At 34.2% G+C, this 56,610-nt stretch carries 61 protein-coding genes and 1 tRNA gene (2 of these 62 only partly in view); 20 read left to right on the forward strand and 42 right to left on the reverse strand.

Features of this window, described 5'->3' with window-relative positions; translation table 11 throughout:
- The 3 genes in view from TAGGR_RS09490 to TAGGR_RS09500 are tightly spaced (each overlapping or abutting the next) and all read left to right on the forward strand, a layout consistent with a single transcriptional unit that may run on beyond the window.
- Positions 1 to 172, forward strand: partial view of a pyridoxamine 5'-phosphate oxidase family protein gene (locus tag TAGGR_RS09490; protein ID WP_059177126.1) — the end only. Its footprint begins 272 nt before the window's first position; only the last 172 of its 444 coding nucleotides appear in the window; its start codon lies off the left edge, out of view; it ends in the stop codon at positions 170 to 172.
- Positions 169 to 708 carry a nucleoside/nucleotide kinase family protein gene (locus tag TAGGR_RS09495; RefSeq protein WP_059177127.1) on the forward strand — a complete coding sequence of 180 codons (540 nt, stop codon included), beginning with the start codon at positions 169 to 171 and terminating at the stop codon, positions 706 to 708. Before TAGGR_RS09490 ends, TAGGR_RS09495 begins: the two co-directional genes overlap by 4 nt.
- A complete protein-coding gene (locus tag TAGGR_RS09500; protein ID WP_059177128.1) occupies positions 705 to 1,229 on the forward strand; it encodes an acyloxyacyl hydrolase in 525 nt (174 codons plus the stop codon). Before TAGGR_RS09495 ends, TAGGR_RS09500 begins: the two co-directional genes overlap by 4 nt.
- 4 nt (positions 1,230 to 1,233) lie before the next feature.
- Here the strand turns inward: TAGGR_RS09500 and TAGGR_RS09505 are convergent, their stop codons facing one another.
- Complete coding sequence (locus tag TAGGR_RS09505) at positions 1,234 to 2,361, reverse strand: ABC transporter permease (protein WP_236698935.1); 1,128 nt, start codon at positions 2,359 to 2,361, stop codon at positions 1,234 to 1,236.
- 115 nt (positions 2,362 to 2,476) lie between these two features.
- On the opposite strand from TAGGR_RS09505, the gene TAGGR_RS09510 reads away from it, so the two are divergent.
- Entirely contained in the window at positions 2,477 to 3,184 is a 708-nt protein-coding gene (locus tag TAGGR_RS09510) for a DUF8196 domain-containing protein (RefSeq protein ID WP_059177129.1), read from the forward strand.
- A 1-nt stretch (position 3,185) separates the two neighbouring features.
- On the opposite strand, the gene TAGGR_RS09515 is transcribed toward TAGGR_RS09510, so the two are convergent.
- Complete coding sequence (locus TAGGR_RS09515; protein ID WP_059177130.1) at positions 3,186 to 4,316, reverse strand: ABC transporter permease; 1,131 nt, start codon at positions 4,314 to 4,316, stop codon at positions 3,186 to 3,188.
- 97 nt (positions 4,317 to 4,413) lie between these two features.
- Here TAGGR_RS09515 and mntA point away from each other — a divergent pair, with 97 nt between their 5' ends.
- On the forward strand, positions 4,414 to 4,818 hold the full coding sequence (gene mntA / locus TAGGR_RS09520) for a type VII toxin-antitoxin system MntA family adenylyltransferase antitoxin (protein ID WP_059177131.1): 405 nt from the start codon (positions 4,414 to 4,416) through the stop codon (positions 4,816 to 4,818).
- Positions 4,808 to 5,230 (forward strand): type VII toxin-antitoxin system HepT family RNase toxin, encoded by a 423-nt coding sequence (hepT, locus tag TAGGR_RS09525; RefSeq protein ID WP_059177132.1) that lies wholly within the window; start codon positions 4,808 to 4,810, stop codon positions 5,228 to 5,230. The genes mntA and hepT overlap by 11 nt, the downstream gene beginning before the upstream one ends.
- Here hepT and TAGGR_RS09530 read toward each other — a convergent pair.
- From TAGGR_RS09530 to TAGGR_RS09540, 3 genes are read right to left on the reverse strand one after another with little or no spacing between them, the layout of a single operon-like run.
- A complete protein-coding gene (locus TAGGR_RS09530) occupies positions 5,227 to 6,960 on the reverse strand; it encodes an ATP-binding cassette domain-containing protein (protein WP_059177133.1) in 1,734 nt (577 codons plus the stop codon). The genes hepT and TAGGR_RS09530 overlap by 4 nt on opposite strands.
- Positions 6,942 to 7,892: an HlyD family secretion protein gene (locus TAGGR_RS09535; RefSeq protein WP_059177134.1), complete on the reverse strand. Its 951-nt coding sequence runs from the start codon at positions 7,890 to 7,892 to the stop codon at positions 6,942 to 6,944. Before TAGGR_RS09535 ends, TAGGR_RS09530 begins: the two co-directional genes overlap by 19 nt.
- Positions 7,893 to 7,910: 18 nt before the next feature.
- The gene (locus TAGGR_RS09540) at positions 7,911 to 9,755 is read right to left on the reverse strand and encodes a diguanylate cyclase domain-containing protein (RefSeq protein ID WP_161936218.1); all 1,845 of its coding nucleotides are present in this window, start codon (positions 9,753 to 9,755) and stop codon (positions 7,911 to 7,913) included.
- Between the two features lie 75 nt (positions 9,756 to 9,830).
- Between TAGGR_RS09540 and TAGGR_RS09545 the strand changes: the two genes are divergently transcribed.
- Positions 9,831 to 10,199 carry a DnaJ family domain-containing protein gene (locus TAGGR_RS09545; RefSeq protein ID WP_059177136.1) on the forward strand — a complete coding sequence of 123 codons (369 nt, stop codon included), beginning with the start codon at positions 9,831 to 9,833 and terminating at the stop codon, positions 10,197 to 10,199.
- Here the strand turns inward: TAGGR_RS09545 and TAGGR_RS09550 are convergent.
- A tRNA-Ser gene (locus TAGGR_RS09550) sits at positions 10,200 to 10,286 on the reverse strand. It abuts the gene before it with no gap.
- Between TAGGR_RS09550 and mnmA the strand changes: the two genes are divergently transcribed.
- The gene (gene mnmA / locus TAGGR_RS10335; protein ID WP_269083332.1) at positions 10,264 to 11,343 is read left to right on the forward strand and encodes a tRNA 2-thiouridine(34) synthase MnmA; all 1,080 of its coding nucleotides are present in this window, start codon (positions 10,264 to 10,266) and stop codon (positions 11,341 to 11,343) included. The two genes, TAGGR_RS09550 and mnmA, sit on opposite strands and share 23 nt — an antisense overlap.
- Here the strand turns inward: mnmA and argC are convergent.
- From argC to TAGGR_RS09570, 4 genes are all read right to left on the reverse strand, one after another.
- Positions 11,318 to 12,358, reverse strand: a complete 1,041-nt coding sequence (gene argC, locus TAGGR_RS09555; RefSeq protein ID WP_059177137.1) for an N-acetyl-gamma-glutamyl-phosphate reductase — start codon at positions 12,356 to 12,358, stop codon at positions 11,318 to 11,320. The two genes, mnmA and argC, sit on opposite strands and share 26 nt — an antisense overlap.
- 1 nt (position 12,359) lies before the next feature.
- On the reverse strand, positions 12,360 to 12,746 hold the full coding sequence (gene rpsI / locus TAGGR_RS09560; RefSeq protein WP_059177138.1) for a 30S ribosomal protein S9: 387 nt from the start codon (positions 12,744 to 12,746) through the stop codon (positions 12,360 to 12,362).
- Between the two features lie 17 nt (positions 12,747 to 12,763).
- The gene (gene rplM / locus TAGGR_RS09565; RefSeq protein ID WP_059177139.1) at positions 12,764 to 13,195 is read right to left on the reverse strand and encodes a 50S ribosomal protein L13; all 432 of its coding nucleotides are present in this window, start codon (positions 13,193 to 13,195) and stop codon (positions 12,764 to 12,766) included.
- Positions 13,196 to 13,289: 94 nt separating this feature from the next.
- On the reverse strand, positions 13,290 to 13,997 hold the full coding sequence (locus TAGGR_RS09570; protein ID WP_059177140.1) for a YdcF family protein: 708 nt from the start codon (positions 13,995 to 13,997) through the stop codon (positions 13,290 to 13,292).
- An 83-nt stretch (positions 13,998 to 14,080) separates the two neighbouring features.
- Between TAGGR_RS09570 and panC the strand changes: the two genes are divergently transcribed.
- Positions 14,081 to 14,929: a pantoate--beta-alanine ligase gene (gene panC, locus TAGGR_RS09575; protein WP_059177141.1), complete on the forward strand. Its 849-nt coding sequence runs from the start codon at positions 14,081 to 14,083 to the stop codon at positions 14,927 to 14,929.
- Here panC and TAGGR_RS09580 read toward each other — a convergent pair.
- Positions 14,926 to 15,990 carry an HD domain-containing phosphohydrolase gene (locus tag TAGGR_RS09580; protein WP_059177142.1) on the reverse strand — a complete coding sequence of 355 codons (1,065 nt, stop codon included), beginning with the start codon at positions 15,988 to 15,990 and terminating at the stop codon, positions 14,926 to 14,928. The two genes, panC and TAGGR_RS09580, sit on opposite strands and share 4 nt — an antisense overlap.
- Positions 15,991 to 16,010: 20 nt before the next feature.
- Between TAGGR_RS09580 and dtd the strand changes: the two genes are divergently transcribed.
- From dtd to TAGGR_RS09600, 4 genes are read left to right on the forward strand one after another with little or no spacing between them, the layout of a single operon-like run.
- Positions 16,011 to 16,451 carry a D-aminoacyl-tRNA deacylase gene (dtd, locus tag TAGGR_RS09585; protein WP_059177143.1) on the forward strand — a complete coding sequence of 147 codons (441 nt, stop codon included), beginning with the start codon at positions 16,011 to 16,013 and terminating at the stop codon, positions 16,449 to 16,451.
- A gap of 3 nt (positions 16,452 to 16,454) precedes the next feature.
- A complete protein-coding gene (locus tag TAGGR_RS09590; protein ID WP_059177144.1) occupies positions 16,455 to 17,660 on the forward strand; it encodes a CCA tRNA nucleotidyltransferase in 1,206 nt (401 codons plus the stop codon).
- A gap of 17 nt (positions 17,661 to 17,677) precedes the next feature.
- A complete protein-coding gene (locus tag TAGGR_RS09595) occupies positions 17,678 to 17,989 on the forward strand; it encodes a hypothetical protein (RefSeq protein WP_059177145.1) in 312 nt (103 codons plus the stop codon).
- Entirely contained in the window at positions 17,977 to 18,198 is a 222-nt protein-coding gene (locus tag TAGGR_RS09600) for a DUF2283 domain-containing protein (protein ID WP_059177146.1), read from the forward strand. The genes TAGGR_RS09595 and TAGGR_RS09600 overlap by 13 nt, the downstream gene beginning before the upstream one ends.
- Here TAGGR_RS09600 and TAGGR_RS09605 read toward each other — a convergent pair.
- The 13 genes from TAGGR_RS09605 to TAGGR_RS09665 form a co-directional block, all read right to left on the reverse strand.
- Positions 18,190 to 18,726 (reverse strand): Fe-S-containing hydro-lyase, encoded by a 537-nt coding sequence (locus TAGGR_RS09605; protein WP_059177147.1) that lies wholly within the window; start codon positions 18,724 to 18,726, stop codon positions 18,190 to 18,192. The genes TAGGR_RS09600 and TAGGR_RS09605 overlap by 9 nt on opposite strands.
- 8 nt (positions 18,727 to 18,734) lie before the next feature.
- Positions 18,735 to 18,941, reverse strand: a complete 207-nt coding sequence (locus TAGGR_RS09610; RefSeq protein ID WP_059177148.1) for a type II toxin-antitoxin system HicB family antitoxin — start codon at positions 18,939 to 18,941, stop codon at positions 18,735 to 18,737.
- Positions 18,942 to 18,965: 24 nt separating this feature from the next.
- A complete protein-coding gene (locus TAGGR_RS09615; RefSeq protein WP_059177149.1) occupies positions 18,966 to 19,808 on the reverse strand; it encodes a fumarate hydratase in 843 nt (280 codons plus the stop codon).
- Positions 19,805 to 20,812 carry a zinc-dependent alcohol dehydrogenase gene (locus tag TAGGR_RS09620; protein WP_059177150.1) on the reverse strand — a complete coding sequence of 336 codons (1,008 nt, stop codon included), beginning with the start codon at positions 20,810 to 20,812 and terminating at the stop codon, positions 19,805 to 19,807. Before TAGGR_RS09620 ends, TAGGR_RS09615 begins: the two co-directional genes overlap by 4 nt.
- Entirely contained in the window at positions 20,809 to 21,654 is an 846-nt protein-coding gene (gene rsmI, locus TAGGR_RS09625; protein ID WP_059177151.1) for a 16S rRNA (cytidine(1402)-2'-O)-methyltransferase, read from the reverse strand. The genes TAGGR_RS09620 and rsmI overlap by 4 nt, the downstream gene beginning before the upstream one ends.
- Before the next feature lie 103 nt (positions 21,655 to 21,757).
- Positions 21,758 to 22,003 (reverse strand): hypothetical protein, encoded by a 246-nt coding sequence (locus tag TAGGR_RS09630; protein WP_161936219.1) that lies wholly within the window; start codon positions 22,001 to 22,003, stop codon positions 21,758 to 21,760.
- Between the two features lie 22 nt (positions 22,004 to 22,025).
- Positions 22,026 to 23,405, reverse strand: coding sequence for a diguanylate cyclase (locus TAGGR_RS09635; RefSeq protein ID WP_161936220.1), 1,380 nt, complete (start codon positions 23,403 to 23,405; stop codon positions 22,026 to 22,028).
- A 99-nt stretch (positions 23,406 to 23,504) separates the two neighbouring features.
- Positions 23,505 to 24,278, reverse strand: coding sequence for a TdeIII family type II restriction endonuclease (locus tag TAGGR_RS09640; RefSeq protein WP_059177154.1), 774 nt, complete (start codon positions 24,276 to 24,278; stop codon positions 23,505 to 23,507).
- A gap of 1 nt (position 24,279) precedes the next feature.
- Positions 24,280 to 25,878 carry a DNA methyltransferase gene (locus tag TAGGR_RS09645; protein WP_059177155.1) on the reverse strand — a complete coding sequence of 533 codons (1,599 nt, stop codon included), beginning with the start codon at positions 25,876 to 25,878 and terminating at the stop codon, positions 24,280 to 24,282.
- A gap of 3 nt (positions 25,879 to 25,881) precedes the next feature.
- Entirely contained in the window at positions 25,882 to 27,603 is a 1,722-nt protein-coding gene (locus tag TAGGR_RS09650; protein ID WP_059177156.1) for an NAD+ synthase, read from the reverse strand.
- Positions 27,600 to 28,160: a type I restriction enzyme HsdR N-terminal domain-containing protein gene (locus TAGGR_RS09655; protein WP_059177157.1), complete on the reverse strand. Its 561-nt coding sequence runs from the start codon at positions 28,158 to 28,160 to the stop codon at positions 27,600 to 27,602. Before TAGGR_RS09655 ends, TAGGR_RS09650 begins: the two co-directional genes overlap by 4 nt.
- A complete protein-coding gene (locus TAGGR_RS09660) occupies positions 28,141 to 28,593 on the reverse strand; it encodes a DUF86 domain-containing protein (RefSeq protein WP_059177158.1) in 453 nt (150 codons plus the stop codon). Before TAGGR_RS09660 ends, TAGGR_RS09655 begins: the two co-directional genes overlap by 20 nt.
- Positions 28,590 to 28,988 carry a nucleotidyltransferase domain-containing protein gene (locus TAGGR_RS09665; protein ID WP_059177159.1) on the reverse strand — a complete coding sequence of 133 codons (399 nt, stop codon included), beginning with the start codon at positions 28,986 to 28,988 and terminating at the stop codon, positions 28,590 to 28,592. The genes TAGGR_RS09660 and TAGGR_RS09665 overlap by 4 nt, the downstream gene beginning before the upstream one ends.
- A 233-nt stretch (positions 28,989 to 29,221) precedes the next feature.
- On the opposite strand from TAGGR_RS09665, the gene TAGGR_RS09670 reads away from it, so the two are divergent.
- From TAGGR_RS09670 to TAGGR_RS09680, 3 genes are read left to right on the forward strand one after another with little or no spacing between them, the layout of a single operon-like run.
- Entirely contained in the window at positions 29,222 to 30,841 is a 1,620-nt protein-coding gene (locus tag TAGGR_RS09670; protein WP_059177160.1) for a methyl-accepting chemotaxis protein, read from the forward strand.
- A 9-nt stretch (positions 30,842 to 30,850) separates the two neighbouring features.
- Positions 30,851 to 31,624 (forward strand): slipin family protein, encoded by a 774-nt coding sequence (locus tag TAGGR_RS09675; RefSeq protein ID WP_059177161.1) that lies wholly within the window; start codon positions 30,851 to 30,853, stop codon positions 31,622 to 31,624.
- The gene (locus TAGGR_RS09680; protein WP_059177162.1) at positions 31,611 to 32,327 is read left to right on the forward strand and encodes a TVP38/TMEM64 family protein; all 717 of its coding nucleotides are present in this window, start codon (positions 31,611 to 31,613) and stop codon (positions 32,325 to 32,327) included. The genes TAGGR_RS09675 and TAGGR_RS09680 overlap by 14 nt, the downstream gene beginning before the upstream one ends.
- A 1-nt stretch (position 32,328) precedes the next feature.
- Here the strand turns inward: TAGGR_RS09680 and TAGGR_RS09685 are convergent, their stop codons facing one another.
- The 10 genes from TAGGR_RS09685 to TAGGR_RS09730 form a co-directional block, all read right to left on the reverse strand.
- Complete coding sequence (locus tag TAGGR_RS09685; protein ID WP_059177163.1) at positions 32,329 to 33,306, reverse strand: beta-ketoacyl-ACP synthase III; 978 nt, start codon at positions 33,304 to 33,306, stop codon at positions 32,329 to 32,331.
- Complete coding sequence (gene plsX, locus TAGGR_RS09690; protein WP_059177164.1) at positions 33,266 to 34,303, reverse strand: phosphate acyltransferase PlsX; 1,038 nt, start codon at positions 34,301 to 34,303, stop codon at positions 33,266 to 33,268. Before plsX ends, TAGGR_RS09685 begins: the two co-directional genes overlap by 41 nt.
- Positions 34,304 to 34,312: 9 nt before the next feature.
- Positions 34,313 to 34,495 carry a 50S ribosomal protein L32 gene (gene rpmF, locus TAGGR_RS09695; RefSeq protein WP_059177165.1) on the reverse strand — a complete coding sequence of 61 codons (183 nt, stop codon included), beginning with the start codon at positions 34,493 to 34,495 and terminating at the stop codon, positions 34,313 to 34,315.
- Positions 34,488 to 35,006, reverse strand: coding sequence for a YceD family protein (locus tag TAGGR_RS09700; RefSeq protein WP_059177166.1), 519 nt, complete (start codon positions 35,004 to 35,006; stop codon positions 34,488 to 34,490). The genes rpmF and TAGGR_RS09700 overlap by 8 nt, the downstream gene beginning before the upstream one ends.
- 84 nt (positions 35,007 to 35,090) lie before the next feature.
- Entirely contained in the window at positions 35,091 to 36,362 is a 1,272-nt protein-coding gene (locus tag TAGGR_RS09705) for a S41 family peptidase (protein WP_082673655.1), read from the reverse strand.
- Positions 36,363 to 36,384: 22 nt separating this feature from the next.
- Complete coding sequence (locus tag TAGGR_RS09710) at positions 36,385 to 37,530, reverse strand: murein hydrolase activator EnvC family protein (protein WP_161936221.1); 1,146 nt, start codon at positions 37,528 to 37,530, stop codon at positions 36,385 to 36,387.
- A gap of 5 nt (positions 37,531 to 37,535) precedes the next feature.
- Positions 37,536 to 38,399, reverse strand: coding sequence for a cell division protein FtsX (locus TAGGR_RS09715; protein WP_059177169.1), 864 nt, complete (start codon positions 38,397 to 38,399; stop codon positions 37,536 to 37,538).
- Positions 38,396 to 39,043 carry a cell division ATP-binding protein FtsE gene (gene ftsE, locus TAGGR_RS09720; protein ID WP_059177170.1) on the reverse strand — a complete coding sequence of 216 codons (648 nt, stop codon included), beginning with the start codon at positions 39,041 to 39,043 and terminating at the stop codon, positions 38,396 to 38,398. Before ftsE ends, TAGGR_RS09715 begins: the two co-directional genes overlap by 4 nt.
- Positions 39,040 to 40,023 (reverse strand): transketolase family protein, encoded by a 984-nt coding sequence (locus TAGGR_RS09725; RefSeq protein WP_082673656.1) that lies wholly within the window; start codon positions 40,021 to 40,023, stop codon positions 39,040 to 39,042. The genes ftsE and TAGGR_RS09725 overlap by 4 nt, the downstream gene beginning before the upstream one ends.
- Positions 40,010 to 40,834, reverse strand: coding sequence for a transketolase (locus tag TAGGR_RS09730; RefSeq protein WP_059177171.1), 825 nt, complete (start codon positions 40,832 to 40,834; stop codon positions 40,010 to 40,012). The genes TAGGR_RS09725 and TAGGR_RS09730 overlap by 14 nt, the downstream gene beginning before the upstream one ends.
- 81 nt (positions 40,835 to 40,915) lie before the next feature.
- On the opposite strand from TAGGR_RS09730, the gene polA reads away from it, so the two are divergent.
- Entirely contained in the window at positions 40,916 to 43,420 is a 2,505-nt protein-coding gene (gene polA, locus TAGGR_RS09735; RefSeq protein WP_059177172.1) for a DNA polymerase I, read from the forward strand.
- On the opposite strand, the gene TAGGR_RS09740 is transcribed toward polA, so the two are convergent.
- From TAGGR_RS09740 to galT, 6 genes are all read right to left on the reverse strand, one after another.
- The gene (locus tag TAGGR_RS09740) at positions 43,415 to 44,653 is read right to left on the reverse strand and encodes a M16 family metallopeptidase (RefSeq protein WP_161936222.1); all 1,239 of its coding nucleotides are present in this window, start codon (positions 44,651 to 44,653) and stop codon (positions 43,415 to 43,417) included. The genes polA and TAGGR_RS09740 overlap by 6 nt on opposite strands.
- 62 nt (positions 44,654 to 44,715) lie before the next feature.
- Positions 44,716 to 46,008: a M16 family metallopeptidase gene (locus TAGGR_RS09745; RefSeq protein ID WP_059177174.1), complete on the reverse strand. Its 1,293-nt coding sequence runs from the start codon at positions 46,006 to 46,008 to the stop codon at positions 44,716 to 44,718.
- Positions 46,005 to 46,364: a response regulator gene (locus tag TAGGR_RS09750; protein ID WP_059177175.1), complete on the reverse strand. Its 360-nt coding sequence runs from the start codon at positions 46,362 to 46,364 to the stop codon at positions 46,005 to 46,007. The genes TAGGR_RS09745 and TAGGR_RS09750 overlap by 4 nt, the downstream gene beginning before the upstream one ends.
- Complete coding sequence (locus tag TAGGR_RS09755; protein WP_059177176.1) at positions 46,345 to 48,948, reverse strand: PAS domain S-box protein; 2,604 nt, start codon at positions 48,946 to 48,948, stop codon at positions 46,345 to 46,347. Before TAGGR_RS09755 ends, TAGGR_RS09750 begins: the two co-directional genes overlap by 20 nt.
- Positions 48,923 to 50,410, reverse strand: a complete 1,488-nt coding sequence (glgA, locus tag TAGGR_RS09760; protein ID WP_059177177.1) for a glycogen synthase GlgA — start codon at positions 50,408 to 50,410, stop codon at positions 48,923 to 48,925. The genes TAGGR_RS09755 and glgA overlap by 26 nt, the downstream gene beginning before the upstream one ends.
- Positions 50,407 to 51,405 carry a galactose-1-phosphate uridylyltransferase gene (galT, locus tag TAGGR_RS09765; protein ID WP_059177178.1) on the reverse strand — a complete coding sequence of 333 codons (999 nt, stop codon included), beginning with the start codon at positions 51,403 to 51,405 and terminating at the stop codon, positions 50,407 to 50,409. The genes glgA and galT overlap by 4 nt, the downstream gene beginning before the upstream one ends.
- Positions 51,406 to 51,585: 180 nt before the next feature.
- Between galT and TAGGR_RS09770 the strand changes: the two genes are divergently transcribed.
- From TAGGR_RS09770 to TAGGR_RS09780, 3 genes are all read left to right on the forward strand, one after another.
- A complete protein-coding gene (locus TAGGR_RS09770; RefSeq protein ID WP_153000521.1) occupies positions 51,586 to 52,602 on the forward strand; it encodes a ribonuclease Z in 1,017 nt (338 codons plus the stop codon).
- Positions 52,603 to 52,706: 104 nt separating this feature from the next.
- Positions 52,707 to 53,825, forward strand: coding sequence for an ATP-binding protein (locus TAGGR_RS09775; protein ID WP_161936223.1), 1,119 nt, complete (start codon positions 52,707 to 52,709; stop codon positions 53,823 to 53,825).
- A complete protein-coding gene (locus tag TAGGR_RS09780; protein WP_059177181.1) occupies positions 53,798 to 55,081 on the forward strand; it encodes a sigma-54-dependent transcriptional regulator in 1,284 nt (427 codons plus the stop codon). Before TAGGR_RS09775 ends, TAGGR_RS09780 begins: the two co-directional genes overlap by 28 nt.
- Here the strand turns inward: TAGGR_RS09780 and TAGGR_RS09785 are convergent.
- Positions 55,059 to 56,273 carry a saccharopine dehydrogenase family protein gene (locus TAGGR_RS09785; protein WP_059177182.1) on the reverse strand — a complete coding sequence of 405 codons (1,215 nt, stop codon included), beginning with the start codon at positions 56,271 to 56,273 and terminating at the stop codon, positions 55,059 to 55,061. The genes TAGGR_RS09780 and TAGGR_RS09785 overlap by 23 nt on opposite strands.
- Before the next feature lie 9 nt (positions 56,274 to 56,282).
- On the reverse strand, positions 56,283 to 56,610 hold the 3' portion of the coding sequence (locus TAGGR_RS09790; RefSeq protein ID WP_059177183.1) for a protein-L-isoaspartate(D-aspartate) O-methyltransferase. Its footprint extends 320 nt past the window's final position; only the last 328 of its 648 coding nucleotides appear in the window; its start codon lies beyond the right edge, outside the window; its stop codon occupies positions 56,283 to 56,285.

Consider the following 56,610-nt stretch of genomic DNA (forward strand, 5'->3'; position numbering starts at 1 on the left):
ATGCCTTAAAGAAAGACCTTTTTTATATGAGATTGGCATTAGAGACGAAAAAGATCCGATTCTTGCGTTATTCCGAGTATCTCAAGGGGAAGCATTCTTCTGGACAAGAGCTGATAGCATGAAAGAAGACCAGATCCAAAAAATTAAGTTCGAATTAACAAAACAGACATGAATAAAATAATCTTAATTGGCTTAATAGGTAAGGAAGGTTCAGGGAGAGCATTAGTAGCTGATTATCTTGTTATAAAGCACGGCTTTGTAAAATGTTCTTTTGAGAACTTTATTAAACACATCTTACTTATGGCAAAAATGTGTAATGTCAATGAATTATTTGTTGAAAAAACTTTCTATTCAAGATGGCTTATATTGAAATTGAGAGAAATATTAAGAGAATATATTGATAAAAATTATCTTGTAAGAAAAATGCTGGCTAAAATTGGTGAACTGTTATCGCATGGTTATAAAAAAATTGTTATTGAAGATATTAGATTTGAAAATGAAGCAGAATTAATCAAACTATTTAATGGTAAACTCGTAAAAATTATCAGAACCTTTCCTTTTCCTTCAACAACACATTTCAGTTCTGTGGAAAAATTTATTGATACTCTTCCGTATGATTATATCTTGGAAAATAGGCCAAAATTAGAAGACTTATGTATGCAAATAGAAGATCTATTACTTTCTATCTATTCAGGAGGTATAAAATGAGAGGCAGAGTTTATTTATTTGCTATTTTTTTGTTTATCTTATTTTTCCCTTCTTATTCTCATTCACAGGAAAATAATTTTGAACTGGGAGTTGGTTATGGAAGAAATCTTTTTGAAAGTCTATCCACGAATCAGCTTCTTATTGCTCCAGCAGTAAACTTTAAAATCCCTGATATGAAAAATCTGTGGTTACACATTGAAGGTGATGTTGAAATAATAAATGATGATAAAACCACTGTGGTTGCAGGAGTAGCACCAATGCTCAGACAGTTTCTTTCAGATAGCATTACTTTAAAGCCATTTATTGAAGCAGGAGCAGGAGCAAACATTACGAGCCGAAATGGAGTTGAAAATAGAAGATTCGGTGGAGCTTTTATATTCAGCGTAATGGCTGGTTTTGGAGTGGAATTTAAATCAGGAATGAAAATCTCATACAGATTCAGACATCTTTCAAATGCAGGACTTTATTCTCCAAATGAAGGACTAAACTCACATTATCTGATGTTTTCAATTGGTTTCTGATTTTCTACTTTGCAAAGATTTTTCTAAACCGGTAAACTGAAAAGCTGAACAGCATCCCGCCAAGAACCATTATTCCAAGAATATCATCCCAGACATACTTTATTCCATTACCTTTAAAAAGAACGCTGTAACCAAAGTCAATAAAATACCGCATTGGAGAGATAAGACTTAAATAGCGCATCAAAGGCTGCATTGACTCAGGTGGTGTCCATGCACCTGAGAGAAAAAGCATAGGAATCAGAATTACAAGCATAAGCATCATTGATTGAGCGAGATTTCTTGCAACTGTTGATATGGCAAGACCGAGAGAGGATATTGTAAAGGCATAAAAGAGCATGACAGGATAAAAAAGAAGAATGCTACCTCTTAATGGAACATTAAATACTCCTTTCAATACTCCATATATGCTTATTAGTGAGAGTAAAGCTATTGCAAAAATTGTTGGTATGATTTTGGCAATAAATATCTCCCATGTTCTCACAGGAGTAACAAGTAACTGCTCAATTGTTCCGTGTTCTTTTTCCCTTACCATTGCAGCAGCGGTTACGAGCAAAGAAACCATTGTAATCATGTTGAAATACTCAAGCATACTCATGAACCATGAACTCAAAGTATTGGGATTAAATTCAACTCTTGTTCTTTCTTCAATGACAGGAAGGCTTTTAAAAAAGCTATTTAATGTTCCCATTTTTCTTTCAAGAATCTCTATGGCATAATCATAGGTTATCTCCGAAACATAGGCAACTGCCACTGTTGCAGACATAGACATTGTTCCATCAATTATGACCTGTATTTTTGCACTACTTTTATCCATCTTTCTTTTAAAATCTGGCGGGATAATCACAGCCATTGAGGCTTTTCCGCTGTCAAGCCATTGAAGTAATTCCTGTTCACTTTCAATGTAAGATATGATTTTGAAATAGGGCTTTTGAAATCTGCTTACAAGTTCTCTGCTTTCTCTGGTTTTGCTCATGTCATAGATTATGGTTGGGAAATCTATAACCTCCATTGTAAACCCGCTTCCTGAAGTATAGACAGCACCTGTAAATGCCCAGAGAAGTATGAAAATTAAAGCCTTATCTCTTATAAGATGAAGAATTTCTTTTTTTATTAGAGTGATAATTCTCATCATCCTATACTACTTCCTTTTTAACTTACAGAGCAAGATTGATCGTAAGTAGTTGTAAATTTAGCCTATTTGGTAATATCATAAAGATAAGAAAAATTTCGTAGGAGGTAAATTAAACATGCATGAAGCTCTATTAGAGAAAAGAATTGACCAACTTGAACAGGCTTTAATGGAGCTTGTCTATCAATCTCGTAAAACTGAAATGGCTATTGAAAAACTTGCTGAAGAAAATAGAAAACTTGCTCTGGAAATGAAAGAGTTTAAGGATGAAATGAGAGAGTTCAAAAATGAAATGAGAGAGTTTAAAAATGAAATGAGAGAATTCAAAGATGAAATGAAAGAGTTCAAAGATGAAATGCTCAATTTCAAGAGAGAGCAGCAGGAAGAGAATAAGAGAAAGAATAAAGAGTGGAGCAATCTTGCAAAGAAAATGGGCACCATAGTTGAAGACCTAATTGCTCCTGCTTTGAGACCTGTTTTAAGCAAATATTTCAATTGCGAAGTTGAAATGATAGGGCAGAGAATACTAAAGAGAATAAAAGGCGAAGACTATGAAGTAGATGCAGTTGCTGCCTGTGAAGATCTTGTTTTTATGATAGAAGTAAAGTCAACTCCCTATGCCAGAGATGTGGAAGATATAAAGAAAAAATCAAAAAGATTTTTTGAGTTTTTCCCTGAATTTAAAAACAAACAATTGATAGTAATATTTGCCAGCATCACCTTCCCCGAACAAATTGTAAAAAAGGCAAGCAAAAACAAGATTTATGTTATGGCGTGGAGAGAGTGGGAATACATGGATATCTTAAATTTTGACGATATAAAATAATTTAACCAATCCTTTTTCGGAAAGATAGTATTGCAAGACTATAAACCACTGTTGCATATATGAGCAACGATAAAAGCTCAGAGGTAAAGCTCTCAGCACCTATTCCCTTGAGATAAACTCCTCTTACAATGCCCATAAAATAGGATGCGGGTATTGTTTTACTTATTAACTGCCCTGACTGAGACATGCTTGTTATAGGTGAAAAATATCCTGAATAGATGAATGACGGAATAATTGTTCCAAGAAAAGCAATAAGCATTGCTGTTATCTGAGTTTTTGCAAGCATTGAAATGAGAACACCCACTCCCACTGTGCAGAAAAGATATATAATTGTTGAAAAGGTAAGGAAAATAAAGCTTCCTGTAAACTTTGTTTGAAACAAACCCACTGTAAGCAGAAAAATGATTAAGTAAGTTACAAATGAAACTGTAACATAGGGAATTGCTTTTCCAAATACCACTTCCCAGGCTCTTACAGGACTACAGTAAAGATTGAAAATACTGCCTGATTCCTTTTCTCTTACAACAATTAAAGAGGCAAGTAATACAGAATAAAACATAAGTGTGGTAACAAGTTCACCGGGAAGAATAAAGTTTTTACTCTCAAGTGCAGGGTTATACCATGCCCTTGTCTCAACTGATATGGGAAAGTTTATCTGGGATATGCCTCTTTGCTCTATAAAATCTTTAAGAAGTTTCTGGTTAAACTGCATATTTATTGCTGAAACATATCCTTTCATAACCTCTGCCCTCATGGGGAAAGAACCATCAATCAGAACCTGAACCTGTGCTGGCTTACCTGAATAAAGTTTTCTTGAAAAATCAGGTGGGATTACAATTACAATCCGGCATTCTCCAGATTTAATGAGTTCTTCAGCATCTCTGTAAGATTCTATAAGATTGAAAAACTTAAAATATTCAGAGTTTGTAAATGAGTATCTATATTCTCTGCTTAATTGAGTTCTATCATAATCAATAAAAGAGACAGGAATGTTTTTTACATCAAGAATCAATCCATAACCCATAAGAATAATAATCACCACCGGAACGATAAAAGCAAAGGTTAGATAAAGAGGATCCCTGAGCAGTTCCCTGAATTCTTTTTTAAGTATGGCAAAAAGTCGTTTAGACATTTATATCTGTTCCCTTTAGCTTTTTAGTTTATTCTAACAAATTCCTTTGCTGTTATATGAGAAAAAAAATTTGTAAAATTCTGTGATATACTTAAATATGTTGAATGAATTAAAAAATGATGAAAAATTTGAAGAAATTGCTAAAAAGTTTGGTATATGTTTTATTCTTCTTTTTGGTTCAAAGGCAGAAGGAGTTGATACGTCTGAAAGTGATACAGATATTGCAGTTTATGCTGATCATGTTCTTTCTGAAGAAGAAAAAATTAGTTTAGCCTTTGAACTATCTCTGATTTTAGAGACTGAAAATATTGATCTTGTTGATATAAAAATAGCTCCGCCTATGCTGAAGAGAAAAATTTTTGAAAATTACAAAATTCTTTATTTAAAGGAATCTTCTATTCTATATCAGATTGAACTTTCAACTTTAAAGGAATATGAAGAAGTAAAAATTCTTTACGAGATAAGAGATGAAAGAATTAAGGAGTTTTTGATTGATAGATAAGGAATTTATTAAATCAAAAATTTTTTTTATAAAATCCTACTACGATGAACTTGAGCAAATACTTTCATTTTCAGACCTTGAAATAAAAAAAGACTTTATAAAGCTGAGAGCAATTGAAAGAATTATCCAGTTGATAGTTGATGAAATTATTGATATCAATAATCATATAATTCGATACGGCTCTTTAAAAATTCCCGAAAGCTTTCAAAGTACCTTCATTGTTCTTGCAGAAAACAATATTTTACCTGAAAACTTTGCAAAAAAAATTGCTCCTGTTGTCGGACTTAGAAATAGACTTGTCCATAGATACGAGAAAATAGATTTAGATTTATTACTCAGTTTAGTGCGAAAAAATAAAGAGGATTTTATTGAGTATTTAAAATATATTTTTGACTTCATTGAGAAAAGTTAATTATCTTCACTTTCCCTTATGTAGTCAACGAAGGCTTCCTGAAGAGGAACTGTAACTTCTATTATTTCATATTCTCTGATTTGAGCATTTTTAAGTAATTCTTCTATTTTCCTAATTGTTGTCTCCGGTTCAAAACTTCTTATGAATATTTTACTTCCATAGATGCTTATGTTTTGAATTTCTTTAATAATTAAATCATAGACCTGATGAAACTGTTTGCTTTTGAGCTGAATGAGGGTGCCTGAAATTTTTTCAGAGCCTTTTTTGATTTCCTCTGGACTTCCCATTGCAATGAGTCTTCCATGATGCATGAGGCAGAGTCTGTCACAGTTTTCTGCTTCATCCATGTAATGGGTTGATACAATTACTGTTACTCCCCTTTTTCTTGAAAGCTCAAATATTATCTTCCAGAAACTTCTTCTTGCAATTGGATCAACCCCGCTTGTTGGTTCATCAAGGAATAAAACTGGTGGTTCATGCAAAAGTGCGCAGGCAAGAGCAACTCTCTGCCTTATTCCAAGAGGAAGGTCCTTGGTAGTTCTGTTTTCCAGCCCTTTAAGTCCAAGTAGCTCAATTATGCCTCTGAAATCACCTTTTTTAACACTGTAAAGCCCTGCATATAGTTTCATGTTTTCCATTACTGTAAGATCTCTGTAAAGGGAAAATCTCTGTGACATATATCCTATTGTTGACCATATTTTTTTCTTTTCTTTTCGCACATCAAAGCCATTTATACTGATACTTCCCCCTGATGGTTCAAGAAGTCCGCACATCATTTTTATAAGAGTTGTTTTACCGGCACCATTGGGACCAAGAAGACCTAAAATCTCTCCTCTTTTTACATCAAATGTAACAGAATCAACAGCTTTAAATTTTCCAAATATTTTTGTAACGGATTTACACGAGATAATGTGAGATTCCTCGCTTCGCTCGGAACGACAAAAAAAGGACTCGGAATGAGAAAATGGAACTTCTTTTAAATGAGAAGATGAGACTTTTTGAGAGGATGATACTTTTTCTATAAAAACTTCCTCTAAATTTCCAAGTTCATCAGGGCTTCCCTGAAGAAGAATTCTTCCTTCATGCATGAGTGCAACTCTATGACACCTTTCTGCTTCATCCATATAAGATGTGGTAAGTAAGACAGTTACCCCTCTTTCTCTAACAAGTCCGTGAATGATGTTCCAGAAATCCTGCCTTGAAAGAGGGTCAACACCTGTGGTTGGCTCATCAAGAAGAATAATGTCTGGAAGATGAAGTAGCGTGCAAACAAGAGCAAGCTTCTGTCTCATTCCACCAGAAAGAGCTCTTGCTTGCCTTTTAAGAAAAGGTGTAAGTCGTGTTATCTCAAGAAGTGTTTTTTTATTTTTTTCAAAAATCTCATCTGGAATAAGCCTTAATCCTCTGAAAAATTCAATATTTTCCTCAATTGAAAGAGAGTCATAAAGATTAAGCCCAAGACCCTGAGGCATATAGCCAATGATTGCCTTTGCTTTTTCAGGGTTTTTGGTAACATCAATATCATTTATGAATGCTTTACCTTCATCTGCCTTAAGCACACCTGCAAGTATCTGTATTATTGATGTTTTTCCAGCACCATCCGGCCCAATAAGACCAAATACCTCGCCTTTGTTTACAGAAAATGAAACTTGGTTTACTGCTTTGATTTTTTTATAGCTTTTGCAGAGACTTTCAACTTTTATAACAGGTATTAACGTGGTTTTATCCAAGGTGCTTCATCTTTCCATTTTATTACAACATCAGCAGGCATTCCTGGTTTGAGAACTCCATCAGGATTGTCAACAGAGACTTCCACACCAAATACAAGTTTAACTCGCTCTTCTTTAGTTTCCACGTTCTTTGGTGTAAACTCTGCCTGCTCATAGATTTTTGTAATTCTGCCGTTGAAAAACCTGTCAGGGTAGGCATCAATGTAAACTCTTGCAGGAAGACCAAGCTTTATCTTCCCAATATCAGGCTCGGGGACATAAACTTTTACATAAAGTCTGTTTAAATCAACTACTACATAAAGAACTGTTCCGGGATTTACAACCTCTCCTGTTTCAACTGGTCTGCTTAAAATCACTCCATTAACAGGAGAGTAAATTTTTGTTTCATTTAAATCTGCCAGAGTTTCCTTGAGCCTTTGCTGTGCAGCTCTATAGCTTGCCTCTGCCTGTGCTACAGCCTTAGAAGTTGCCTCAAGTTCAGCTTTTGCTGAACTGTACTGTGATTTTACTCTGTCAAACTCGCTTTTTGATACAAGTTCTTCCTTAAGCAGGCTACTGTAACGTTCAAAGTCATTTTTTGCTCTTTCATAGTAGGCATTAGCTTTCATAAAATTTGCCTTTGCCTGAGCAATTGCAGAATAGGAAGCTTCAGCTGTTTCATATGCAGCTTTATATCTTGCATTCAGTTGCTCAGAATCTATTTCGCATAAAAGTTCTCCAGCTTTAACTTTATCTCCTTCATCTTTGTAAAGCTTTAATATTCTTCCCTGAATTTTAGGTGAAATATTGGTTTCTCTTCCTTCAATCCTTCCACTGAGTAAAAGCAATCCATGAGGAATCTTCTGTTGTTTTGTGAGTAAATTATAAGATATCAATACAAAAATAACAAAAATTATGGAGAAAACTATAGCTTTCTTCCACTTAAGCTTCATAAATGATATTGTAACATACTACTGAAAAGATTTAATCTTACCCTTCCCCTCTTCTTTAGCCAAATATGTATAATGATCAGCCTCTTTTATTACTGTCTCCATATTTTTTGTTCCATCAATAGTTGTTATTCCTATACTTACAGAAAGATTGATTACTTGTCCACCAAAATCCAATTTTATATTCTTAATGGACGAAAAAATTCTTTCAGCAACTGCTTTTGCTCCTTCAATATCTCCTTTTAATAAAACGATAAATTCATCTCCTCCCCATCTTGCTGCAATATCGCTTTCTCTAATATTATTTTTAATTGCCTTTGAAACAGCTCTTATTGCATTATCTCCTGATAGATGTCCAAAACTGTCATTGATCTTCTTTAAATCGTCCATGTCAATAAAAAGTAAAGAATAAATCTCTCCTCTTTTAGCTGATCCTATTGCTCTTTTTAATGCATCTTCAATGAAATTTCTGTTGTAAAGAGAAGTTAAAGGATCTCTGATAGCAATCTCAAAAATTTTATCCCTTTCTCTTTTGTATAAAGTTACATCATGTGCAATGAAAAGCATTGTCCCTTTAGTCCTATCAATAGGAATTATCCACGCACTCAAACAGGTTCCATCTGGCAATTTTATCTCCTTCCATGATGTAGTTTCCTCATCTTTCTGACTAAGAAAGTCTTTCATAAAAGATTTCACTTTTTCATTAGAGATAGTGAAACTTTCATTACCCAGATAATCAATTGCCTTTGGATTTGCGTAAATTATATCGCCTGACTTACTGAAAAAAACTATTATTTCCTCAGATCTTTCAGCTATTGTTTGATAAATTTTACTGTCCTCCTCAATTTGAGAAATATGTTTTTGTAAGGTTTTTGTGTATTGGTCTATTACTCTTTGAAGATAATCTATCTCATCATATAAAGGTTTTGCAGTATAGCCTCTGTCTTGCTCTACTTCTTGTAGTTTTGATGTAAGCTTTAAAATTCTCTTTATTATACTTTTTTTAACAGTAAAATAAAGAACTACTCCTGATAAAATCCAAATCATTAAATTTATGAGCACTAAAATTTCTATATTTTGAACTGTAAATAAAAATTTTTTCGATGAATTAAAAGAGATAAGAACTTTCTTTTCTCCAAAAAAATCGTTGTTAACAATGCTTACTTCATAATCTTTTCCAAATTCCTTAATTAATGGAAAACTACCTGACAAAAATTCCTGTTGTTTTGTTTTAGATAAACTATCAAGATTTTGCACTCTAAAACTATTTAAACTCAAAATTTCCTTTATAACCCTTTCCTTTTCCTGATTTATAAGTCGTCCCATGATCAAATAACCTACTATTGGACCAATATAACTACTTTTCATTACAGGAAAAACAGCTAAAATCAAAGGAATTTCTTTTTGAAATGTAATACCTGTATAACCAGATGTCTGCTGAGTTGCTTTATATCTTGAGAAAATCTTCTTAATTAATTCTTCTTCACACTGATTTAGTTTGTTTATTTTTTCATCATAACAACCTGAAAATTTTACATTACCTTCCATATCAATGTATGAAAGCAGATAAAGTTTATTATTTATCCATGTCTCAACAGTTAAATTATTAGAGACAAAGGCAGGATTTTTATCTTGCAAATACAACCATGCCTCATTCCAAGCTGCCCAGTCTTTTGTCATATTTAGAAGATTCTCTTCTTCCAGGGCTAAAATTTTTTTCAATCTATTCACTGACTCTATTATATTTTGCTTTTCAAATTCATTCAGAATTTTTTTTATGTATCCAGAGTAAATAATCAGATTTAACACAATAAAGATGCCAATACAAATAGAGTAAACCAGAATGATTTTCTTTCTAATAGACATAGGAATAAAAAATTTTAACATAAGTGAAGAATAAAATTTGACATTTTTGGAATCTTTTCTAACATCATAGAATTAATGGACATATTTGAAAAAATTGCTGAAGAAAGAATCAGGGAAGCAATTGAACAGGGGCTTTTTGATGACCTTCCTAATAAGGGGAAGCCTTTAAAAATAGAAGATTATAGCTGGGTTCCTGAAGATTTAAGACTGGCTTATAAAATTTTGAAAAATGCAGGCTGTATTCCTCCTGAGATGGAAATAAGAAAGGAAATCATAGATTTAAAAGAACTTCTAAAAACAATAGATGACGATGAAGAAAGAATAAAGAAAATTAGAGAACTTAATTTTAAACTTCTTAAATTCAATATTGGAAGAAAACGCCCCTTTTATCCTGAAGACTTTCCTGAATACGAAGAAAAAATTATAAAAAAATTTATTGAATAACGGAGAGGGAGGGATTCGAACCCCCGGTGGGAGTGACCCCACAGCGGTTTTCGAGACCGCCCCAATCGTCCACTCTGGCACCTCTCCAAAAGTTTATAATAAATTATATCATGTAGAGATGGAAAAAGTAGTCGTTGCAATGAGCGGTGGTGTTGACTCATCTGTGACAGCCTATTTGCTTATGAAAAAAGAAATGGCTGTTGAAGGAGTATTTTTTATTCTCTTTGACAATCCTCCAAACATAGAACTTGCAAAGAAAACAGCTAATTTTCTCGGAATAAAGCTTCATATTGAGGACCTAAGAGATAATTTTAAAAAATATGTAATTGAGCCTTTTTTTGATGGATACAGAAGAGGGATTACCCCTAATCCATGTATTCTCTGCAATAGCTACATTAAATTCCCAACACTAAAAAAAATCGCTGATAAAATAGGGGCAAACTATTTTTCCACAGGTCACTATGCAAGGGTAATTAAAAAAAATGGCAATTACTTTCTCCTTAGAGGATTAGATAGAAATAAAGATCAATCTTACTTTCTCTATGGAATAAACAAACTTTTTCTGTCTCAACTTATTCTACCTCTTGGAGAATTAACAAAACAGGAAGTTAAAGAGATTGCTAAACAATCTCATATTCCTTCAAAAATTGCTGAGGAAAGTGTAGAAATTTGCTTTCTTAAAAACAGAAAATACTATGAGATGTTTAAGCCAGCAACACAGGGACCTATAATTGAAGCATCCACTGGAAGGATAATTGGACAGCACAGGGGAATTCATCTTTTTACAATTGGACAGAGAAAAAGAATAGGTGTTTCCTCTCAATATCCTTTGTATGTTGTAAAAATTGATCCTTCAAAAAATGCTGTATATGTTGATACAAAAGAAAAGGTCTTTATGAAAGAATTCTATGTAAATGAATTAAACTGGCTTGTTGAACTTGAAAAACACAAATTAAGCTGTGAGGTAAAAATTCGTTATGCCATGAAACCTGAAAAGGCAGTAGTGAAAATAGTTAATGAAAAAGCTAAGGTAGTATTTGAATCACCCCAATTTGCACCAACACCCGGGCAAAGTGCTGTTTTCTACAGTGATGATATAGTCTTAGGTGGTGGAGTTATTACGGAGACAGTGCAAGATTTTTAAGTGCTTTTGTCTCTTCAATACCAAACATTATATTCATATTTTGCACAGCCTGTCCTGAAGCTCCTTTAACAAGATTATCTATAGCTGATATGAGAATTATTCTTCCTGTTCTTTGATTAACTGTAGCGCCTATATAACAGTAATTCGTACCTCTAACATATTTTATGGCAGGTACCTGACCCTCTGGCATAATTTTAACAAAGGGCTCACTATGATAGGCTTCCTCAAGTATTTCTAAAGCTTCTTTTGTTGTGATATTTTTATTTAATTTCCCATAAATAGTTGACAGAATCCCCCTGTTTAATGGCAAAAGATGGGTAGTAAAGTCAATGATTATGTTTCTTTCAGAGGCATAACTCAGTTCCTGTTCAATTTCAGGAGTATGTCTATGTTTTGCCACATTGTATGCTCTGAAGTCTTCATTTACTTCACAATAGCTTAAAGAAACCTCTGCCTTTCTACCGGCGCCAGAAGTTCCAGATTTTGAATCAACAACTATGGTATCCCCTTCAATCAAACCTTTTTTCAGAAAAGGATAAAGAGGCAAAATTACACTCGTTGGATAACAGCCTGGATTTGCAATAAGCCTTGCATTTTTAATCTTTTCCCTGTATATCTCTGGCAATCCATAGACTGCCTCTTTAAGTAAATGGGGAAAAGCATGTTCAGTTTTGTACCAGAGGGTATAGATTTGTGAATCCTTTATTCTGAAGTCTGCAGAGAGGTCTATAACTCTCTTGCCAGCCTGAATAAGTTCTGCTGCAACCTGTTGAGACTTTCCATGGGGAAGGGCAAGAAAGTAAACATCTGCTCTATCTTTTATTTTTTCGATTTGCAGATTTTCAAATTTAAGTTCTCTATAAATAAAAAAAGCAGGGAAAAGCTCTGAAACGCTTAACCCTGCTGATTTTTCGCTGGTAACCCCGACTATTTCAATTTCATCATGTAAGGCAAGAATTCGTAATAACTCACTTCCTGTGTAACCACTACCACCACATATGAAAACTCTGAGCATTTTATCTCTTGGAGAACTGGAATCTCTTTCTTGCCTTTGGTTGACCGTATTTCTTTCTTTCTACCTCTCTTGGATCTCTTGTAAGGAGTCCTTCTTTCTTTAGTTTTGGTTTAAGGTCTGGATTGAGTTCAACCAAAGCTCTTGCAATTCCGTGTCTTATTGCACCAGCTTGACCGCTCAATCCACCACCATTAACAGTAACAATTGCATCATACTTACCAGTTACTCCTGCTACATGAAAGGGTTGCATAAGTATCATTCTAAGAGTTTCTCTTGGGAAATACTCTTCAACTGGTTTTTCGTTAACAATAACTTTTCCTGTGCCTGGTAATAAGATTACTCGTGCAACGGATCTTTTTCTTCTTCCTGCAGCTAAATTTTCAGCCATTATCTTCACCTCAAAAATTAACTTATTTTTAGAGGTTCAGGTTTCTGGGCAGTATGAGGATGATCTGAACCTCTGTAAACTTTCAATTTTTTTATCATCTTTCTACCCAATCTTGTTTTTGGAAGCATACCCCATACAGCGTCAACAATGACTTTTTCAGGCTCTTTTTCAAGTCTTTCTTTAAGTGTTTCTGCTTTCAAATTACCGATGTAACCCGTATGTTGATAATAAATTTTGTCAGTAAGTTTTTTCCCTGTTACTTTGATCTTGTCAGCATTAATGACTATAACAAAATCTCCATTATCCACATTAGGAGTGTAAGTTGGCTTATGTTTACCCATTAAAATTTTTGCAATTCTTGATGCAAATCTTCCAAGAGTCTGCCCATTTGCATCTACAATCCACCAATTTCTGTTAACCTCTTCTTTTTTAACAAAAGCTGTTTTCATCTTTATACCTCACCTCTAATTTTAATTACGAGCTAAAATTATAAAATAACTTAAAAACCTTTTATTTGTCAAATAATTAAGCTGAACTCAAAATTCAGCTTACTATTAACGCAATATACTCTCTTATCGCTTTCGAGGAAATCGCAAAGTTACTAAATTTAGGCAGAAAACTGTAAATATTGTAGTAATTGCTTCTTTTGAAATCTGCAGCATATGGTATAACTTCAAGCCCTGTTCTTTTGAAAAGTTTCATTGCCCTTTTCATGTGATATGCTGAGGTGACAACTATTACTTTTCTAAAGTTTCTTTCTTTACATATCTCACTAACATATAGGGCATTCTGATATGTGTCTCTACTTTTATCTTCTTCAATAATTTTTTCAGGTTCAACCCCCAATTCTTTTAACATTGAAGCCATTGCAGAAGCATCTGAAATTTTACCTTCCACTGCACCACCTGAAACAATAACAGGAATTTTAGTTTTTTTATATAGTTTATACCCAGCCAATAAACGATTTGCTGTATCTTCAGTTAATGAATCCTTTGAACGTATACCCCCTCCAAGTATAATAATGGCATTGGCATTTAATTTATCAGTAATTGTGTAATTTACCTCAAGAGGATATAAAAGTAAATCCTTTACAGGTTCAATAGATATTAAATATACAAATATAGCTGATGAAACTGCTAAAAAACGAACAAACTTCCTCTTCTTCTCCAGTAATGCCAATAAAAGAAATAGAACTATCAAAATTCCAGGCGGTAAAATCAAAGAAGTTAAAAATTTTTTAAGAAAAAACATAAAAATGAGTATAGCAAAGTTGCCTGTTTGATGTAAAATTGAGTTATAATAATTTTTCTGAAATCAATTTAGTGGTCTGAAAAATGGAAATAATAAGAATTCCAAGAATAATGAGAGAGATAACAAAAGATTTAAGAGCGAAGGGAAAATCTATAGGATTTGTTCCCACAATGGGCGCACTTCATGAAGGACATCTTTCACTGATAAAAAGAGCAAAACAGGAAAATGATACTACTGTAGTGAGCATTTTTGTTAATCCAACACAGTTTGCTCCAGGAGAAGACTATGAAAAATATCCGAGAGACATAGAATCAGACAAAGAAAAACTTCAAAAAATGGAGATTGATTATCTATTTTTACCTGATGTGGAATCTCTATATCCTCAGGGATACAGCACCTATGTCACAGTAGAAGGACTTAGTGATAAATTATGTGGAAAATTTAGACCAGGTCATTTTCGGGGAGTAGCTACAATAGTATGTAAACTTTTTAACATTGTGAGACCTTCCAGAGCATATTTTGGGCAGAAAGACTATCAACAATCACTGATAATTAAAAGAATGATTGATGATTTAAACTTTGATATTGAAATCATTGTATGTCCAACAATTAGAGAAAATGATGGTCTTGCAATGAGCTCAAGAAATCTGTACCTAAATGAAGAAGAGAGAAAAGCAGCTTCTGTTATATATAAAGCTTTGCAGGAAGGGGAAAAACTTTTAAAACAAGGAATAAATCCATCGGATGTAACACTTGAAATGTTAAAAATTCTTAAAAAGGAACCTCTTGTTAGAGAAATTCAGTATGCAGGTGTTTTTGATCCACTGACGCTTGAAGAAGTTAAGGAAAAACAAAAAAGATATTTACTTGCAATTGCTTTAAAAATAGGTGATACAAGACTAATTGATAACTTTATTGTAGAATTGAACTAATCTCTGAATGTTTCTCTAATCTTAATGAATTCGTCAATATTGTTGAAAAAAATCTCTATTAATTGAGGATCAAAGTGACTTCCTTTGCCTTTTTTCATAATCTCAAGGGTTTGTTCTACTGTAAAAGCAGGTCTGTAAACTCTGTCTGATGTCATTGCATCAAAGACATCACATACTGCAACAATTCTTGCATAAATGTGTATTTCTCGTTCTTTAAGCCCTTTCGGATATCCAGAACCATCCCATTTTTCATGATGCTGTTCTGCAATTATTTTTCCTGCATGAAGTGTAATAAATCTTGGATCAGAGGTTAAAATCTTTCCACCAATTACAGTATGAAGTTTCATTAATTCAAACTCTTCAGATGTCAAAGGTCCAGGCTTTTTTAGAATACTGTCTGGTATCCCGACTTTACCAACATCATGCAAAGGAGAGGCGTAGAATAAAATATTTTGTTCAAATTCCGACAAGCCTGCAAGCTGAGCAAGCAACTTAGAATAATGGCTTATTCTTCTGATGTGCTGACCTGTTTCTTCATCCCTGAATTCAGAAAGCATACCAAGTTTTACAACCATCTCATACTCTGCCTCTCTTGCAAGTTCCAGTGCCTCTCTGAGTTCCTTTGTTTTTTTCATTACCTCTTTTTGTAAAACTTCGTTTATATTTTTTATTAAATCTTGATACTTTTTTACCTGAAGATTGTTAAGTACCCGCAGTTTTAACTCTTCTGCATCAAAGGGTTTTGGAATGAAATCATTTGCTCCGTGCTTTAAAGCATTTTTTCTTTCTTTCTCGTCTCCTGAAAGAACTACAACAGGAATATGGGAAGTTGATTGATCAGACTTCAGAGCATCTAAAACTTCTATACCATCCATTCTTGGCATTCTTATATCAAGGACAATAACATCAGGAGTGTGATTTTTCAGGACTTCCATTGCCTCAAGCCCATCACTTGCTGTAAGAATCATGATATTTGGAGAGTCTATAAAAATCGCAGATATTAACTCCAGATTAACAGTTTCATCATCGACCACTAAAATTTTAGAAACTTCTTCAAACATGGTATGATATATTAACATAAATGACAGGATTAATACAGAGAGTAAAAAGGGCAAGTGTGGAAGTTGAAGGAAACATAGTGTCAGAAATTGGCAAAGGCATTGTTGTTTTTATTGGGATAGAAAAGGAAGATACAGAAAAAGATGCACAATATCTTGCAAATAAAACTGTTAATCTGAGAATTTTTGAAGACTCCCTCGGTAAAATGAATCTTTCAGTAAAGGACGCAGGTGGTGAAGTAATGGTTGTCTCAGAGTTCACACTGGCAGGAGATTGTAAAAAGGGTAACAGACCCTCCTTTGACAGAGCAATGCCACCTGAGGAAGCTGAAAAACTCTACAGATATTTTATTGAGGCGCTCAAAAATACTGGCATTTCTGTCAAAGAGGGAGTTTTTAGAAGTTACATGCATGTCTGCCTTGTAAATGATGGACCTGTAACTTTTATAATTAACACGAGGTGAGATATGTTTGAAAAATTGAGAGAAAATCCATATTTTAATGAAGTTGTAAACTTTCTAAAACAAAAAAATCTTTATGAAAGCTCTTACCTTGTTGGTGGAACTGTAAGAGATGTAATGCTTGAGCGTGAAATAAAGGATATCGATTTTGCCGTAGCAACTGATACCATAGAACTTGCCCGAGAATTTGCAAAAAAAATCAATGGAAGCTTTGTTTTACTTGATGAAGTTTTCTTGATTGGCAGAGTTGTAAAAGATGAACTAACCATAGACTTTGCTCAACTGCGAGGCAACTCAATTGAGGCTGATTTAGCAGAAAGAGATTTTACCATAAATGCAATGGCAACATCTTTAGAGTGTGACAGATTAATTGATCCTTTCAGAGGACAAGAAGATTTAAAAAACAGATTAATCAGGATGGTCAATGAGGAAAATCTCAAAGCAGATCCTTTAAGAGTGCTCAGAGCTTATAGATTTCATGCTACACTTAGTTTTGAAATAGAAGAAAAAACAAGACAGGCTCTAAAAAATAATGCTCATTTAATGAAAATCACAGCAAGAGAAAGAATTAAAGATGAACTATGGAAGATTTTTTCAGTGCCTGAAAGTTTCAAAACTGTTCAACTTATGATTGAAGATGAGATATTTAAGGCTATTTTTAAAACCCGAGATTTTCTTGAAATAAAGCCTGATATTGAAGCCCTTAAGAGTGCTGAGGAACTTTTAATGAATTCAAAAAGAGAAGTGAAGAATTTAAGTTGTTTTAAGTTTGCCTGTCTCTTTGATTTTCTCACCTCTGAACTGATAAAACAAATAAAACCAGCAAGAAAAGAACAAAGATTTGTTGAAGATTTAATTCAGGCAGGAGCAAGAATAAGAAAAATAGAGACCTTGCTTGATAAGGTTCAATTCATAAGAGACTTTGAAACCATTCTTTATCCAGCTCTCGTATATGGAATGAGTAAGGATCCATTAAAAAAATCAAGAAAATGGTTTTACGATCAGATTGAGGAGTTTTATAAAAAAATTTACCTAAAAAACAAGAAAAAGCTTCCCATTATCAAAGGCGAAGATATAATTTCACTGGGGTTTGAGCCATCTCCGCTTGTTGGCGAAATACTTGACAGGATAGAAATCCTTGTTTTAGCAGGAAAAATTTCAAACAAAGATCAGGCACTTGAGGAGATTAAAAAGAGATTTATTGTAAAATAAAACAACCATTACAAAGAATGATAATTATAAAATCAAAAAACAATATACCAATAAGATTAACTAAGGAAAGGTGGTGCCATATCATATCAAGACACCCTGAATTAATTGACCAGAAAGAAAGAATTCTTGAAACTATAGCAGAGCCTGAAATAATCCAGGAAGGAGACTTTGGTGAACTTATTGCAATAAAATTCTATAAAGAAACACCACTTACATCAAAATATTTAGTGGTAATATATAAAGAGATTGAAAGTTTTGACGGTTTTGTAATTACGGCTTACTATACCAATAAACCTTCAGAAAGGAGGAAAATAATATGGAAACAATAAAAATACTTGAAAAAACAGAGAATCTTAACTGGGATTACGATGAGGAAGCAGATGTCCTATACATAAGTATAGGCGAACCTCAAAAGGCAGTAGGTGTTGATATAGGAGAAGGAGCAATTATAAGGTATATTGAATCAACAGGAGAAGTTGTAGGGCTTACATTAATCGGAGTAAAGGAGAGACTTTTAAAAAGTCTGAAATCAAATTGATCTCTTAAAAATATCTCCTCCATGACAGTCAATTGCCACAATTACAGGGAAATCTTTAAGAAGCAATCTCTTGATTGATTCTGTCCCTAATTCAGGAAAAGCTATCTCTTCTGCTAATACTATGTGTCTGCTTAGAAGTGCTCCTGCTCCACCTGTTGCAAGAAAGTAAACAGCCTTATACTTCTGAATAGCCTGTTTTACTTCCTCTGAACGCTGTCCTTTACCAATCATTCCCTTAAGTCCAAGTGAAAGAAGAAGGGGAGTATATGAATCCATCCTTGATGAAGTTGTTGGACCTGCTGAGCCTATCACCTTACCAGGAGGTGCAGGTGTTGGACCTACATAGTATATAATCTGACCCTTTAAGTCAAAAGGTAAAGGTGCATCATTATTAATCAATTTTATAAGCCTTTTATGGGCTGCATCCCTTGCTGTGTAAACATAACCATTTATTAAAACCATATCCCCTGCTTTTAAATTTTCAACAATATCATCAGTAAGTGGTGTCTCTATGACGATCTTATTCATATTCTCTCCTATTCTTCCTTAATTATCTCTTTAGAGAAATGTGGAATATTCTCAAGACCCACAACTTCTATATATGCTTTTGCAGCATCTTTAATCATATAGATGGCTTCTTCTATTGTTTCTCCTTCAGTTGTAATGTCTAACTCGGGGCAGTAAACTATATAGCCTCCTTCTTCTGCAGGTATAAGTTCTGCTGTAAGTTTTATTTTTCTCATCTTAAAAACCTCCTGTTTTTAAACTCATATCTCTGCCTCCTTGTGTCTTGCAGAGTGGCATTGAATATTTACTGCAACAGGAAGTGATGCAATATGACAGGGTGCATACTCAATGTGAACAGCCAGAGCAGTAATTCTTCCTCCAACCCCCATCGCACCAATACCAAGTAAGTTTATTTCATTAAGAAGTTCCTGCTCAAGACGGGCATAATCTGGATTTTTATTTGGTTCCCCAACTTTTCTGAGTAGTGCTTTTTTAGCTAAAATTGCTGATTTTTCAAAATTTCCTCCAATCCCAACTCCAACTATTATTGGAGGACATGGATTGCCTCCTGCATTTTTCACTGTCTCAATAACAAAATCCTTTACTCCCTTTAATCCCTGAGCAGGTTTGAGCATCCTGAGGGCAGACATGTTTTCACTTCCCGCTCCCTTTGGTGCAACTACTATTTTTACTCTATCTCCTTTTACAAGCTCAAAATGAACAATGCAGGGTGTGTTGTCCTTTGTGTTTATCCTATTAAAAACAGGGTCATCTACAACAGAAGCTCTTAAATATCCTTCCTTTACAGCAAGCCTTACACCTTCATTGAAGGCATCCATAGGATCACCATCTTCGTACAAAACCTCAGTTCCCCATTCAACAAAGATAACAGCTACTCCTGTGTCCTGACATAGAGGAATTTTGTCCTCTGAAGCCACTTTCTGATTATCAATAATCTGTTTAAGTATATCCTTTGCTAACCCTGTTTCAAATTCATAACTTCTTTTTAATGCCTCTGAAACATCCTCAGGTAGGAAAACTGCTGCATCCAGGTAAAGTTTTTTTACTGTTTTTACTATCTCTTCCCTGCTGATTTTTCTCATATCTCAATTAGATACTTAATTCCCTCCCCTCTTGATAGTTTTTCAAAAGCCAGAGAAATCTCAGAAAGCGGAAACTTATCAGTTATCAACTCTTTAAGTCTAAGCTTTCTTGATTGAATTAACTTAGCTGCTTCTTTTACATCCTCGGGATTATAATGAAAAGCTCCCTTTAGGGTAATCTCATCATAGTGAATTCGTGCTGCATCATAACAAACCTCTGTGCCTGTCTTCAATCCTCCAAAAAGCAGCACTGTGCCACCTTTTCTCACATAGTTTATTGATTTAAGCCAAATCTCTTTCTGGCCTGTGCACTCAACAACTCTATCATAGCCAAAACCATCTGTAAAATCTAAAGGGTCTTCACCTGAGTAATAAACTCTATCAGCACCCAGGGTTTTAGCCAAAGCAATCTTATTTTTATTTCTTCCCATTACTGCTACACTAACACCAATGCTTTTTAAAACCTGAAGGAAAAGAAGTCCCACAGGACCTGTGCCAATTACAAGAACTTTGTCTTCCTCTGATGGAGACAGAGCCTTAACTCCATGAACTATACAGGAAAGTGGCTCAAGAAAGGCAGCTTCCTCAAAATCTATGTTCTCTGGTTTATGAAACATATTCTGCCTTACAACTCTCTCTTTTACAACTATGTATTCAGAAAAAGCACCAAGCATCATATCTTTTGTCAGCGTCTCACAGAGATTGAAAAGTCCTCTTTTACAGTATGCACAGTTTCCGCAGGGTGCTGTATGAACAAGCATAACAGCATCGCCTCTTTTAAAACCATTTACACTGCTTCCAACATCTTCAATTATTCCTGAAAATTCATGTCCAAATGGTCCTGGCATTGGAATAAGGGGATGTCCTCTTAAGTAGGCTTTTAAATCAGTTCCACAGGTAAGAGCAGCTTTTATACGAACCAGAACCTCTCCATCCTTTATAGTAGGGATTGGTTTTTCCATAATCTCTATTTTATTAGGCTTAATTAGATATGCAGCTTTCATTCAATATTGTCCATCTTGAGACTTTTTTCATAGAGCTCTTTTTTACTTAAATTGTAAAGCTCTGATACTATTTTAACAGCTTCCTTTCTTCCTTTACCCTTTTTCATAAGCTCCTTTACTTCTTTTAGGGCTTCTTCAACGCTTTGAACAGACTCAGAAGCACCTTCAACTACTATAACATATTCACCTGCAATTTTAGAGTTTTCAAGCTTTTCAATAACTTCTGAAAGCTTGCCTCTTAAAACTTCCTCAAACATTTTAGTGAGCTCTCTTGCTACACATACGCGTCTGTCTCCAAAGACTTCAAGCATGTCATCAAGGCTTTGCATTATTCTATGAGGTGCTTCGTAGAAAACAAGTGTTCTTTTTTCTGAACTAAGTTCAAGGAGTTTTTTTCTTCTTTGAGACTGCTTGACAGGAAGAAAGCCTATGAAGGTGAACTCCTCTGTATTCAATCCTGAAATGCTTAATGCAGTTATTAGAGCTGTTGGACCGGGAATAGGTATAAGTTCTATTTCCTCTTCAATTGCCCTTCCTATGACAACTGCTCCCGGATCTGAAATTCCAGGTGTTCCAGCATCAGTTATCAGTGCTACTGAGTGTCCTGAGTGAATCTTTTCAATTATCTCCTCAGCCCGAACCTTTTCTTTCTCAGACCAGTAACTTATGAGAGGCTTTTTTATTCCATAGTGATTGAGCAACTTGAGACTGTGTTCTGTATCTTCACAGGCAATAAAGTCAACTTTCTTAAGTGTTTCAAGTGCTCTTAATGTTATATCATCAAGATTACCAATTGGTGTTGAGACTATATATAATCTTGCCTGAGGCATCTCTTCCTCCATTAATTTAGCCCTCACGGGCGATTCAGCCGCCTTCGGCGATTCAACCGCCCTGCGGGCGATTCAAAGTTCAAAGTTCAAATTTGATTATTGTGCATGGATATCTCTATTCCTCTTTCAACAACTGTCTCAGACGCCTGTCAGCCTTGATAACATCATCAACACTTTCACCTGTAATGTCCCAGCTGTATTCACCCTTTTTATCCCTGTGAAGTTTTATTTTAACAGGTTTTTTTGGCTTTGCATACTGAAGCGTTTTATCTTTTGTGACCTGAACCTGTGTCTGAGCCATGGATTCATTAAAAGAGAATACTGTAAAAAGCATAATTGCAAGGGTTATGACAAACCTCATAAAATATTCCTCCAAAAACCTTTTAATTTTCTTCATATTTCTCTATTCTGTTTTTACCTCTATTCTTTGCATTATACAAAGCTAAATCTGAAAGTTTCAATAAATCATCGATGGTCATGTTTTTTCTGTATCCTATCAGTCCTCCGCTCAGAGTAGTTTTAACTGACTTTTCATCTTTCCTGATGTTTAATGATTCAAAACTCTGTCTTATCCTCTCTGAGACTATAAAAGCACTTTTCAAGTCCGTATTTGGAAATATTACAACAAACTCCTCTCCGCCAATTCTTGCAGGAAAATCTGATTTTCTGATGTTTTTCCTAATCGTATCAGCAAGTTCAAATAGAATCCTGTCACCGAAGGAATGTCCAAAGGTATCGTTTATTTGCTTAAAATTATCAATGTCAAGTAAAAGAAGAGATAGAGGCTCAGAATAACGCTCAGCTCTTTCAATTAAAAAACGAGAATACTCAATAAAAAACTTTCTATTAGGCAGATTTGTTAAAGGATCAAAGAAAATATGTTTTTCAATAAATTTTTTAAACTTAAGTACAACAACTGGAGTTAAAAAAATTGCAAGAAAAAGCTGAATGGTTGATACAATAAGAGCATCTCTTGATTTTTTTGTAAGTGTTTTCATCCTATCAAGTATTTCTGACTCAACCATATCATGAATTTGCTCCATCTTTTTAATTCTATCTGTAGCTATATTCCACCATTCTTCCACCGATAGTTCATGTTTTGGATTTTTTATAATCCTCTCTATTTCAGATGATAAATCTAAATCCTTTTTTAGTTTAAGATAACTATCTTTTACATTTTCAGAGGCCAGCAATAGAAATTTCTTTTCAATTAGATTTCTCGTATATTTAATTTCTTTGAGTTCCTCCAGTACTGTCTCTGTTGTAGTTCCTTTTGAGATTGAGAATGCTATAATTGCTCTCTCCTGTCCCATTTTTTCCTTCAACTCCTGAATGAGAATTAGACAGTAAAATCTATTGTAGATAACCAAGTCATTGATTGATTTAACAGTTTCATACTCATAGGAAATTATGTCTTCTATAAGATCAGTGTAAAAAGAATAGACTGCATCCTGTTTTATACTGAGAGATAAAACTCTTTTTCTTATGTTTTCTAATTCAGTAAGTTTTGGAAACTTCTGAAAAATGTCATATTTGAATTGTAGTTTTTTAATTAAATTTTCAGTATTTTGATACTGAATTTCCAATTCCTTTTTATCTTTTTCCTTCAAACTTCCAAGTAATATATGAGATTTTCCTCTTTCTTTCTGCAGTTCTTCAATTAGATGTAGTATGCCAGAGCTCAAGTCAAGGTTGTGAATAAATCTTTCCAGATCTCGATAGGAATTAAAATTTAAGTAGAACTTCTCTAATGAAAGGTGCAAAAGTCCTAAAAGGGGAAAAATGATAAGCAGTATTAAGCCATAGAGAACTTTCGACTTTATGGACTTATTCATCATAGGATTCAGTTAAATCTGTGTTATTTATCTAAACTTTGCAAAGTATGCATCTATTTCTGGTCTTAATTCTCTTCCCACTTTTTCAAAGCATTTTAAAATTAATTCATAGGCTCCCTTACCTCCAATAAAATCCCAGAATTCATCTGCAACCTTTAACTCATTATCTAAATCCAGCATTCCTTTAAGTGTCCATCTTTCATATGGTTTAGGCTCATAGGGATTATAGGGAATCGCAATATAAGTGTGAACTTCTTTGTCAGGATACTTTGATAGATAAATAGCAACCCATTCCAGCAATGTTCTTTTAAAATCTTTAAAATTACTTATATTGGGTTTTGCTGTTTTTATGTCAAATAGATAAGAAACACCGTTTTCGTCTTCCACGAATAAATCAACTTTTACTGTTTTTATCCTGTTAATCTTACCCTGTCTGCAAACTTTCCTTATTCTAGTAATTTCATCATTTTTATCTGGATTTTTTCCAATTGTAAGGTCATTCATAATGCGTTGAATTTCAATCTGTTCTGCTTCACTTATAGTATCGCCTGCTATGAACTGTCTCTTTGCCCTCGGGAAGTTCAATTTTGCCAATGTTTCTGCAACCGGCTCAAAAATTGAAGTGCCAAAAGTAGTATTTAAAGAGTGAATAAAAGAAAAAAGTGCCATTCTATCACGACCAAGCAGACGGTAATGAAAGGGCATATTTTTTGATTCTGGCTTGTATCTTCGAAATTTATTTCGCAGGCTTTGCTTAATTGTGTTTTCAATCTTTTTAATTTGCTCTTCTGTAAGATTCATATCACTTTTCTTTTAAGTGAAATATTGTTTCTATGTAAGGTGTTTCTCTATTTTTCTCTACTCTACATAAAACAGGACGTTTAAATTCATTAACTATCCTCATACCTGCAAGCTCAGCAATTTTAGGATAAAGGTTAAATTTATCATTAGCCACTAAAAAAATATCATAGTCATCTTGAAGATAGTTCTTGCAATTTTTAAGAACTTCTGCTATTCCGTTTACATAAGAATTTTTTGCCTCTTCATCCTGTCCTTTAAATAATGGTCCTATTTCTAATTCATCCATGCGTTTAAATCCAAATATTTCATATGCATAAGCGTGCTGCTCATGGTAATCAATAAGGCCTACATAAGGAGGGCTTGAAAATATCCCTTTTATTTTCTGCTTTGATAAAACTTTTGCAAACTCAGGATTTATTTTTTTCACCTCTTCATATATTTCAATTGTTCTGCTATCACCTGTTAAACATATTTGAAAAGTATCGGTTCTTAATTTATCAAACTCTTTAAGCCTTTTTAATGTATCCTTTGTGTAATATTCCCACCATTTTTTTATTGAAAAAAGTGGTTTACAGATTTTCCCGTGTTTTTTACAATAATATGTTGTAAATACAGGTTCCTTCAAAGTAGCTAAGTCAGCATGCGTTGTTGCTCTACAAGAACGAGCAGTTCTACTTAGTATAATAAATAAAACATTTTTAACATCGTTGTTTTTTATTGAATTAATTTCGCTTGCCAAAAAATCTATTTCTTGCCTCACAGGTTCTGAAAACCATTTATCCATAAAAGTCTCACTTTTATCTTGTTTTATTTTAATTTGATATTTTTCAAGTAATGCATTATAAATACTCAGAAATTCTTTTTCCTTTTTTTGGGCATATTCATCTTCATTTATTATTCCCTTTGAAATCTTCCTTTTGTAATCTGGTGAAGGGAAGTAAATATTATTGAATTTAGTTAACTCAAGCAACAATTCTTCCTCAAAAACAATGTATTTTTTATTTTTTCGAAACTCTTCAAATTTTAAGCTCAATTCATCAATTATTTCCTTTACTAAATTTAAGTTGTGCCTCATAACTTTTACATTTGAAATTAGAGAATTAAAATATGAAATATCTATTCCGATAGCATGTATTCCTAATTCATTGGCTTGAACTAATGTTGTACCACTTCCGCAAAAAGGGTCTAAAACTATATCACCCTTCTGAAAATATACTTTCTTTTTAAATTCATCTGTATGGGAATCAAGGAAATATTCAACAAGTTGTGGTATAAACTTACCTTTATAAGGATGTAAACGGTGAACATGCTTTGTTCTTTCTGATTCTTTATACTGAACAAATGAAAGATGCCAGTTTATATCTTCTCCAAACGCAGCCCATTTATATTTTTCATAGACAGAATCATAATAAGCTTTTAGTTCCTCAATTTTTACTAATGGATTACCATGATTGCCATATTTTTTTATTTTTCCATACTGAATCAAATAAGAGATATTTGAAATACTAATTTTTCGGTTTAAATATTGAGAAGCCCATAAACTTGCTTCTCTTAAACTAACAAGATTTTCCTTTTCTCCAAATAATTTTTTCTGCTGCATCCCCTACCCTCCAAATTTATTCGTGATAGGAAATCTCCAGTCTTTGCCGAGAGATACAGGAGATACTTTTATGCCTAAGGGTGCCTGTCTTCTTTTAAACTCTGCTCTTTTTACCATATTCAATACTTTTTTAACTGTTTCTCTGTCAAGCCCGTATTCAACGATTTCATCCTCTCCCATGCATTTTTCAATATTAAGATATAAAATTTTATCGAGCACCTCATAGGGTGGCAGAGTATCCTGATCTTTCTGCCCGGGCTTTAGCTCTGCTGAAGGTGGCTTTGTAAATACTCTTTCAGGGATTCTTCCAAGTGATGCCCATTTTGCAACTCTGTAAACCTGAGTTTTATAAACATCCTTAATTACTGCATATCCGCCTGCCATGTCACCATAAAGAGTTGCATAACCAACTGAAAGTTCTGATTTGTTTCCTGTGGTTATCACAAGCCATCCAAATTTATTTGAGAGTGCCATAAGAATATTTCCACGTATTCTGCTCTGAATGTTTTCTTCAGTAACATCCTGAGGCTGGTCTTTAAAAGTGTCTGCAAGCGACTTAAGATACTCATCAAATAGGTCATCTATTGAAATTTCAATCAATTCAATTCCGAGATTCTTTACAAGCTCATAAACATCTTCTCTGCTTTCCCTTGATGTATATCTTGAAGGCATAAAAACTCCTGTAACTCTATCCCTGCCTAATGCCTCTACTGCAATTAATGCCACAAAGGAAGAGTCAATTCCTCCACTTAAACCAAGACATACTCTTTTAAAGCCATTCTTGGTAACATAATCTCTCAATCCTGTGGTGAGAGCTTTGAAAATCTCCTCTTCTTCTGTCATTTCATGTATCTGGATGGATTTCCTGCCTGATTTTAACAGGCTTGGAATTGTTTTTTTCTTTCTTTTCAATGGAATTTTAATAACTTCTCTATCTTCAAAATCACCTTCCCATCTTATCTTTGGCTCACGAAGTCTTGTTCTTGTTACTTCTTCCATGTCAATCTCAGCAACTATAAAATCTTCCTCAAATGCTTTGCCTCTTACAAGAATCTCTCCAGATGGCGAGATAACAAGGCTTCTTCCATCAAAGACTGTTTCATCCTGTCCACCAACCATGTTTAAATAGCAAACATAAACTCCCATGTCATATGCTCGTGTTGTGAGCATTCTAGTTTTTCTCTGGTATTTTCCAGCATAAAAGGGGGATGCACTTATATTTATTATCAATTCTGCACCGGTTGCTGCCTGAATAAGACCTGGGAGAGAGGGATGAAAGATATCTTCACAGATGTTAACAGCAAAAAACACACCATCGTATTCATAAACTGGAGTTCTGCTTCCGGGCTTAAAATATCTCATCTCATCAAAAACACTGTAATTGGGAAGATAAATCTTATGATAAAAATCAATCACGCTCTGATTTGAAATGATAGCAGCAGAGTTATAAAGATCATCTTTCTTTACTGGCAAACCAACAACTAAAACAAAATCTTTCACCTTTTTTGCTATCTCATCTAATGCATCCTCTGCTTTTCTTATAAAGGCTGGATAAAAAAGCAGGTCTTCAGGATTGTATCCGGTCATAGCAAGCTCGGGAAATACGATAATCTCTGCTTGTTCAGCTACTGCTTTATCAATGTAAAAAAGGATCTTTTGAAGGTTTCCCTCAATATCTCCAACAACAGGATTTATCTGGCAGAGTGCTAACCTCAGGGTTCTCATATGTTACAGGTTGGACAGCATTTTATAGCATCAAAGGCATAAAGTATTCTTCTTTCCTTTGGAAGCTTTTCTTCGCTGTAGGGAATGAATTTTATTGATGGCAAAAGATTTAGCAATTCATCTTTGCTTGGTAGTTCCATTGTTTTTATAACCTGTCCTGTGAGCACATCTATCAATATTCCTTCCTGCCCATCAGTAACAATGGCAAAAGGAATCTGATAGGGCTCAACAACCCTGCAAAAGGCAAGCATAAATCTTTCCCATGACTCAATACTTGCTGGAGTGCATTTGATCGCATATATGACCTTCTCCTGTAGCTTGATAAGTATATCTACACTGGTTACAAACTTTTCTTTCGCAGAAACATTCACTTCATAGCCTCTGTTAAGCTCAATATTGTCTGAGGTATAGCCACGATCAATTAAATATTGAATCATTAATCTTTGGATGTATCCAATGCTTTGTGCAAAAAGTTCTTCCTGTTGCTTTATAATATCTCCAATAAGTTCCTTCCTTTCTTCTGGAGATCCAGGCGTTTTATTGAGTGGTATTTCCATCAAAACTTCCTCCTTTCAAAAAATTTTTTATTTCAACGCAGAAATCAGAGAGATCATTGTATCCTTTGGACAAATTTTTAAGAAAAGTGGCATCGTCAATTACCCAGTATCTATGGATAAGAGAGTTTCTGAAGTCAAAAAAAGGTTTAAGTTTTTTTATTAACTCGTTTGAAATTATACCTTTTTCATGTGCTTTTTTAACTGTATCAAGATATCCCTTTACTGCTATACCGTATTGTTTTGCAAGAAGATGCTGTAGGACATTTGCCATAGCCTCAGAAATTTCAATCACAAGATATTTTAATGCAAGGATATTTATTTCGTTTAAAGATTTTTCTTCTATATTTGTTTTTCCTAAAATGGCTTCAATTTTTCCTGTATTTTCAATTATTTCAAGTAGATATTTTTCAATCCTATTTAAATCCAGTTTCATGCAAAAACCTCTTTAAGGATGCCTTCTATTTCTCTTAATTGAAGCGATATCTTTTCTATTAAACTGGTTCTTAAGTGAGGATTTCTATCAAGCAGAAGAAAACCGTTAAATATCTCATAGAGAATCAGCAAAGAGTCTGCTCTGTCCGATTTAAGGCTGTAATTTATAAGAGTTATATCAAAAAAATCAGGATAAAGCCCAGTAGCTTCAGATAAAGCCATTTTCAAGTCTGATGTCACTTCAAATGGATTTTCCAGTGGTTCATTGCAGTATACGGCTATATCAATATCATTATAAATCTCAGATTTCATGAAAGAACCAAATAAATAGGCAAATATAATATGTTCATTTTCTGATAACACTTTTTTTATCTTATCAATAAGTTCTATTCTCATTATTCAATATTTTTAAACAATAGAGGCTAAAAAATCAAACAACTGAAATATTTGAAAGTATTGAAAGAGTTAACAAAACCTTACATCTCCTGTTATTGCGAGGAGCGTAAGCGATGAAGTAATCTCTCAGGAAGTAAAAGCGAGCTTCTCTGTCGGCAATTTTCAGAAAACTGAAAAAAGTTGAAAAATAAATGATATTGGTTTAAAATTAGAAATAAAAAAGGAGGTTGGCAGTGTTTAAAAACCTTACAATCGGTAAAAAACTTGCAGTGGGGTTCGGTGTTGTTATTTTTCTCTTAGTTTTATCAGGGGCTATAACCCTTTTACAGTTATACTCGATCAAAACCAATATTACAGACATTGACGAAAGAATTGACAAGTTGAACAATGCAGTCTCTGTAAGAAGAGCTATTATTGGAGTAATTGATGATGTAAAGGACATAATGCTTACTGAAGATTTAAAAACAAAACAGGAGCTTAAAAAAGCCATTGATGAAAACAGAGCCAGATATAAAGAAAAAATAGAGGCTATAAGAAAAACAACTCATACTAAAGAAGGAGAAGAGCTTTTAAAAAATATTGAAGATGCAGTAAAAGATGCAGCTCAGGCAAACAACAAAATAATTGAACTTGCAATGGCAGGTAAAAACAAAGAAGCAATAGAGCTCTTTAATCGTGAATTTTCACCAAAACTTGCTCGCCTTGAAAAAGCCCTGGATGATGAAGTAGTGTTTCATAATAAAAAACTTAATGCAAGAATTGCAGATATAAATTCAATTATGGCAAGAGAAATACTTGTCGTCATTATTCTCACAATTGCCTCTGTTTTAATAGGCACTGCTTTTGCCACATTCATCTCCCGCTCAGTTAAAAAACCTGTTACAGAACTCAAAGGAGTTCTTGAAAGGGTTGCACAGGGTGATTTGTCAGTTGACATAAAAGCACAGAGCAAAGACGAACTTGGCATGATTTCTCAATCAGTTCATGAAGCAATAGTTTCAATAAAGAAACTCATTGCAGAGTCAAAGACAATTGCAAGCTCTCTTGCATCATCCTCAGAACAGCTCTCTGCAACAACAGAGGAAATATCAAGAAATCTTAAATCACAGACAGAGCGTGCCAGCCAGATTGCCTCTGCTGCAGAGGAGATGAGTCAGACTGTTGTTGACATAGCAAAGAATGCATCAAACATTGCAGAAGTATCTGTCACAACCGCCAATGTGGCAAAAGAAGGAAGAGACATGACAATGAACACTGCCAATGAGATAAAAGTAATAGAGGGCGCAATAAACAAACTTTCAGAAGTGATAAATATACTTGGTGACCGTTCCCGTCAGATTGGCGAGATTGTAACAGTGATAAAAGACATTGCAGATCAGACAAATCTTTTGGCATTGAATGCTGCGATTGAGGCAGCTCGAGCAGGTGAACAGGGAAGAGGCTTTGCAGTTGTAGCTGATGAAGTACGTAAACTTGCAGAGAGAACAGCAAAGGCAACAGATGAGATAGCAGAGATGATAAGGGGAATACAGAGTGAAGTTGATGTGGCAGAGGGTTCTATGGAAGATGCAACAAAGAAGGTGGCAAGTGGGGTTGAGCTTAGCAACAAATCAGCTGAGATACTTGGGCAGATATTTAGCAAGGCACAGGAACTTCAGGGTATGATACAGCAAATTGCATCAGCAACAGAAGAGATGAGCTCAGTTACAGACCATATTACACAGGATATTGGAAGCATTGCAGAAGGTTCAAAAGAGATATCACTTGCCGTTGACCAGTCAGCCCAGACAGCAAGTGATATTGCAAGATTGGGTAGTGAGTTAAACACTGCCATTGGCAGATTTAAAGTTTAAGGAGGCTCTATGTTTTTTGAGACATCGCTTTTAACATTGATTGTAATTGTATTTTTAGCTGTTTACATTCTTAGCAGTGCTATTAAAATTCTCAAGGAATACGAGAGAGGTGTTGTTTTCAGGCTTGGAAGAGTAATTCCTGTAAAAGGTCCGGGACTTGTTCTCATCTGGCCAGTGATTGACAAGATGGTCAAAGTCAGTCTGAGAATTGTCACAATGGATGTTCCTGCTCAAGACATTATCACTAAGGATAATGTTTCTGTAAAAGTAAATGCAGTTGTATATTTTAGACCAATCGATCCAATTAAAGCTGTTACAGCAGTTGAAGACTTTTACTATGCTACAAGTCAGATTGCCCAGACCACACTTCGTAGCATTCTCGGTCAAAGCGAACTTCAGGATCTGCTTACAAATCGAGAGCAGATTAATGCAGAACTTCAAAGAGTAATTGATGCTCAAACAGAACCATGGGGAATTAAAGTAACAGCAGTTGAGGTTAAAAATGTTGACCTGCCACAGGAAATGCTAAGAGCAATGGCAAGGCAGGCTGAAGCTGAAAGAGAGCGAAGAGCAAAAATAATTCATGCAGAAGGTGAGCTTCAGGCAGCAGAAAAGCTCACAGAAGCAGCAAGAATTATTTCATCGGAGCCAGCAGCACTGCAACTTAGGTACCTACAAACATTAAAAGAGATTGCCTCTGAGAAAAATTCAACAATTCTTTTCCCATTACCAATAGATTTAATAACTCCATTTATGGAACTCCTATCCCGTGGTAAAAAATAAAATAACTTTTAAAGCACTGCTAAGGCTTTTTGCTTTGGCAGTGCTTATAGCTTTATCTGTATTTTTTGCTTATGAATTTGGAATTATTGAACTATTTCTCAATGAAGAAAAGCTTAAAAATTTTATCCACTCTCTCGGACCATTAGGATTTGTAGGTTTTATTTTATTACAGGCATTTCAGGTTGTGGCAGCTCCAATTCCCGGTGAAGTCACCGGATTACTCGGTGGATATTTATATGGAACATTCGGTGGAATAGTCCTGTCCACCATAGGGCTTACCCTTGGTTCAGTATTTGCCTTTATTCTCGGAAGGGTATTTGGAAAGCCCTTTGTTGAAAAAGTTGTTGACCCTTTAGTACTCAACAAGTTCGATTACCTACTGCATCATAAAGGTGCTTTTTTAGTATTTTTTCTTTTCCTCATTCCTGGATTTCCTAAAGATTACCTGAGTTACTTTTTAGGATTAAGCAGACTCAGTGTACTTGAATTTACGGTAATTGCAGGAGTTGGAAGACTTCTTGGAACAGTTCTTCTTTCTCTTGGTGGAGACTATCTGAGACATCATGAGTACGAAAAGTTTTTAAGCCTCGCAGGAATTGCAGCAGTTGTAATGTTGATAGTATGGCTATTTAAAGAAAAAATTGAACGCCTGCTCAGGCTATGGCATGTGAGCAAATATAGAAAAAACAAAAAGAAAAAATAAGCTACCACTTAATCAAAGCAGAACCCCATGTAAGCCCTGCTCCAAAAGCTGCAAGCATTATATAATCGCCCTTTTTAATTCTTCCCATCCTGTTAGCCTCATCTAAAGCAATTGGAATTGAAGCAGCTGATGTATTCCCATATTTGTCAATATTTACCATTACTTTTTCCATTGGAAGTTCAAGCCTTTTTGCCATTGCCTGAATAATTCTAATATTTGCCTGATGGGGAACCAAAAGAGCAAGCTCTGAAGAGGTTATACCGCCTTTTTTTAATGTTGTGTCAACTATCTCTTCAAGGGTTTTTACCGCAACCTTAAATGTTTCATTGCCTCTCATCTTTATAAAATTAAGCCGCTGCTTAATCACGTCTTCAGTAACAGGCATTTTTGAGCCACCTGCAGGCATGTGAATAAAATCCCACATAGTTCCATCTGAAAAAATGTCTATTATCTTAATCCCTTCGTCTTTCTTTGTCGGCTCAACTACAACCGCACCTGCTCCATCAGCAAGAAGAACACAGGTGGTTCTGTCAGTCCAGTCTGTGAATCTTGAGAGAGTCTCAGCACCTATTACAAGAGCTCTTTTTGATGCACCTGTTTTTATGAATTTTTCTGCTACAGCAAGAGCATAAATAAATCCGGTACATGCACCATTTATGTCAAAGGCTACTGCATTGGTTGCTCCAAGTTTCATCTGAAGAATACAGGCAGAGGATGGAACAAGCATGTCAGGTGTAACTGTTGCAACGATTATTAAATCTATATCTTTTGCAGTTAAGTTTGCACTTTGCAAAGCTCTAACAGAAGCTTCATAGGCAAGATCACTCGTTGCCTGCTCTGGAGAGGCTATTCTTCTTTGTTTTATTCCTGTTCTTTCGGTTATCCATTCATCTGATGTTTCAACCATTTTTTCAAGGTCATGGTTTGTTAAAACTTTTTCAGGAACATAAGAGCCCGTTGATACTATTCTGGCTTTCATTCATCTCCTCCGTATTTTGTAAGCTTTCTGAGATTCTTCTATAGATTTCTTTTTTTGCCATTTCTGCGGCAACTTTTATTGCATTTTTTATTGCCTTTGCTGAAGACCTTCCATGACATATTATGCTTGTGCCATTAATCCCAAGCAATAAAGCACCACCGTATTCTGAATAGTCAACCTTCTTTCGAAAACTTTTTATCGCTGGCTTTATCATTATATAGCCAAGTCTTCCAGTTATTACATCTGCAATCTCTCTCTTAAGCATCTTCATCAACGCTTCTGCAAGTCCTTCTCCTACTTTAAGAACAATGTTGCCAACAAAGCCATCACATACAACCACATCGGCTGAACCAAAAAATATGTCTTTCCCTTCAATATTTCCTATAAAGTTGAGGTTTGAATCCTTTAGAATTCTGAATGCTTCCTTTGTTGCTTCATTTCCTTTTGTTCCTTCCTCACCAATACTGAGAAGTGCTACTCTCGGGTTGGAAGAATTAAAAAGTGCTTTATGATATGCATCTCCCATGTAGGCAAACTGAACCAGATGTTCTGCTTTGCAGTCCACATTTGCACCTGCATCAAGAAGAATAAAATGACCTTTTAAACAGGGCATCACTGTGGCAATAGCTGGTCTGTCAACATTCGGCAGTTTACCTAATAAGAGAAAACTCAGAGCCATCATTGCACCAGAATTACCAGCGCTTAAGACAGCATTGGCTTTGCCTTCTTTTACAAGTTCTATGGCTTTTCTCATGGATGTATTTTTTCTTCTGATGGCAGTGGAGACATTTTCATCCATGAGAATCTGGTCTTCGGCATTTAAAACAGAGACTTTACCTTTAAAATCCTTTTTTTCCTTTAAAAATTCATTTATTTTTTTCTCATCACCAACAAGTATTACTTCAATTTCACTGTCTGAGACTGCTTCTATGGCCCCAAGAATATTGACTTCGGGAGCAAAATCACCTCCCATTGCATCTAAAGCAATTTTGAGCATTTTTTTAAATTACTCTTCTACCTCTAAAAATTTTCTACCTTTGTAGGTTCCACAATTTGGACATACCCTGTGAGGAAGCTTTGGCTCCTTGCATTCAGGGCATTCAACAAATGTAGGTGTAGCCACTTTAAACCAGTTAGCTCTTCTTTTGTCCCTTCTTGAAGGGGTATGACGATGTCTTGGATTAGCCATTTTTCCTCATCCTCCTTAAAAGTTTTTGTAATACTGCCATTCTTGGATCTATTTCTTTAACTTCGCATCGGCATTCAAACTCATTCAAGTCTGTTCCACAAACTGGGCATAAGCCCTTACAGGTTTCCGAGCATAAAGGTTTCATTGGGATATTTAGTAAAATTTGATCTCTAATTATATCGTCCGTATCAATCAATCCTTCTCTGTAGAAATCCACATCCATCTCGTCCTTTTTCAGCTCTATAAGTTCTTCCCTATTAAGCTCTTCTAATGGATGATAACTCACCTCTACTAAAGTTTTTATTGGATGTGTATATTCCTTAAGACATCTACTACACTGAAGTTCAACTTCTCCGCTGACAATACCTTTTATAAAAACTTCAGCACCTTTTTTTTCTATTCTTAAAATAGCTTTAAAAGATTTATTGATTTTAACTCCTTCTATCTTTGGAGTTTCTTCAAGTTCAATATCAAGTCCTTCTTCGGGTATATCAAAGACCTCAATTTTCATTACAAAGACCTCAAAAAATAAAATTCTCCCGCTTTCACGGGAGTCAAGAATATTTTAACAGAAATTGGAGATTTATTTACAGTATTAAGCTGCTTTTTTGAGTTTTTCCATTATTTTCCAGCTTTTCAAAATATCAATTGCTCTCTGAAGTTGAGTATCATCTTTCTCATCCACTTCCTGTGGAGCCTTTTCCTGAGGTTCAATTTTGTCTCCCTTAAGATGCTGTTCAAGTTCTTTTTCTCTTATGATAGGAACTTCTTTCCCATTTTTGGTTTCAAGTTTTACAACTATGTCTGGCATTATTCCAACTGCATGAATGCTTCTTCCTTTTGGTGTATAGTATTTTGCTGTTGTTAGTTTCAAAGCAGAACCATCACTTAAAGGAATTAGACTCTGGACAGAACCTTTTCCAAAGGTTTGAATGCCAAGAACAAGAGCTCTTCCCCAATCCTGTAAAGCTCCCGCCACAATTTCTGATGCAGAAGCAGAGCCCTGATTTACAAGAACAATCATGGGAATATCTGTGTAAGAGGGCCTCAAATTCTCAGTGTAATATTCTATTTTTTCTCCAGTTCTTCCTTTAATTGAGACAACAAGATGTTTTGGAGGTAAAAACTGCTCTGAAACATCAACTGCACTCTGAAGAAGTCCTCCAGGATTGTTTCTAAGATCAAGTATCAAACTTTGCATTCCTGATTCTTTGAGATTTTTTAAAGCATTTGCCAAATCCTGTGCTGTGGTTTCTTGAAATTGAGTAAGCTTTATGTAACCAATTTCTTTATCAATCATTTTGTATTTAACACTTTTAATTTTAATGATATCTCTCACAATTGTAATGTCTTTTGGCTCTTTCCATTCATCTCTCTGAATTGTAAGTGTAACAGGTTTTCCTTTTGGTCCACGCATTTTTGATACAGCATCATTTATGTTCATGTCTTTTGTCGGTTTTCCATCAATTTTAATTATCTTATCTCCCGCTTTAATTCCTGCCTTCCATGCTGGAGTATCTTCAATAGGAGCAATTACTGTTAAAACACCTTCTTTTATTCCAATTTGAATTCCTATCCCTCCAAACTCTCCTTTAGTCTCGGTTTGAAATTCTTTATAAGCTTCTGGAGTTAAATATGCAGAATGGGGATCCAGAGAATTAACCATTCCTTTAATTGCTGAAATTATAAGCTCATGAGGATTAACATCTTCAACATAGTTTTTCTTTATTGTAGTAAACACCTCTGTAAATGTTCGTAAATCTTCATAGATACTGTCTGTATTTTGAGCTGCTGACCATCTCCCTATTATTATTCCACTTATAGCAATAACTAAGACTAACACAAACAAAGTTACTCTTTTCTTCATTACTTTATTTATTCCTCCTTTTTTATTTTCTTAACCACTGTTCTGGATTAAGTGGTTTACCTCTATATCTAATCTCAAAATAAACTGCCGGTGTATCTATGGCTGAAGCAGTTCCAACAGTGCCAATCATCTGTCCTGCTTTTACATAAGCACCTTCTTTGACACTCATAGAACCAAGATTTCCATATACTGTGTAGTAACCATCTCCATGACTTATTATAACAAGGTTTTCATATCCTTTAAAATAGTTAGCATAAACAACTTTTCCTTCAGCAGATGCTTTAACTGCAGTACCAGGCTGTGCCTGAATATAGATTCCGCTTCTCATAATTGGAACATTGAAAACAGGATCTTTTTGACTGCCATAATGTGCAATCACAGGACCGCTTACAGGCCATAGAAGAGTTCCTCTTTTTTTTGTAAAATCACCTTCTGGCAAAGACTCTGTTTTTCCTGTTCTTTTTTCTTTTCTCTCAGTTTCCTGAAGAAGTCTTGTAAGCCTTCTTGCATTCTCTTCAAGTTCCTTAATCTTTTTCTCATAAAGAGCTTTATCCTGTCTTACTTTGGCAAGTAAAATTTCCCTTTCTCTTTTCTTCTGTTTTTGAGCTTCTTCTGCTTTTTTTAGAGCTTCCTCTTCCTGTTTTAGTGAAGCGTATAGTTTTTTAAGCTCTGTCTGTTGAATAACTAAATTATCAAGTTCTGCCTTATATTGATGAATAAGGTTTCTGTCAATATTAATAATTTTTTGAGTATTTCTTATCAGACGAAATGCCTTTGTTGTGTCTTCTTCCATCAGTATTATCAAATCTGCATCAGGTTGATGACTCAGTCTCTGAATTCCTTTTATTTTAGTTATGAGATTTTTCTTTCTTTCTTCAAGTTGAAAACTATAACTTTTAATTCCCTTCTCTGTCTCTGCAATTTTTATCTGTAAATTTTTTATTTTTGCACGATGGTTTCTTATTTTTAAATCTATCTCATTAAGCTCTTTAGAAACTTTCTTTAACTCTTCAATAACATTATGCTCAATTTTCTCTGTTTCTTTAAGCTTTTTTTTATGAATCTCTATCTGTTTTTTTATCTCTTTTAACTCTTGCTTTGGCTGAGCTGCAAAACTAAAGGCAGCTGTCAGGATGAAAAAAATTATGAAAATATAAAAAATCTTCATGTTCTTCATTGATACTTTATTCTGCCAAGAGCAAAAAATGAAGAAAATATCCCAAAAGCTATACCAAAAAATGGCAAGATATACAGAAATTCAATTGGGAAAACAATCTGTGTAACTGCTGGTAAATACTCCAAAATCTCCCTTGAATGTAAGGAAAGATATAATAAAATCATTAATAATCCAGCAAAAATACTTCCTCCTAACCCCAAAATACCTCCTTCAATTAAAAATGGAAATCTTATATATGAAGGAGTTGCACCAAGAAGTTTAAGAATCTCTATTTCCTCAGTTTTTTTCCAGTAAAAACTCTTTACAGTTACATAAATTATGAATAAAATCGCAATTGAAATAAAGAAAGCAGCACCAAAGGCAAGATTGAGAAAGGTCACTCTTATCTTTTTTAAACCAGCTATGATTTTAGCAGGATAATAAACATCGTCAACTGTGGAAATTTCCTTTATCTTATTCGTTACATTATCAATGTTCTGCAGGTTTTCATCTTTTATAAAAGCTTCTACAGTGTCAGACAGAGGATTGTATCCAATTAGTTCTATCAGGGCAGGATCAATAATATTCCTCATTTCCTTTAATGCTTCATCTTTTGAAATATATACAATCTTGGAAAAAACTCCCATTTTCTTCAATTCAGACATCATTGAAGAAATTTCAGCCTTAGTTGCGTTGTCTTTAAGATATATCACTATTGCAGCTTTTTCAGTAAGTTTTTTAGTGAATATTTCAAGATTGTAAAGCAAAACAAATACTCCCAAAAGTATAAAAAAGCATATACCAATACTAACTATTGCTAATAAAGTTGACCATTTGTTAAACCACAATCCCTTGATTGCCGATTGAATATGTGTCTTCATTGAATTTTTCCCTCTTTTAGAGTTAAAACCCTGTAAGGAGAATTTTTAAAGAGTTCTGAGTTATGTGTAGCAATAACAATAGTGCAACCCTTACTATTTATCCTCTTAAATAGATTCATTATATCCTGTGATGATTCGGGATCAAGATTTCCGGTTGGTTCATCGGCAAGAATAATCTGTGGTTGTGTAATAATTGCCCTTGCTATGGCAATCTTCTGCTGTTCTCCACCAGAGAGAGTCTTAACAATGCTGTCTGCTTTGTGCCTTAAGGCTACATCCTTCAAAGTATCAAAAACCTTTATTTTAATATCTCTTTCTCTTTCTCCAACAACTCTCAAAGGAAGGGCTACATTGTCAAAAACTGTTAAATCCTGTCTTAATCTGAAATCCTGAAAAACAAAGGTAACAACTCTTCTTAGTCTTGGTATCTCTTTTTGTTTTATACGAGAAAGTTCAAAATCTGCTACTTTTATTTCACCTTCATCTGGAAATTCACTACCAAAGATCAGTTTAAGAAGGGTTGTTTTACCTGCTCCGGAATGACCTGTTATGAATACAAGTTCTCCTTTGTCTACGTGAAATGAAACATTCTGTAAGACAGCAATGCCACTGTAGTATTTATAAACTCCTTGAAAAGTTATCATTTTCTAAAAAAATCTCTAACTGTTTGAACAATTTGCTCTGCCGTAAGTCCATAGAAATTTAGTAACTCTTTCGATGAGCCAGAACATCCAAAGGTATCCCTTACTCCAATTCTTCTTAAGGCTACAGGATTATTTTCAGATATAAACTCGGCAACAGCTGAGCCAAGTCCTCCAATTATTGAATGTTCCTCTGCAGTTACAATTAACTTTGAAGATTTTGCAATGTTAAGCAATGCTTCTTCATCAAGAGGTTTTACAGAAGAGAAATTTGCCACACCTGTATCAATCCCTTCTTTATTCAGTATTTCTGAAGCTTTCAGAGCTTCTGCAACCATTATTCCATTGGCTATTATATTTACATCTTTTCCAACTCTGAATATATAAGATTTTCCAATCTGAAACTTATAGTTTTCAGGCATTACTGAAGGAACCTTTGCTCTTCCAAGCCTTACATAAACAGGTCCATGGTATTCTGCTACAGTAGCTATAGCTTGAGCAGTTTCATAGGCATCGGCAGGAACAATAACAGTCATTCCTGGAATAACCCTCATCAGTGCAACATCTTCAAGTGCCTGATGAGTCGCACCATCCTCTCCTACTGTTATTCCGCCATGGGTTGCAACAATTTTTACATTTGCATTTGAGTAACATACAGTCTGCCTGATCTGTTCCCATGCTCTTCCTGTAGCGAAAATTGCAAAGGTAGAGGCAAAAGGAATCTTTCCTGTAAGAGCAAGTCCAGCAGCCACACCAATCATATCCTGTTCAGAAACTCCCATATTGAAAAATCTATCAGGAAAGGTTTTTGCAAACTTGGCAGTTTTTGTTGAACAACTCAAGTCAGCATCAAGAACAACTATGTCTGGATTTTTCTTACCCAGCTCAACAAGTATAATTCCATAGGCATCTCTTGTTGCCATTTCCTTTCCATAAAACTGAGAAATATCCTCTAACAGACAGGTGCATTCAGTTTTGCCCATCTTTTAACTCCTTTAAAGCAATTTCAAGCTCCTCAAGGGTTGGAGCTACTCCATGGTATTGAACTTTTCCTTCAAATATTGATACTCCCTTACCTTTGACAGTATTTGCCAGAATCATTGTAGGTTTACCTTTTATTTTTTCTGCTTCATCAAGAGCATTAACAATTTCCTGCATATTGTGACCATCAATTGTAAATACATTCCAGCCAAAGGCAATGAACTTTGCTTCTATAGGTTTTATATTCATTACTTCTGTGCATGCTCCGTCAATCTGAAGATTATTATGATCAATGATTGCACAGAGATTATCCAATTTATAGTGAGAGGCTGTCATAGCAGCTTCCCATACCTGACCTTCCTGAATCTCTCCATCTCCTAAAAGGCAGTAAACTCTTGCTGGTGAACTCTCAAGCTTTAGACCAATAGCCATTCCACAGGCAACAGAAAGTCCCTGACCTAATGAGCCTGTTGAAACTTCAACGCCTGGTAATTCTTTACAACATGGATGTCCCTGAAGAGGAGAGCCAAGCTTTCGCAAACTTCCAAGTAGAGATTTATCAAAATATCCTGAAAGAGCAAGTGCTGCATAAAGAACAGGTGCTGCATGCCCCTTTGAAAGAACAAATCTGTCACGGTCCTTCCATTGAGGATTTTTTGGATCATGCTTCATCTTATAAAAATAAAGAGCAGCTACAATATCTGCTGCAGAGAGGCTCCCTCCTGTATGTCCTGAGCCTGCCTTAGCAAGCATTTTGACAATCTCAATTCTTAATTGTCTTGCTTTGTCTTCTAAAGATTCTATATTTACCACTCCCTCACCTCAGTTTTTTAATCAATTTTAATTATAAATCAAAATCACAAAAAAAGACACCTTCTATGGTATCCTAAAAATATGCATGAAATTTATCTGATTGATGGAAGCTGTTTTGTCTACAGAGCATATCATGCAATAAAGGGATTGTCTACATCCAGTGGGATACCAACAAATGCTGTATATGGCTTTACAAGGATGCTCCTTAAACTTCTTAAAGAGAAAAATATCAAATACCTGCTATGTGCTTTTGATAGCCCCCATCCAACAAAAAGGCATAAAATTTATGAAGACTACAAAATAACACGACCTGAGACCCCTAAAGATTTGCCAGTTCAGCTTGAATACATAAAACAGATTGTTGATGCCTTTGGCATTAAAAGAGTGGAGATTCCAGGATATGAAGCAGACGATATAATAGCCTCTGTTATTTTCAAGCTTCAGCCTGATGTTTGTGGTACGGAGAGCACATTTTTTTACATTGTTAGCCTTGACAAAGATATGTTACAGCTTGTCTGTGACAATATCAAGATTTATGATCCTTTCAATGAAATAATAATTGACAGAAACTTTGTTATAAAAAAATATGGAATTCCTCCTGAGATGCTTAATGATTTTATGGCTATTGTTGGTGATTCTATTGACAACATCCCTGGAGTAAAAGGCATTGGAGAAAAAACAGCTGTACAGCTTTTAAAAAGATACGGTTCTTTGGAAAATATTCTCAAAAATCTTGATATCATAAAACCTTCAAAGGTAGCACAACTTTTAGCAAAAAGCGTAGAAATGGTCAAGCTCAGTAAAGAACTTGTAATGTTAAAAAAAGATGCTCCGATTGAGATAAAGATTGAGGATCTAAAGATAAAAGAGCAAGATAAAGAAAAAGTCTTTGAGATTTTTCGTGAACTCGAATTCCATAGCCTCCTAAAACAGTTGATGCAGATGTATTCAACAGCTGAGGTAAAAAATTCAGAGAACAAAAAATTTGATATTAGGATATTGTTTGAAAAAATAAAAGAAAAAGAAATCTTTTCAGCTTCAATTCATGATAAAACTGTCAAAGTTGGAATAAATGGAGAAGTCTATGAAATTCCTCTTGATAACTCGGAAATAATTCTTTCTTCTACAGCATTAAAGATTTTGTTTAATGTAAAAGAATTTTTGAGAGTTTGTAAAAATTCAGGCTTGCGGTTAAAGCCTCCCTATTTTGATATCATGATTGCAGCATATCTTGTAAATCCAAATAAAGGCAAATACAATTTTGATGAAGTTGTTCTTGAACACCTCGGAAAGTTTTACGATGGCTCTGAAAGTCCAGTTAATTACATGCTTGAACTTTATGAAAAATTGAGTAAAGTTTTAAAAGAAAAAGAGCTTGAAAGACTATTCTTTGATATTGAGATGCCTCTCATTGAGGTTCTTTTTGATATGGAAGAAACAGGGATAAAGGTTGATATTGAGAAACTTGAAAATCTCACCAAATATGTATCTTCAGAAATTGATAGAATTAGAGAAAAAATTTACAGAATTGCAGGAACAGAATTCAATATTAACTCACCAAAACAACTTGCCCAAGTTTTATATGACAAACTCGGACTTAAAACCAGAAAAAGAGGTAAAAAAGCTCGTTCAACAGAAATGGAAGTGCTTGAAGAACTGTCCATACAACATGAACTTCCCGGAGAAGTAATCAATTATAGGAGCTTGAATAAGCTTCTGACAGGTTATCTGATTCCTCTCAAAGATTACATAAAACCTGAAACTAAAAGAATCCATACAAAATGGTCTCAGACCGTTGCAGGTACAGGAAGAATTGTAAGCAGTGAACCCAATCTTCAGAATATTCCTGTAAAAGGTCAATGGGCAGAACTACTGAGGGAGGTTTTTATTCCTGAAGATGGATTTTTATTCCTGAGTGCAGATTATTCTCAAATTGAGTTAAGACTTCTTGCTCACATGAGTGAAGATGATTCTTTAATCAAAGCATTTAATGAAGGAAAAGATATTCACACTGCCACAGCATCTGAGATTTTTTCAATACCTGAGGATGCTGTTACAGATGAACATAGAAGAGTAGCAAAAACTGTAAATTTTGGAATTTCCTATGGAATAAGCCCATTCGGACTTTCAGAGTCAATCAGAATTCCCTATGAGAAAGCAGAAGAATTGATTGAACTGTACTTTTTAAGATATCCAGGTGTTAGAAAATTTATTGAAGAGACAATTCATTTTGCAAAAAATAATGGTTTTGTAAGGACATTATTTGGAAGAATCCGTCCTATCCCTGAGATTAACAGCCCGAATCAGTTTTTGAGAATGCAGGCAGAAAGAATGGCAGTTAATGCACCAATTCAGGGAACAGCAGCAGATATAATAAAAATCGCCATGATAAGAATTCATAATAAGCTTAAAGGTGAAAACCTTGATGCAAAAATCATTCTTCAGATTCATGATGAAATAGTACTTGAAGTGAAAGAAAATATTATTGAAAAGGTAAAGGAAATTGTTGAAAGGGAAATGAAAAATTTTGAACTTAAAGTACCCCTTGAAGTTAATATCTTTACAGGTAGAAATCTGAATTTATAAATCTTTCCCTACCACTACTACAATATACCCATCTGTATTAAGAATTCTTTGTGCTACTCTCTTGATATCTTGCTTTGTAACTTTCTCAATATATTCAGGATATTTTGCTATATAATCATCCCCAAGACCGTAAAAATCCATAACTGGCAGGAACTCGCTTATTTTTTTCATTGTGTCAATCCTTAATGGAAAACTGCCAACAAGAAATGCCTTTGCATCTTTCAGTTCTTCATCGCTCACTTCAGAGTTCTTCATCTTTTTTATCTCTTCAATAATTAAATTTATTACATATTGAGTATTTTCGTTTTTTGTTTTCACCTCTACATAAAAAGCCCCTGGCATAAGATATGGTAAAAAGGTGCTATATATTGAGTAGGCAAGACCCCGTTCTTCTCTGACTTGTCTTGCAAGTCTTGAAGTAAGACCGCCACCACCAAGTATATAGTTCATTACACTAACCGCATAAAAGTCTGGATCCTGTCTTGAAATTCCCTCAAAACCAAGAATTATTGTTGATTGAGTCAAATCCTCTCTTTTTATAAAAATTTTTAGAGGTTGCTGTCTTTTTTTGAACAAAGGCGGATTTAAATTGCGACTGTATTGAACAGCCTGCCACTGTTCGATAGGGTTTTCAATAAGCTCTTTTAATTCTTTTTCCTCTAAACTACCAACAACTGAGAAAATCATTCTCTGAGGATTATAAAACTTTTTATAAAAATCCACTATATCCTGCCTTGTAATGTTTTTAAGCTCTTCAGGCTCACCTTCAACAGCTCTTCCATATGGATGCTTATCAAAAAGCTGTTTAATAAAGTTTTTATAAGCTATGTAAGAAGGGTCTTCTTCCATCTGCCTTAATGATTTTTCAACTCTTATCAGTTCTTTTTTTAGTTCTTCTTCAGGAAATGTTGGATTTAGGAGTATATCAAAGAATAGGTTTAAAGCTTCTTTCAGATGTCTCTTTGTTGTTGCAAGGGTAAGCATTGTATAGTCGTGGGTGATTTTTTTATCAATGGATATTGCAAAGAAGTCAATCTCATCTTCAATCTCGGTGACAGTTCGTGTTTTTGTCCCGTGAGTAAGCAAATGTGCTGTAAGATAAGCAACTGAAGGTTTTATCTCATCAAGAGGAGAGGCTGGAATTAAAACAGATAAATAAACAATGGGAATGCTATCACGATATAGATATTTAATTTTTGCTCCATTTTTAAGTGTAAAAGTTTTGAAATCCATGTTTGCAGCTCCTGCTACGGAATTAAAAAATAAGAACAAAAAACAAATTATAAAAAATTTCCTCATTTCGGTAGAAGCACTCCTACTGAGAGATTTTCAGCTTTAAAATATCTATTTGCCACATCCTGAACATCCTTTGCTGTTACTTTCATTATGTCTTCCTTATATTTTTCAATTAATTTCCATGTACCAAGAACTTCAAATTTGCCAATATAGAGAGCATGTCCAAAAACAGAGTCCTGACTGAAGAGAAAAGAAGCTTCTACCTGATTTTTTGCTTTTTCAATCTCTTTTTCATGTGGCAGTTCCTTTTTTATCCTTTCAATTTCTTCTTTTATGATTTTTTCAACATCATCAACCTTATCAGGACTTTTAACAGAAGCTATAATAAAAAATAAAAATCCATCTCTGCTAAGTGGTGAGTTAGCTGTTGAAACATCAACTGCCAGTGCTTTTTCTGTAACAAGAGTTCTGTAAAGTCTTGAACTCTTTCCCTCTCCCAGTATTGTGCTTAATACTTCAATAGAAATGCTATCTTTATTCGGGAAAGCAGGAACTTTATATGCCATCACAACTAAAGGAAGATGAGTCTGCTTTTTAAGTATAACTCTTTTTTCTCCATATTGTTCAGGTTCATAAAAGGTTTTTCTTGAAGGAGTGCAGGATGGAATTTTTTCAAATTTTTCTCTTATTTTTTCTTTTAAATCACTAAAATTTATGTCTCCTGCCACAATTATAAAGGCATTGCCCGGACAGTAGTATTCATGATAGTATCTTTTTAAATCATCAAGAGTTATGGATATGATGTCATCACTCCAACCAATTATTGGTTTGCGATAAGGATGAGCCTTAAAAGCCAGTCCAATTACCTCTTCAATTATTAAACTTTCTGGATCATCTTCGTATCGCTGTCTTCGTTCTTCAAGGACAATCTTTTTTTCAAGCTCAAAGTCATCGGAATTGAAAAGTAGATTTGCCATTCTGTCAGACTCAAGATCTATTGAGACTTGCAATTTTGAAGGAGAAAGCTTCTGAAAGTAAACAGTATAATCCTTTGTTGTAAAGGCATTATCAATTCCGCCCTGTGCCTGTATTATCTTTGAAAAGACATTGCCTGGATAATTTTTACTACCTCTGAACATCATGTGTTCAAGAAGATGACTTATTCCTGATTTGCCTTCGGGTTCATCTATTGAACCGACTTTATACCATACTTGAAAAGTTGCCACAGCAGATGAAGTATCCCTGATGAATATCAACTTAAGCCCATTTTTTAAGACTTCTTCTTTTACTTCAGAAAATCCCATAACTGGAAATATTAAAACAAAGATTAAAGAGATTACAAGAACCTTCATTTTAATCCGAATTTTTCTGCAAGTTGTTTAATAGTTTCTTTTAAAGGACCAAGATCAGATGATTTTACCACATAGGCATCTGATGCCCATATTGAAAAGTCATCTCTGTAGTCATATGCAGTAAGCATTATTACAGGAATATTAGGATTTTTCTGTTTAAGCTGTCTCAACACCTGAATTCCATCAATATCAGGCATCATTATGTCAAGTGTTACCATATCCGGTTTTTCTGTTTCAAAAAGTTCAAGAGCTTCCTTACCTGAATTTGCTGTAATAATCTCATATCCTTCTTCTTCAAGTTCAGCTTTATAAAGCATAAGTATGTTCTTTTCATCATCAACTACCATTATTTTCATTACTCCCTCCTCCTTTATATACTGGCAAATAAATCCTGAATATTGTTCCTTTGTTAACCTCGCTTTCTACTTTGATTATACCACCATGGTCTTCAACAATTCTCTTTGAAATTGCAAGTCCAAGTCCTGTGCCAGTTGCTTTTGTTGTAAAAAAGGGATCAAAAATTCTTTTAAGGTTTTCTTTCTGTATTCCGCATCCTGTATCTTCAACTTCAATAGTAAAGTATTCTTTTTCTTTATCCAACTCTATTGGTATTTTATCTGCCTTTTTTATTCTCAAAGTTATCAATCCATTCTTTGTTGCTTCGTTTGCATTTGAAATTATATTCAGAAGCAACTCTTTTAATTTATCAAAGCTACCAAGAACTGTAAAATCATTCTCTATTACTAATTCAAATTTGTTATTATTTTCTTGAAGTGTAGACTCTACAAAATTAACAACATCCTCTACAAGCTTTCTAATTTCAAAGGTTTCTTTGCCAAGTGAAAAGGGTCTTACAAAGCTTAATATTTCATTGAGAATTCTTTCCAGCCTCTTTACTTCTTCAATAATAATCTTTGTATATTCCTGCACTTTTTCACCAGTCAGTTCCTTGTGAAGTCTCTTTGCAAATCCACCTATGGCAAGCAGAGGATTTCTTATTTCATGAGCAACCTTTGCTGCCATCTCTCCAAGAGCTGCCATTTTCTCCATTGATATTATTCTCTCTCTTAAAGTTTTAAGCTCTGTTATATTTTTTGCTACATTGATGGTACCTATGAGATTTCCACCTTTATCAAATATTGGTGAACTTGAAAGAAGATAAACGCCGTCAAGATAGTTTTCTTCAAGCTCTTCTACATAGGGTTTAGCTGTTTGTACTGCCTTTCTATGAGGACATACCTCTGGTGGATGATTAGTTTTATGAAGAAGTTTAAAACATTTTTGACCGATTACTTCATGTTCTCTAAGCCCAACTTTATCGAGAAATGAACGATTGACTTTCTTTATGGTATAAGAGTCATCAGTGTAATAAATAATGTCTGTTATTGAATTAAAGAGCATTTCAAGTTCTTTTTCTGCCTGCTCTATTTTATCAAATATCCATGCATTTTCTACTGCACCTGCAACCTGATCGGCAAATCCTTTCAAGAAATTAATATCTTGATCAGTAATAGGTTTTCTTGTGTAAAGATTGTCAACCCATACAGCTCCTATTGCTCTGTCTTTAGATATGAGAGGAATAACTGCATAGGCAAAACTTCCAAGTTGTTGAATGATCACAGGGTCTGCTTCTTCTTTGTAAACATCTCTGATGTTAAAAATCCTTTTTTCTTTTACAGCTCGCACAATTGGAGTATTTTCATCCAAAGGTATGGAAATGTTCTTACAAAGTCTTTCCAGAAAACTGTCTTCCTCAAACTCTTTCGTGCTCAGTTCGTCAAGAACCTCAAAAAGAGTTTTCTTCTCTTTACTCATACTTGACCAGATCTGCCATGCTTCTTCATAACTGGAAGGTCCTACTGCCATAACTCCTCGTAAAACATTTTTTTCTTCATCAACAAGAAAAAGAATAGCTCTATTAAAACCTAATCCTTCACCCATTGTAATTACTGTAAGTATAATCCTTAAAAGTCTATTTAACTCTAAAGTGCTTCTTACTGCAGAACTTATGAAAAGAATCTTTGTAAGCTCTTCATTTCTTCTTATAAGGTCTCTTTCAAGCTTTTTTTTCTCTGTAATATCTCTTATTATTCTACTTACTCCTATTATTTCTCCCTTCGAGTTTTTTATTGGAGACATTGTAAGAGTAACTTCCATAATTTTATTTTCTTTTGTTACCATTACTGTTTCTATATCTTTCAGTGTATCATCCTGTCTGATCCTTTTCAGGTATATCCTTTCCATTTCCTGTAAAAAGTCAGGAATAATTGGAAGAGGTTTCCCGACTACCTCTTCTTTTTTGTAACCAAAAATATTTTCTGCACCTCTATTCCATGCTGTAACTATGTTATCTAAATCAGTGGCAACTATGGCATCAGCTGAGCTCTGAATAAGACTTTCAAGATAACTTTTAAGCTCTTGTAGTTGAGTCATAACTTTTATGTTTTCTGTTTCTCTTTCTCTCAATTCTTTAAATTGTAAGGACTTAAGAATAATTAAAGAAGCTATTGCGGAAAATAGTTCTCCCAGGGAAATATCTTCTTCAGTGAATTCACCAAATCCTTCCTCAGAATCAAGCTTGTTGTAAATAAGAATTGTTCCAATATTTTCTTGTTGTATTTTTAGTGGAATGCATATTGCTGAATGGGCAGGTATATCAAGTTCAAATCCTTCAAGTTGAGCTTTGTTGAATGTTTTAACTCTACCTTCTTTTAAAACCTTTCCACATATTCCCTCATCAAGGTTAATAATAGTTTTACTGGAATCGATATTATAAGTAGCAGTAACATACAAATTTCCATCTTTAATTAGTCTTACAATTCCTGCCTGAGCATTCATTAATTCACAAACATAATAAATAAGCCTTTCAAGAAGAATTTCTGTATCTTCATATATTTCAAGAAGCTTTATAATTTCAAATAAGGCCTGTCTTTCTTTCATCTATCAATCCTTTATACAGTTCAAGATATTTCATAGAAGAATTAGTCCATGAAAAATCTCTACTCATGGCTTCATAACTTATCCTGTAAAATCTGTCTTTATCGGTATAAGCACTGATAAATCTTTCCACTGCTTCTGTTAAGGCTTCTGCACTGTATTCGTCAAAAAGAAAACCTGTTACTCCATCCTCCACTGTATCTGAAAGACCTCCGGTGCGTCTGCATATGGGAGGAGTTCCATATCTCATGGCTATAAGCTGATTTAACCCGCATGGTTCATACCTTGATGGAACAAGCAAACCATCTACCCCAGCATAAATCTTATGTGCTAAAGCTTCATCAAAGCCAATATAAGCATAAACTTTTGAAGGATAAGTACTTTGAAGTTCTCTAACTTTATTTTCATAATAAGCTTCACCTGTCCCTTCAACTATAAAGCTTATCCCCTTTTCAATTAAACCTGATATAGCATCAGCAATTATATCAATACCTTTCTGATAGACAAGTCTTCCCACAAAGCCAATTAGCGGAGTTTCCATGGAAGATTTTATATTGGTAAAACTAAGTAGATATTCTTTGTTTTTCTGTTTATCTTTAAGATTACCCAATCCATAATTTTGGACAATAAAAGGGTCTTTTTCAGGATTCCATATTTTGTAGTCAATTCCATTTATAATTCCTACAAGACTTTCTTTTCTCTTCCTCAAAACTCCATCAAGTCCAGCACCGTATTCAGGAGTTAAAATCTCCCTTGCATATGTAGGACTAACTGTGGTAAGAACATCTGCATTAAAAAGTCCAACTTTAAGAAAATTAACCATTCCATAAAATTCAAATCCGTCAATGTGAAACATTTCCTGCCCAAATCCTGTAATCTCAAGTTTTTCACGGGGGAATATACCTTGATATCCAAGATTATGTATGGTTAATACAGTTTTTGTTTTCTCAAAACATCTACATTCTTTGTAAAATGTCTTAAGATAAAGAGGGATTAAAGCTGTATGCCAATCATGGCAGTGAATGATATCAAAATTTAGATTCATAATCTTGCAAATCTCAAGAACAGCCCTTGAGAAAAATACAAATCTTTCTGCGTTGTCAAGATACTCACCATAACTTGTTCCATAAAGTTCATCTCTATCAAAGAAATCATTATGCTCAATAAGAAAGAGATTGCCTTGCTTTGAACTCTCAATTTTTAAATTATCTTCTTCATCAAACGAAACTCTTGCAGTTCTTACAGCACCAAAGTATTTAACTGAACCAACAGGTACTCCATAAACCACTCCTGCATTAATTGTCTGAGAAGAAAATCTCTGTTTTGTAGTTCTATAAAAGGGCAGAAAAAGACTTACATCAATTCCTGCTTTGATAAACTCCTTAAATAGTGCTCCAACAACATCACCAAGTCCTCCTGTTTTTGAAAAAGGGTAAGCCTCTGCGGACACAAGAGCTACTTTCATACTTTAGCCTCTCTCATAAACTGGGCAGCTTCTTCAGGAGGAGTTGGATTAATAAAAAATCCAGAACCCCACTCAAAACCTGCTGTTTTTGTAAGCTTTGGAATTATCTCAATATGCCAGTGATAGTATTCATTTACCTCATCCTGGAAAGGAGACGTGTGAAGAACATAGTTATAGGGAGGAGTTTCAAGAACTGCATCAAGTTTTTTGAGCGTTGTTTGTAAAACATCTGCAAGAAGAGAGAAACTTTTTTCTCTTGGCTCAAAACGGGACTCATGTCTTTTGGGCAGAATCCATGTTTCAAAGGGCTCTCTTGGTGCAAATGGTGCCAACACAATGTAAGCCTCATTTTGATAAATTATTCTTTTTTCATACTCAAGTTCTTGAGCTATTATATCACAGAAAATGCATCTGTCTCTTAGTTCAAAGTATCTCTTAGCTGAGTTCATCTCATCTTTTACAAGCTGAGGCACAATTGGAAGCGCAATTAATTGACTGTGAGTATGTTCAATTGAAGCTCCTGCAGATTCGCCTTCATTTTTGAAAACTAAAACATATTTAAAGCGAATGTCTTTTTTAAGATCAGTGATTCTAAAGTAGTAAGCCCATAAAACATCTTCAACTGCTTTAAGTGGCATTGTAGAAAGAGATGCAAGATGATCAGGAGTTTCAATGATTACTTCATGAGCACCAATTCCATTCATTTTATCATAAATCCCCTCTCCTCTTTTGTTAAGCTCTCCATGAATCTGTAAGGCAGGAAATTTGTTCGGCACAACCCTTAGAGTCCAGCCCGGTGTATTTGGAGGAGTATTTGGAGGTCTGAAAGCTATAATTTCATTGGGAGCAGTATATTCATTACCCGGACAAAATGGACAAAATCCTTTTATTTTTCTTTTTTGACTGACAGATGCAAAATCTGAAGGTCTTTTACCTCTCTCAACAGCTATGATAACCCATCTTCCTGATATAGGATCTCTTCTTAATTCTGACATGAATTCCTCCTTTTTGTAATTACAAAAAGTTCACAGGTGACATTCAGAATAAATTCAAAAAAACAAAATAAAAAAGAAATGAAAAAATGAAATGTTTTACAGAGTCCTTTAATATAAGAAGTCTCAATATTGTTGTTAAAAGTGACAGAAAAACTCAGCATTTTATATAATTATACCATCATGGCAAGACTTTTTCATTATAAAGTTATAAATAATGCCTTTGGAGACCCCTGCGTTTTTATAAGACTTCTCAGGGAAAAAAGAGCTCTAATGTTTGATGCAGGCGATATAAGAAAAATTCCTTTCAATGAAATACTCAAAATAAGCGATATCTTTGTAACTCATACGCATATTGATCATTTTATAGGATTCGATCAGATTCTAAGAGCTATTTTAAGAAGAGCTGAACCCTTGAGAGTTTACGGTCCTGAAAATATTATAGATTGCGTTTATGGAAAACTAAGAGGATACACTTGGAATCTTGTTTCAGATTATCCATTAACCATTGAAGTTTATGCAATTACAGAAAAAAAAATAAAAAGAGCAAGATTTCAAGCAAGGGAAAAATTCAGAATTGAAAAACTACCAAGCCTTCCCAAGCAAGAATGTATTCTTAAAGAATCTCTTTTTAAAGTAAAAGCTCTTGTTTTGTCTCATGGAATACCTGTAATTGCCTATTGTATTGAAGAAGATTTTCATATAAATATCAATAAAATAAAACTTGAAGAAAAAGGCTTTAATATAGGTCCCTGGCTTGGAGAACTTAAAAAGTTGATAAAAATCTACTACAATTATGACCCTCAGAAAATGCTCCAGCCTAAAGACTCATCAGTTAAAGTTATGATAAATACACCAAAGGGTGAAATTCTGGTGGAGGAACTCTTTGAAATTGTTAATATTACAAAGGGAGAAAAAATTTCCTATGTAATGGACATTGCTCCAACTGAAGAAAATATTAAAAAGATCGTAGAGTTTGTAAAAGACTCAGATGTTTTATTCTGTGAAGCCTATTTCTTAAATAAAGATATGGAAAGAGCAATTGAAAGAAATCATCTTACAGCAAGTTTAACCGGTAAAATTGCTAAAGAAGCAGGGGTTAAGGAAGTTGTCATCCTTCATATTTCACCAAAATATATTGAAAATTCAGAGGAAGTTTACAGAGAGGTGGAATTATCAAGATTTCAAAGTTTTCAGTAAGATTGATTATATTTATTTTAGTGTTTCTTACTTCCTCAAGTCTTATCATAAGTAGTATCCTAATCTATAAAAATGCTCAACAAGCTACAGAGTATTCTTTGCAGATGCAAGCAATAGGAATAACAATAACCATTAACAGCATTCTACAAACTTCGGCTATAAACAAAATAAAAAGCACAGTTTTTTCAGAAATACTACTTGATGAAAGATGGGAAGGAGTTGCCTTTATAGCTCTTTACGACAAAGAGGGTAATGTGGCACTCCATTCAAATCCTGCATTGATAGGACAAAAATTTCAGAATTTAATCCCAATTTTTCAAAAGTCCACTCCTTACTATCACTATATAACCCTTGGCACAGGAGAAAAAGTTTTTGTGGCAGATACAAAAATAAATCTTCAAAGTTTACCTTATCTTTTAAGAGTAGCTCTACACACATATCCAGCTGAGGGTATTTTAAGAAACGCAAAAATTCATATACTTTTCATGATTTTTATTGCCATATTCATAATTATAGCAGGTTTTTTAGCCACAATACTCTTAAACAAAATGGAAAAGATGCAGATTAAAATAAGAGAACTTGAAAATCTTTCAATGCTTTCAAGAGTTTTAGCCCATGAAATAAGAAATCCTCTTGGAAGTATTAAGGGATTTGTTCAGTATCTTATAAAAAAAATCTCCGAGCCTTCTTTAAAACATCATCTTGAAATAATTTTGAAAGAAAGTCTAAGGCTTGAAAGACTAACTAACGATCTAATGCATTATGGAAATCCTCAAAGTATTAAAATTGAGAGGATAAATCTAAAAGAACTGATTTATGATATAGCTCTGCCATTTATAATGGAACATGAAGAAATATCTTTTGATATAGATTTAGATGAAATTCATATAGACACAGACAAAGATAAAATAGCTCAAATCTTAAACAATATCCTTGATAACGCTATCTCTGCCGTATCAGAGACAGAACCAAAGAAAATAATTATAAAAGCCAAAAGAGTTAATGATAAAATAAAAATTGAAATATCAGATACAGGAACTGGAATGGATGAAGAAACTTTGAAGAAAGCTGTAGAACCCTTTTTTACAACAAAGCCCAAGGGCACTGGATTGGGGCTTGCAATAGTAACTCGTCTATGTGAAATCTTAAAAATTGACTTTGAGATTACAAGCAAAAAAGGACAGGGGACAAAGGTATGTCTCACAATGCCAAAATCGTTATAGTGGAAGATGATTCTTCCTTTGCCTCATTTCTTAAAACAATTCTTGAAGAAGAAAGATATGATGTAAAGGTATTTTATGATCCTGAAACAGCTTTGAAAAATATTAAAAATCTATCACCAAATCTAATAATCACTGATCTAAAAATGCCAAAGATGAACGGAATTGAATTTATTGAAAAAGCAAGTGATATTGTAGATACAAAATTTATTGTAATAACAGCTTTTGGAACAATCCCCTCTGCAGTTGAAGCAATAAAGAGAGGCGCCGTTGATTACATTACAAAACCTCTTTCATCTCCTGAGGAATTTTTGAAAAAGATAGAGAAAATCTTAAAAACAACATCTCACACTGAAGAGCTTGAAATACCTCCCTATGAAATTCTTTTTGCAGGAATTGAAAATGTCTATTATATGATTAAAGAAGTAGCCAAAACTGACACAACAGTAATTCTTTACGGTGAAACAGGAACAGGTAAATCAGCAATTGCCAAGGCAATTCATATTATCAGTGGCAAAAAAGGGGCTTTTGTTGAGATAAACTGTGCTTCAATTCCTGAAACATTGATAGAAAGTGAACTTTTTGGTTATGAAAAAGGGGCTTTTTCAGGAGCAATAAAGCAAAAATATGGAAAAATCGAACTTGCCCAGAATGGAACTCTATTCCTTGATGAAATCGGAGAGTTAACTCCATCAATTCAGGCAAAATTTTTAAAAGTTCTGCAGGACAAGAGCTTTGAAAGAGTTGGTGGACTTGAGACCATCAAAACAAATGCAAGATTTATAACTGCCACAAATAGAGACCTCAAGCAAATGGTAAAAGATGGCAAATTCAGAGAAGATCTGTACTTCAGGCTCAATGTTTTTCCAATAACGATTCCTCCTTTAAGAGAGAGAAAACAACAGATAAATAAAATTTCCGAATACTTAATAGAAAAAATTTCTAAAAAGCTTGGAAAAGAACCAAAGAGATTAAGCAAACAATCGTTAGAACTTTTAAAGAATTATTCTTTTCCTGGTAATATAAGAGAACTTCAAAATCTTCTTGAAAGAGCAATAATACTCTCAAAAACAGAGGAGATTGAGATAAAAATTGAAAAACAAGAGGAAATTGAAGAAAATAATCTTAAAAGTCTTGAAAAAAAGGCAATTATTGAAGCATTGAAAAAAACTAATGGTAATAAGAAAATGGCTTCTATGATTCTTGGTATTTCTTTGAGAACTCTTTACAATAAAATTAAAGAATTTGGTTTGGAGTAGTTTTCTTCCTGCTAAATTCTTCTATTATAACATTGAATGATTCTTTTCTAAGTTCAGAGAAAATCTTTCTTCTTATAGATTCTGGTAAAGCTTCAGGAGCAAATACTCCTTGCCGAATAGACTGAATTTTTTTTATGAATTTTGCCATAACTCCAGCTACAAATGCAGTTGGATAAGAAACATGAGTAGAGCCAGGAGCAATCTTTGTAAGTTCCCTGATAGAAGGAAAAATTAAGTAACCTCTTAAGGTTTTTCTTTCTCCCTTTATTTTTCCTGAGCATTCCACAACAAGACCAAAAGTTGCCTCTTCAAGCACTCCTTCCTTTATCTTTTGAATAATATCCTTAATTGAAGCAACTCTTCTTGTAATTTTTAAAAGAATCTCATAGGGAGATACTGTAACACCATTAATCTTTAGAGGATTGTCACTCAGAAGTCCCATGTTATAAAGTGCCATGAGAAACTCTATATCAGAACCTGCTGCTTTAAGATTTACATTTTTTACTTTAAGAAATCTGGGTATGGTAGAAATCTCATCTCCATAAACAAGATAAGCTTTTCTTCTACCTATAGGTTCTGGATAGTTATAATACTCAGGTTCATTAAAGGGTTCGCGAAAATTAAACTTTCCTTTTTCATAAATAAGTGGAGATGACAAAATATCACTGAATAAAACTTTTGGAGACCATGACCATATTGTTCCAGGAGGTTTTTGGTCTTCAAAAATTCTAAATTTAATAGTCTCTACAGTGTCAAATTTTGAAGCAAGTTCACCAGCAATCAGATTTGTCAAACCAGGACTTATTCCTGTATTTATTAAACCTACAATTCCTTTTTGTTTAAAATCCTCAGAGTATTCAAGCTGTTCAGGATTTATAAGGTCTTCAAGATTAGATGCAAGATCCTGATAGTTAACACAATATTTCAATGCTATTTCTATTATTTTTCTATTAATTGTAGGTGTTGCTGAGTTTATTACCAGATCAGTATCTTTGATCAATTTTTCTAACGAAGAGCTGTCATTCACAGATATTCGGTGAAAAGTTAATCTTTTAGTGTCTCCAAATTGTTTAAGTTTTTTGAGATTTCTAATACTTTTATCAGCACACTTTATAGCGAAATCTGTCTTTTCAAGTAGATACTTACAAAGAAAAAATCCAACTGCTCCAACTCCAATTACAGCAATCTTCATAGACTTCAGCTACTCCTCTTTCCATCCATACTTTCCTATCAGTGGAACAAATGCTACAGGGATTAAGTAATGTCTCTCAAGTTCATTGTCCCTTTTTATTGCTTTGAGCATATACTGAGAATATCTTTCACCAACAGGGGCAACAATGATTCCTTCTTCTTTAAGTTGTTTAATAAGTGGCTCCGGTATATCAGGAGTTGCTGCAGTTATAATTATTCTATCAAATGGTGCTTCCTCTGGTATTCCCTCTGTACCATCTTTTATATAAACTTTAACATTTTGAATTCCAAGATTTTCAAATCTTTTTTTTGCAGCAGTTGCGAGTGGCTCAATTCTC

The sequence above is a fragment of the Thermodesulfovibrio aggregans genome, from assembly GCF_001514535.1.
Lineage (GTDB): Bacteria > Nitrospirota > Thermodesulfovibrionia > Thermodesulfovibrionales > Thermodesulfovibrionaceae > Thermodesulfovibrio > Thermodesulfovibrio aggregans.

Coding starts and splice junctions, on each gene's coding strand:
- TAGGR_RS09495 (WP_059177127.1), top strand. CDS start 169: ATGAATAAAATAATCTTAATTGGCTTAATAGGTAAGGAAGGTTCAGGG.
- TAGGR_RS09500 (WP_059177128.1), top strand. CDS start 705: ATGAGAGGCAGAGTTTATTTATTTGCTATTTTTTTGTTTATCTTATTT.
- TAGGR_RS09505 (WP_236698935.1), bottom strand. CDS start 2,361: ATGATGAGAATTATCACTCTAATAAAAAAAGAAATTCTTCATCTTATA.
- TAGGR_RS09510 (WP_059177129.1), top strand. CDS start 2,477: ATGCATGAAGCTCTATTAGAGAAAAGAATTGACCAACTTGAACAGGCT.
- TAGGR_RS09515 (WP_059177130.1), bottom strand. CDS start 4,316: ATGTCTAAACGACTTTTTGCCATACTTAAAAAAGAATTCAGGGAACTG.
- mntA (WP_059177131.1), top strand. CDS start 4,414: ATGTTGAATGAATTAAAAAATGATGAAAAATTTGAAGAAATTGCTAAA.
- TAGGR_RS09535 (WP_059177134.1), bottom strand. CDS start 7,892: ATGAAGCTTAAGTGGAAGAAAGCTATAGTTTTCTCCATAATTTTTGTT.
- TAGGR_RS09540 (WP_161936218.1), bottom strand. CDS start 9,755: ATGTCTATTAGAAAGAAAATCATTCTGGTTTACTCTATTTGTATTGGC.
- TAGGR_RS09545 (WP_059177136.1), top strand. CDS start 9,831: ATGGACATATTTGAAAAAATTGCTGAAGAAAGAATCAGGGAAGCAATT.
- argC (WP_059177137.1), bottom strand. CDS start 12,358: ATGCTCAGAGTTTTCATATGTGGTGGTAGTGGTTACACAGGAAGTGAG.
- rpsI (WP_059177138.1), bottom strand. CDS start 12,746: ATGGCTGAAAATTTAGCTGCAGGAAGAAGAAAAAGATCCGTTGCACGA.
- rplM (WP_059177139.1), bottom strand. CDS start 13,195: ATGAAAACAGCTTTTGTTAAAAAAGAAGAGGTTAACAGAAATTGGTGG.
- TAGGR_RS09570 (WP_059177140.1), bottom strand. CDS start 13,997: ATGTTTTTTCTTAAAAAATTTTTAACTTCTTTGATTTTACCGCCTGGA.
- panC (WP_059177141.1), top strand. CDS start 14,081: ATGGAAATAATAAGAATTCCAAGAATAATGAGAGAGATAACAAAAGAT.
- TAGGR_RS09580 (WP_059177142.1), bottom strand. CDS start 15,990: ATGTTTGAAGAAGTTTCTAAAATTTTAGTGGTCGATGATGAAACTGTT.
- dtd (WP_059177143.1), top strand. CDS start 16,011: ATGACAGGATTAATACAGAGAGTAAAAAGGGCAAGTGTGGAAGTTGAA.
- TAGGR_RS09590 (WP_059177144.1), top strand. CDS start 16,455: ATGTTTGAAAAATTGAGAGAAAATCCATATTTTAATGAAGTTGTAAAC.
- TAGGR_RS09595 (WP_059177145.1), top strand. CDS start 17,678: ATGATAATTATAAAATCAAAAAACAATATACCAATAAGATTAACTAAG.
- TAGGR_RS09600 (WP_059177146.1), top strand. CDS start 17,977: ATGGAAACAATAAAAATACTTGAAAAAACAGAGAATCTTAACTGGGAT.
- TAGGR_RS09605 (WP_059177147.1), bottom strand. CDS start 18,726: ATGAATAAGATCGTCATAGAGACACCACTTACTGATGATATTGTTGAA.
- TAGGR_RS09610 (WP_059177148.1), bottom strand. CDS start 18,941: ATGAGAAAAATAAAACTTACAGCAGAACTTATACCTGCAGAAGAAGGA.
- TAGGR_RS09615 (WP_059177149.1), bottom strand. CDS start 19,808: ATGAGAAAAATCAGCAGGGAAGAGATAGTAAAAACAGTAAAAAAACTT.
- TAGGR_RS09620 (WP_059177150.1), bottom strand. CDS start 20,812: ATGAAAGCTGCATATCTAATTAAGCCTAATAAAATAGAGATTATGGAA.
- rsmI (WP_059177151.1), bottom strand. CDS start 21,654: ATGGAGGAAGAGATGCCTCAGGCAAGATTATATATAGTCTCAACACCA.
- TAGGR_RS09630 (WP_161936219.1), bottom strand. CDS start 22,003: ATGAGGTTTGTCATAACCCTTGCAATTATGCTTTTTACAGTATTCTCT.
- TAGGR_RS09640 (WP_059177154.1), bottom strand. CDS start 24,278: ATGAATCTTACAGAAGAGCAAATTAAAAAGATTGAAAACACAATTAAG.
- TAGGR_RS09645 (WP_059177155.1), bottom strand. CDS start 25,878: ATGCAGCAGAAAAAATTATTTGGAGAAAAGGAAAATCTTGTTAGTTTA.
- TAGGR_RS09650 (WP_059177156.1), bottom strand. CDS start 27,603: ATGAGAACCCTGAGGTTAGCACTCTGCCAGATAAATCCTGTTGTTGGA.
- TAGGR_RS09655 (WP_059177157.1), bottom strand. CDS start 28,160: ATGGAAATACCACTCAATAAAACGCCTGGATCTCCAGAAGAAAGGAAG.
- TAGGR_RS09660 (WP_059177158.1), bottom strand. CDS start 28,593: ATGAAACTGGATTTAAATAGGATTGAAAAATATCTACTTGAAATAATT.
- TAGGR_RS09665 (WP_059177159.1), bottom strand. CDS start 28,988: ATGAGAATAGAACTTATTGATAAGATAAAAAAAGTGTTATCAGAAAAT.
- TAGGR_RS09675 (WP_059177161.1), top strand. CDS start 30,851: ATGTTTTTTGAGACATCGCTTTTAACATTGATTGTAATTGTATTTTTA.
- TAGGR_RS09685 (WP_059177163.1), bottom strand. CDS start 33,306: ATGAAAGCCAGAATAGTATCAACGGGCTCTTATGTTCCTGAAAAAGTT.
- plsX (WP_059177164.1), bottom strand. CDS start 34,303: ATGCTCAAAATTGCTTTAGATGCAATGGGAGGTGATTTTGCTCCCGAA.
- rpmF (WP_059177165.1), bottom strand. CDS start 34,495: ATGGCTAATCCAAGACATCGTCATACCCCTTCAAGAAGGGACAAAAGA.
- TAGGR_RS09700 (WP_059177166.1), bottom strand. CDS start 35,006: ATGAAAATTGAGGTCTTTGATATACCCGAAGAAGGACTTGATATTGAA.
- TAGGR_RS09705 (WP_082673655.1), bottom strand. CDS start 36,362: ATGAAGAAAAGAGTAACTTTGTTTGTGTTAGTCTTAGTTATTGCTATA.
- TAGGR_RS09710 (WP_161936221.1), bottom strand. CDS start 37,530: ATGAAGATTTTTTATATTTTCATAATTTTTTTCATCCTGACAGCTGCC.
- TAGGR_RS09715 (WP_059177169.1), bottom strand. CDS start 38,399: ATGAAGACACATATTCAATCGGCAATCAAGGGATTGTGGTTTAACAAA.
- ftsE (WP_059177170.1), bottom strand. CDS start 39,043: ATGATAACTTTTCAAGGAGTTTATAAATACTACAGTGGCATTGCTGTC.
- TAGGR_RS09725 (WP_082673656.1), bottom strand. CDS start 40,023: ATGGGCAAAACTGAATGCACCTGTCTGTTAGAGGATATTTCTCAGTTT.
- polA (WP_059177172.1), top strand. CDS start 40,916: ATGCATGAAATTTATCTGATTGATGGAAGCTGTTTTGTCTACAGAGCA.
- TAGGR_RS09740 (WP_161936222.1), bottom strand. CDS start 44,653: ATGGATTTCAAAACTTTTACACTTAAAAATGGAGCAAAAATTAAATAT.
- TAGGR_RS09745 (WP_059177174.1), bottom strand. CDS start 46,008: ATGAAGGTTCTTGTAATCTCTTTAATCTTTGTTTTAATATTTCCAGTT.
- TAGGR_RS09750 (WP_059177175.1), bottom strand. CDS start 46,364: ATGAAAATAATGGTAGTTGATGATGAAAAGAACATACTTATGCTTTAT.
- TAGGR_RS09755 (WP_059177176.1), bottom strand. CDS start 48,948: ATGAAAGAAAGACAGGCCTTATTTGAAATTATAAAGCTTCTTGAAATA.
- glgA (WP_059177177.1), bottom strand. CDS start 50,410: ATGAAAGTAGCTCTTGTGTCCGCAGAGGCTTACCCTTTTTCAAAAACA.
- galT (WP_059177178.1), bottom strand. CDS start 51,405: ATGTCAGAATTAAGAAGAGATCCTATATCAGGAAGATGGGTTATCATA.
- TAGGR_RS09770 (WP_153000521.1), top strand. CDS start 51,586: ATGGCAAGACTTTTTCATTATAAAGTTATAAATAATGCCTTTGGAGAC.
- TAGGR_RS09775 (WP_161936223.1), top strand. CDS start 52,707: ATGCAAGCAATAGGAATAACAATAACCATTAACAGCATTCTACAAACT.
- TAGGR_RS09780 (WP_059177181.1), top strand. CDS start 53,798: ATGTCTCACAATGCCAAAATCGTTATAGTGGAAGATGATTCTTCCTTT.
- TAGGR_RS09785 (WP_059177182.1), bottom strand. CDS start 56,273: ATGAAGATTGCTGTAATTGGAGTTGGAGCAGTTGGATTTTTTCTTTGT.